The organism is Curtobacterium sp. MCBA15_012 (assembly GCF_001864935.2).
GTDB lineage: Bacteria > Actinomycetota > Actinomycetes > Actinomycetales > Microbacteriaceae > Curtobacterium.
Map to the genome: position 1 here is coordinate 1,031,465 of NZ_CP126267.1, position 57,671 is coordinate 1,089,135.

Genomic DNA, 57,671 nt, shown 5'->3' on the forward strand with positions numbered 1-57,671 from the left:
GTGGGCGTCGCGCTGTGCGTCGCGAACACGCACCAGTTCACGCTCGGGGAGTGGGCCGACTGAGGCGCGGCCGTGCGGGTCGGACGCGCTCGGCGTCCGGTCCGGACGTGCGTGGCGCTCGCCCGGGGTGTCGGCGTCGTCAGGCGCGGGAGCGCGCGCTGGGGCGGGGTGCTCGCGTCGTCAGGCGCGGGAGGGCGCTCTGGGGCTGCAGATCAGGCGCGGGAGCGCTCGAAGAACGCTTCGTCGGCCCGGGCGCGGCGCGTGCCGAGCACCCACTCCGTCACGACGGCGACCACGCCGGCGCCGATGAGGGCGACGACCCAGATCCAGGTGCCGTCGTAGCGCCACCCGGCCCAGGTCAGGGCCTCCCAGGCGACCGCGGCGACGACGCCGCCGACGACCGGCCCGAGCAGCGCACCGCGCGTCGAGCGCCACGGCACGACGACGTGCGCGACGGCACCGAGGACGATGCCGCCGAGCACGGCGAACAGGAGTTCCACGTCAGGCGACGAACCCGATGCGGCGCGACTCCTCGGCTCCGACCTCGACGTAGGCGAGGGCGGCGACGGGGACGATGAAGCGACGGCCCTTGTCGTCCTTGAGGGCGAGGTGGGTCGACTGCGACTCGAGGGCCTGGGCCACGGCCTGCTCGATCTCCTCGGCGCTCTGGGCGGTCTCGAACGCGATCTCGCGCGGGCTGTTGATGATGCCGATCTTGATGTCCACGAGCACAGCGTATCCGAGCGGGTCCGGGCGGCACCGGCCGTTCGCCCCAGGCGCACGGGGGAGTGCGCGGCCGGCCCGTCCGCCCCTGTCGGCCGTGGTCGGTACCGTGTCCGCGTGCCCCGGACCCTGCTGACGCCCACCACGGACGACGTGGGCGTCGCGCGCGCACTCACGGTGGACCCCACGCAGGACGCCGTGCTCGCACTGCCGGACGGACGGCACGCCGCGGTCATCGGGGCGCCGGGCACCGGCAAGACCACGACGCTCGCCCGGCTCGTCGCCGACCGGCTCGGCCGCCCCGACGCGATCTCGGTCGACGGACACGCGACGGTGCTGGCGCTGACCTCGGCCCGGACCGCCGCGACCGCGCTGCGCGACCGACTCGCGGCCACCGTGGGACGGGTGGTGCCCGGCGCGCTCGCCCGCACGGTCAACTCGCTCGCGTTCCAGGTCGTCGCGCACGCCGCGTCCGTGCAGGGACTCGAGCCGCCGACGCTCCTCACCGGCGGCGAGCAGGACCGCATCATCGCCGACCTGCTGGACGGGCACGAGGCCGACGGGGCGGGACCCGACTGGCCGGCGCCGATCACGGCCGTGGTCCGCGAACGCGCGGGGTTCCGCACGGCCCTCCGCGACGTGATGATGCGTGCGGTGGCCGCGGGGGTGGAGCCCGAGGACATGCGCGAGCTCGCCGACGAACGCGGACGCCCCGAGTGGCGCGCGGTCGGCGACTTCGTCGACGAGTACCGCGCCACCCTGTCGGCGTTCCGGTCGACGAGCCTCGACGCCGCCGAACTCGTCGCCTACGCCACCGCCGCGGTGCTCCGGGGCGAGGTGCCCCCGAGCGTGGCGGCGCTCCGGCTGCTCGTCGTCGACGACACCCAGGAGCTCGTCGAGGGCGAGGTCGCGCTCCTCGGGGCGCTGGCCCGTTCCGGGGTGCAGGTCGTGGCGTTCGGCGACCCCGACATCGCCTCCTCGGCCTTCCGCGGGGCGGAACCGGACGTGCTCGGCCGACTCGCGGTCCGGCTCGGTGTCGACCGGGTCGACGAGATCGTGCTGGGCACCGTGCACCGACACCCCGCGCCGGTCCGCGCGCTCGTCGAGTCGGTCACCGGCCGGATCGGCGCGGCGGCGGCCGGCCGACAGCGCACCGCGACGGCGTCGACGACCGACGCACGGTCCGACGCGGTCGTGCACCTCGAGGCACCGAGCCGCTCCGCCCTCGTCACCGCGATCGCCCGTCGCCTGCGTGAGCACCGCCTCCTGGACGGCGTCCCCTGGCACCGGATGACGGTGGTGACCCGCAGCGGCGCGGCGATCCCCGAGCTCGTGCGGGCGCTGTCCGTGGCCGAGGTCCCCGCGACCGCCGGGGCCGCGCCGGTCCGACCGCGCGACGACTCCGCGGCGCGCGCCCTGCTCGACGCCGCGGCCGTCGCGCTCGACGTCCTGCCGCTCGACCCGGCACTCGCGACCGCGTTCGCGACCGGCCCCCTCGGCGGGCTCGACACGCTCGCGATGCGGCGGCTGCGGCTCGCCCTGCGCCGCGAGGAGCTCGCCGGTGGTGGCACGCGGACCTCGGACGAGCTGCTCGTCGAGGCGCTCGGGGCACCCGAACGCCTGGCCACGGTCGACGCCGGCTTCGCACGACGCGCCACGCGGCTCGCACGCAGCCTGGTACAGGCCCGAGCCGACGCCGCGGCCGACGCGAGCATCGAGGAGATCCTCTGGGGGCTGTGGGAGCGCAGCGGCCTCGCCGGCGCCTGGGGTGCGCAGTCCGCGGCGGGCGGCGTCGGCGCGGGCGAGGCCGACCGCCACCTGGACGCCGTCGTCGGGCTGTTCACCGCGGCGAAGCGGTTCGTGGAACGGACCCCGGACGCTCCGGCGCGGGTGTTCGTCGACGACCTGCTCGGCGCCGACCTGCCCGAGGACTCGATCGGTCCGGACCGGACCGCGGGCCGTGTGCGAGTGCTGACCCCGTCGGCGACGATCGGGCTCGAGTGCGACGTCGTCGTGGTGCTCGGGCTGCAGGACGGCGTCTGGCCGAACACCCGCGTGCGCGGCAGCCTGCTCGACCCGGACGGCCTGGTCCGCGCCGCGTCCGGGGTCGAGCACGGCGCGACCGACGACCGGGCCGCTGTGGTGGCCGACGAACTGCGCCTGTTCGCCCGGTCGGTGTCACGGGCGACGACCCAGGTCGTCATCGGCACCGTGGCGAACGACGACGAGGCCCCCTCGCCGTTCGTCCGGCTCGTCCCAGTGCCCCCGGACCGCGCCGCCACGGTGCACCCGCTCTCGCTGCGCGGTCTCGCCGGGTCGCTCCGCCGGCGCGTGGTGACCTCGGGTGACCACGAGGCCGCCTCCGCGCTCGCGCGCCTGGCCGCCGAAGGCGTCCCCGGGGCATCGCCGGACGAGTGGTACGGCCTGCTCGATCCCTCGACCGACGACCCGCTCGTCGACCTCGACGCCGCACCCGCACCCCTGCACGACGAGGGCGAGCCCGTCGCACCGGCGGTGTCGGTGTCGCCGTCCCGCATCGGCACCTTCGAAGAGTGCCCGGTGCACTGGTTCGCGCAGACCTTCGGTGGCGGTGCCCCGAGTCCCGCGATGGGCATCGGGACGATCGTGCACGAGGCGATGGAGCACGCGACCGAGGTGGACGTCGAGTCGCTGTGGCAGCGGGTCGAGGCACGGTGGGACGAGCTGACGTTCGAGTCGGCGTGGGTGGCCGACCGCGAGCGTGCCCGCACGCGTCGGATGATCGAGGGCCTGAGCGACTACCTCCGCACGTTCGCGGGTGCCGGTCGCCGGCTCCTCGGCGCCGAGACGTCGTTCGCGCTCGTCACCGGTCCGGCGCGCATGCGGGGGAGCATCGACCGGATCGAGGTGGACCCGGACGGTCGGGTCAGCGTGGTCGACCTGAAGACGGGACGCTCGATGCCGAGCGAGAAGAACGACATGCCCGACCACCCGCAGCTCGGCGCGTACCAGCTCGCGGTCGAGGACGGCGCGGTGGAGGGCGTCCCGGCCGGCTCCCGGATGGCCGACGCCCGCCTGGTGTTCGTGCAGAACCCGCGCGGTGGGCACGCGTACTCGGAGCGGACCCAGCACGCCTTCGACGAGGAGACCCGCGAGGCCTACCGCGAGCGCCTGCACACCGTCGCCCGCGGCATGGCCGGCCGGACCTTCGTCGCACGGGTGGACGACCACTGCACGAAGGCGCGGACCGGCGTCGAGTGCCGCATCCACGTCGTCGGGGAGGTGACCTGGTGAGCGACGGCACGGACACGACCACGACCACGGGCGCGGACCCGACCGCGACGGTGCGCGCGACCCGGCCGATCGGGGCGGACGCGGTCGCGGACGCCCTCGGCCGGCCACGACCGACGGCCCAGCAGCGGGCCGTGATCGAGTCGCCGCTCGCACCGGCGCTCGTGGTCGCCGGGGCGGGGAGCGGGAAGACCGAGACCATGGCGTCCCGGGTCGTCTGGCTGCTCGCGAACGGCCACGTCCGGCCCGCCGAGGTCCTCGGTCTGACCTTCACCCGCAAGGCGGCGGGCGAGCTGTCGGTCCGCATCAACGAGCGGATCCGCGCGCTCGAGGACGTCGGCCTGCTCGAGGCCGGCGACGCGTTCGAGGCGCCGACGGTCTCGACCTACAACGCCTTCGCGAACGCGGTCTTCCGCGAGAACGCCCTGCTGGTCGGGCGCGACGGCGAGTCCCAGGTCCTCACCGAGCCGTCCGCCTGGCAGCTCGCGCGTCGGGTGGTCGTGGGCGCGCGGGACGACCGGCTCGCCGGGCTCGACCGTGACGTCGACACCGTGACCGCCGCCGTCGTCGCCCTGGCCGGCGCGGTCTCCGAGCACCTCGTCGACCCCGGGGACCTGCGCCGGTTCGCGGTCGACTTCCGCGGGGTGCTCGAACTGCCCGGGAACGCCCGGGGCAACCCGTACAAGGCCGTCACCGACGCGGTCGCCGCGGTGGGCTCGCTCGAACCCCTGGTGGACCTCGTCGAGGAGTTCCGACGGCAGAAGGTCGACCGCGGCTTCGTGGAGTTCTCCGACCAGATCGCACTCGCGCTCGCCGCGGCGGAGTCGGCGCCGCGCGTGGTGGACGAGCTCCGCGGTCGGTTCCGCGTCGTGCTGCTCGACGAGTACCAGGACACCTCGGTCGTGCAGACCCGGTTCCTCGCGCGGCTGTTCCGCGACCACCCGGTGATGGCGGTCGGCGACCCGCACCAGTCCATCTACGGGTTCCGCGGTGCGAGTGCCGCGAACCTCGCCCGGTTCCCCCGCGACTTCGGTGGCGACGGAGCCGCCCCGGTGACCTTCGCGCTGTCCACCAGCTGGCGCAACCCGGTGGACGTCCTCGCTGCCGCGAACGCCGTCGTCGACCCGCTGTCGGCGGCGTCCGAGGTCGCCGTCGAGCGGCTCGCACCCCGACCGGGTGCCGACGCGGGGACCGTCCGGGCGGTGTTCCCGGAGACCCTGCCCGAGGAGGCCGACGCGGTCGCCCGCTGGTTCGCCGACCGGCGCGCTGCCGACCCCGAGGGCTCGATGGCCCTGTTGCTGCGATCGCGGAAGGACCTGTCGTCCTTCACCGCGGCGCTGGCGGAGCACCGCGTCCCGTTCCACGTGCTCGGGACCGGCGGGCTGCTGCAGCGGCCGGAGATCGTCGACCTCGTCGCGACCCTGCGCGTCCTGCACGACCCCGCGGCCGGCAACGACCTCATCCGCCTGCTCGCGGGAGCGCGGTGGCGCGTGGGTGCGGCCGACATCGCGGCGCTCCACGGACTGGCCCGCTGGCTGTTCGGTCGCGACCACACGCACCAGCGACTGGACGACGACGTCACCGCCGCCTTCCGGGCGTCGGTCGCCGCGGGGGAGCACGGGTCGATCGTCGACGCGCTCGACTTCGTCGCCACCGCCCCCGACGAGCACGGTGCGCTCGCCGACATCAGCCCGGTCGGCCGGGCACGGATGCGGGCCCTCGGGCAGGAGCTCGCCTCGTTGCGGTCCCGCGCCGCGGGTGACCTGGTGGACTTCGTGACCCTCGTCGTGCAGGAGACCGGGCTCGACGTCGAGGTCGCCGCGCACGAGCAGGGGAGCGGGGCGTTCCTCGACGCCTTCGTCGACGAGCTCGCCGGGTTCGTCACGACGGACGACCGCGCCGACCTCGGGGCGTTCCTCGGCTGGATCGACGCGGCCGCGCGACGGGACGACATGGGCCCGCGGTCCGAGGAACCCGAGTCCGGCACGGTCCAGATCCTGACGATCCACGGGTCGAAGGGACTCGAGTGGGACGCGGTCGCCGTCCCGCGACTGGTCGAGGGCTCCCTGCCCGCACGGCCCCAGGAGGGTTCGTCGGGCTGGTTGGGCTTCGGCCGCCTGCCCTACGCGTTCCGGGGCGACGCCGAGGAGCTGCCGCGGCTCGAGTGGCGCGGGCAGGAGTCGCAGAAGGCGGTCGTCGACGCGATCGATGCCTACCGCGAGGAGGTCGGTGCCCGCAACGAGGACGAGGAACGCCGACTCGCCTACGTCGCCCTGACGCGCGCCCGGCACGACCTGCTCGTGTCCGGGTCGTCCTGGGCGGGCGGGGTCCGTCCGACCGCCCCCAGCCGGTACCTGCGCGACCTGGTCGAGGCCGGGGTCGTCGACGCCGGAGCGGTCCCGGACGGCACGGAGCACGAGGAGAACCCCCTCGGCGGCGACGGTGCCACCCAGGACTGGCCGCACGTGCCGTTCGGCCAGCGCGGGGCCCGGGTCGCCGCGGCGGCCGACCGGGTGCGGAACGCCAACCCGGGAGCGTCCGGGCGGTTCGCGGCCGACATCGACCTGCTCCTCGCCGAACGTCGCGCGCAACGGTCGGCCCGGCACACCGTGGCCGTGCCGCACCGCGTGCCGGCGTCGGGCTTCAAGGACTACCTGACGCAGCCCGACGCGGTCGCCGAGCGGCTGCGGCGGCCGATGCCGGAGCGGCCGTACCGGGCGACGCGACTCGGCACGCTGTTCCACCAGTGGGTCGAGCAGCGTGCCCGGAGCGGTGGCTCGCTCGAGACGCTGGACCTGTGGGACGGCGAGCGCGACCTCGACGCCGACGAGCTCGTGGACGCGTCGACCGAAGCGCCGGTCACGGACGACGACGCCCGCCGACTGGCGGCGTTCCAGGACACCTTCGCCCGGTCCCGCTGGGCAGGCCTCGTTCCGGTCGAGGTCGAGCGCGAGATCCACATCCCGTTCCTCGGGCACAGCGTCGTCTGCAAGCTCGACGCGGTGTACGAGGTGGACGGCCGCGCCGAGGTCGTCGACTGGAAGACGGGGAAGGCCCCGAAGGACGCCGACGACCTCGCGGCGCGGCAACTGCAGCTCGCGCTCTACCGGGTGGCGTACGCGGAGTTCACCGGGCGACCGATCGACGAGGTCGACGCGGTGTTCTACTTCGTCGCGGACGACCTCGAGGTCCGACCCACCGCGCTGCTCGACCGGCGGGGGCTCGAGCGCGCGTGGCGCGCGTCGCTCGGCTGATCACGGGTGCAGGACCCGGACCCGGTCCACGACCAGGACCAGGACTCGGACGGGAGGCGCGGGGCGGCGCCGCCACGTGCCTCCCGTCCGTCACGTGGTCGGGACCGGGCTGCGCTGTCGCGCTACCGGCCGTCGCGTCGGACGGGCGGCGCAGGGCCGCCGGCGCATGGCCGCCGGCGCATGGCCGCCGGCGCATGGCCGCCGGCGCATGGCCGCCGGCGCATGGCCGCCGGCACGGTGACGGCGGATCAGCCGTGGCGGCGGTCCGGCCGTGGCCGCGGTCCAGCCGTGACGGCGGTCCGGCCGTCGCCGCGGTCCAGCCGTGACGGCGGTCCAGCCGTGGTGGAGGATCAGCCTCGGCGGCGGATCAGCCGTGCCTACGCTCGGTCGACGACAGCAGCTGCTCGACCTCGCCGATCTCCATCGTCTCGGGCGACACCGACTGCAGCGGTGCGGCACTGGGCGTCTGCACGGCGTCGACGAGCCGGTGCATCATGGCGACCGCGTCGTCGACGACCTCGGTGCTCTTCGCCTGCACGCCGTGGAGGAGCCACTGCGCGGTCTCGAGCTCGTGGTGCACCCGGGCCCGCTGCGCGAGCTGTCGGTCGCGTCCGCCACCACCGGCCTCGTACGCGGCGAGGACCGTGTCGAAGGTGTCGCGGCGGCCGGCCAGGACCCACGCGAGGTCCTTCGCCGGGTCGCCGAGGCGCAGCTCTCCCCACTCGAGGACGCCGCTCACGGCGTCACCGTCGGCGAGGACGACCCCGGCACCGAAGGCGCCGTGCACGACCGTCGGCGTGAACTGCCAGAGCTGCTGGTCGCGGGCGGCGCCCTCCCAGCGCTCCTTGAGCGCGGCCGGGACCAGCTTGGTCGCGACGGCCCGGTCCATCACGGACACGGCGGAGCGCAGGACCTCGAACGGGGTGAGCGAGGGCAGCCCGGCGTCGGTGACGAAGCTCGTGGGCAGCTGGTGCACGGCGGCGACGGCACGGCCGACCGACGCCGCGAGCTCGGGCCGCTCGGCGAGGTCGCGGAGCGTCGGGTGGGCTCCCGGCAGGTATGTGGTGACGATGGCCCGCGTCGACCCGACCGGCGCCTGGCCGCGGTACTCGGCCACGGCGAACGGCAGTCGCGTGCGGATGCCGGCGCTCAGCGCCCGGATCGCGACGAGGTCGGCCGACTGTCGTGCCTCGGCGCGCTGGTTGCGCGGGCGACGGATCGCCGAGAGCGTGCCGTCCGCCTCGCGCAGGACGGCGGACTCGTAGTCGCCGGACGCAGCCGAGCCGAGGGCGCGTGTCCCCGTGACGACCATGCCGGGCACGGCCGTCGTCGCCAACGCGGCTAGAGTGAACTGGGATCCCGCCATGCCCCTCAGGGTAGGTCCGCCGTCGGTGCGAGCGCGTGCGCCACGCTGGCCTGTGCAAGCCCGAGGACCGTCCACAGGCTCCCGCCGAACACCCGACCAGACCTCGAGGAGCCCCCTGTCGTGACCGACGAGTTCGCCGCCCGGCTGCCGCTGTCCCGCAACGAACTCGACCGCGACGCGGAGTACCGCTCCACCCCGGACCTCGAGCAGGTCCTGCGCGCCGACCCGTCGACGCGCTGGCTGCCCGTCCACGGCGCCGAGCTGCTGCGCGCACCCGACGGTGCCCTGCGCTTCGTCGACGCGGACGCCGTCCCGGAGGGCACCGTGACGCTGTACCTCGGCCGCGCCGTGGCCGACGCACCCGACGCCCCGGCGGGGACCCGGTTCGTGGCGGCCCTCGTCGACGCGGCCACGGCGACCGCGATCGAGCCCGACGAGGACGCGTGGAGCAGCCTCCGGATGTTCGGGACCGAGCTCTCGGCGCGTGACCAGGGCCTCGCCGTCGAGGCCGTGGCGATGGCGAACTGGCACGCCGTGCACGGGTTCTCCCCGCGCACCGGTTCGCCGACCGCCGTCGTGACCGGCGGGTGGGTGCGCCGCGACCCCGAGGGCCACGAGCACTTCCCGCGGACCGACGCCGCGATCATCGTGGGCGTCACGGACGCCGACGACCGCATCCTGCTCGGCTCGAACGCCGCGTGGGACGCGAACCGCTACTCGCTGCTCGCCGGCTTCGTGGAGCCGGGGGAGTCGCTCGAGGACGCCGTCCGTCGCGAGGTCTGGGAGGAGTCCGGGGTCCACGTGGAGGAGCCCGAGTACCTCGGCTCGCAGCCGTGGCCGTTCCCGGCGTCGCTCATGGTCGGGTTCCGCGCCCGCGCGGTGGACGGCGACCCCTCGACCGCCCGACCGGACGGCGTCGAGATCCTCGACGTCCGCTGGTTCTCCCGCGACGAGATCCGGGAGCGCGCCGGCGACACCCTGCTGCTGCCCGGCCGCACGTCGATCGCCCGCGCCGTCATCGAGGAGTGGTACGGCGGGCCGCTGGACCTGCCGTGAACGACGGACGGGACGGCACCGCCGCGGTCGCCGGTGCTCCGCGGCCGCCCTCGCCGGACGAGCTGCTCGACGCGCTCGACGCCGAACAGCGGACCGTCGCGCGGACGCTCCTCGGACCGGTCGCCGTGCTCGCCGGGGCCGGGACCGGCAAGACCCGCGCGATCACCCACCGGATCGCCTACGGCGTCGCGACCGGGACGTACTCGCCGAACCACGTCCTCGCGCTGACCTTCACGACCCGGGCGGCGGGGGAACTCCGGTCCCGGCTGCGGGCGCTCGGCGCCGGGACGGTCCAGGCACGGACCTTCCACGCCGCGGCGATGTCGCAGCTCAGCTACTTCTGGCCGGACACCGTCGGTGGCCACGCACCCCGCATCGTCGAGTCCAAGGGCCGGGTGATCGCGCACGCGGCCGACGCCGTCGGTCTGCACGTGGACACCCCCGTGCTCCGCGACCTGGCGGGTGAGGTCGAGTGGCGCAAGGTGCAGATGCTCTCGTACGAGGAGTACGAGGCCGCCGCCGTCGACCGTGTGATGCCCCGGGACACCCCACCCCGTCGGGTCGTCGACCTGATGCGGGCCTACGAACAGCTGAAGGACGACCGGCGGCAGCTCGACTTCGAGGACGTCCTGCTCGCGACGCTCGGCATGGTCGAGTCCGAGCCGCGGGTCGCGTCGTACGTGCGGCAGCAGTACCGCTTCTTCGTGGTCGACGAGTACCAGGACGTCTCCCCGGTGCAGCACGACCTGCTCCGGGCGTGGCTCGGCGGCCGGGACGACCTGTGCGTGGTCGGCGACGCGAGCCAGACCATCTACTCGTTCGCCGGGGCGTCGAGCCGGTACCTGCTCGGCTTCGGCGCCGAGTTCCCCCGCGGCACGGTGCTGCGCCTCGAGCGAAACTACCGGTCGACCCGCGAGGTCGTGCACGCCGCGAACACCCTCATGCGCGGTCAGCCCGGGGCGCTCGACCTGGTGGCGCAGACGACCGAGCCCGGACCGGAGCCCGAGGTCCTGGCGTGCGTGCACGACGGCGACGAGGCACAGACCGTGGCCCGGCGGATCACCGAGGTCGTCGGCGCCGGGGCGGCGTACGGCGACTGCGCGGTGCTGTTCCGCGTCGGTGCCCAGTCCGCCGCGCTCGAGTCGGCCCTCGGACGAGCGGGCATCCCGTACCGGGTGCAGGGCGGCACCCGGTTCTTCGAGCGACCCGAGGTCAAGCTCGCCGTGCACCACATGCGGGGCGAGGCCGTCCGGCAGACCGACGACGAGCTCACCCGACGCGTCGGGCTCGTGCTGCAGCTCAGCGGCTGGACGCCGACCCCGCCCGAGGGCACCGGAGCCGTGCGCGCACAGTGGGAAGCGCTGCAGGCGATCATGGGGCTCGCCGAGTCCGCCCCGGCGGGCACGACGATGCAGCAGTTCACCCAGGACCTGGTCGACCGCGCGGCGACCCACCACGAACCCGAGCTCGACGCGGTGACGCTCGCGACGCTGCACTCGTCCAAGGGCCTCGAGTGGCCGCACGTCGTGGTGGTCGGTGCCGCCGAGGGCCTGCTGCCGATCTCGCACGCGACGACCGACGCCGAGGTCGACGAGGAGCGCCGCCTGTTCTACGTCGGGCTGACCCGTGCACGGCGGTCGGTCACGGTCACGTGGTCGCGACAGGGTTCCACGCGTGGGGGAGCCCGGGCCCCGAGTCGGTTCCTGGCAGCGCTCGACACGCACACCGCGGATGGGGCGTCACCGGCACCACGGTGACGGCGAGGTCGTCGCGGTCGAACACGACCTGGTCGGTGTCCGGCCGCTGCGTCCGGTGGGGCAGCCGCCGCACGACCACCCGGGTCGCCGCGGCCGCCACCGCCGCGGACCGCCAGGGCGAGAGCGCCGCCGCGGGCCGCCCCCACACCTGCGCCGCGACGGCCGGCCACGCCGGGTCGGCGTCGACGCGGGCGTACTCCACGCACTGGAGGCACGGTCCGTCACCCGGGACCACGACCGGTCCGAGCCGGATCCGGCCGTCCCCGACGACGAGCGCGAGGTGGGGCGTCCCGCGACGCGTCCACGCGGACCGCACGGCCGGGTCGACGACGTGGTCGGCCACCACGAGCGCGATCGCCGGGTCGGGGTCGGGGAGCGGGACCGGTCCACCGCGCGGTGCCGAGGTACGGGCGACCGTCACGCCCTCGCCGGACAGCAGGTCGGCGACGTGGTCGGCCAGGGCCCCGGCGCCGTGCACCTCGACGCGCGCGAGCGGTTCGGGCAGGACGTCGACGACGGCGGGCGATGCGGTCCCGAGCAGCCGGGCAGCCACTTCCGGACGGCACCCGGTCGTCCGCGCGAGGGCGGCCAGGGCGTCGCGGTTCGTCTCGCGCCGCAGAGCGCAGAGGAAGCGTTCCTCGGCCGTGGTCGGCACGGGCACGACGGCACGCGGCGGGTCGACCCCGAGCTGCACGGTGGACGGATCGCGCCAGACGAACTCGAGCGTGGGGTCGATGCGGATGCCCATGCCCCCACGCTGCCGGACCCGCCGCCCGGGTGGGGCGGCGGGTCCGGATCTGTGGAGAACTCAGCGGGAGGAGTCGGGGTCCCCGGGGGTCGAGGGGCCGTCCGGGTCCTCGACGCCGCCCTGCTCGTCCTCGTGCGGTCGGTCGCCCGTGGAGTCGGCGAGCAGGTCGGCGAGTGCCTTGTCGAACGCGTCGTCCTCGGCCGAGTGCCCGGGGTTGCGGAGCCGGAGCACGAACGCCTCCGGGTCGTCGACGTCCTCCGAGGTCGGGACGGCGTCGAAGTGTGCCCAGAGGGCGTCGCGGTCCTCGGCGCCGAGCTCGTCGGTCACGCGCTGCCACAGCGCCGCGGCCTCGCGGAGGCGACGGGGGCGCAGCTCGAGCCCGACCAGTGTCGCGAACGCGGACTCGGCGGGCCCGCCGGCGGCACGGCGACGGCGGACCATCTCGGCGATGGCGTCGGACTTCGGCAGGCGCACGGTGGCGGCGGCGGTCACGGTGTCGACCCAGCCCTCGACGAGCGCGAGCATCGTCTCGAGGCGTCCGAGGGCGGCCTCCTGTTCCGCGGTCCGCGGCGGGATGAGCGCGCCGGACGCGAGGGCGTCCCGCAGCTGCTCCTGGTTCGTCGGGTCGATCTCCGACGCGAGCTCCTCGACCCGGTCGAACGGGATGTGGATGCCCCGCGCGTAGTCCGTGATCGACGAGATGATGTGCAGCCGCAGCCAGCGTGCGGAGCGGAACAGCCGCGCGTGGGCGAGCTCACGGACCGCCAGGTAGATGCGGACCTCGTCCTCGGGGACGTCGAGGCCCTCCGCGAACTCGGCGACGTTCTGCGGCACCAGCGCGGCGACCTGCTCGTCGAGGAGCGGCACACCGACGTCGCCGCCGGAGACGACCTCCTTCGACAACTGCCCGACGACCTGTCCGAGCTGGATCGCGAACAGTGCACCGCCGACGCCGCGCATCGCCTTCGAGACGTCGCCGAGCATCGCCTTGAGCTCCTCGGGCGCCCGCTGCTCGATCGCCTCGGTCAGCGCGTTCGAGATGCTCAGTGCGACCGGTTCGGCGATCTGCGCCCACACCGGCGTCGTCGCCTTCGCCCACTGCTCACGCGTGAAGGTGCTCGGCGTGGCCGTGAGTTCGGGCACGGTGGTGGCCTCGTCGAGCCACAGCGCGGCGACCTGGAACGCCTGGTCGGTCGCGTGCGCGGTGGCCGGGTCGACGGCGTGCCCACCGTCGCGGGCGATCGCGGTCGCGCGTTCGGCCGCGACCGAGAAGTCGATGCCGTCACCGCCCGACTGCGCCGCGCGCTGCAGCTGGCTCATCAGGTTCGCGACGAATGCGGGGTCGTTCGGGAGCCCGGCCGCGCCGGCGAGCTGCGACGGGTCGATCTGGCCCTCTCCGGAGAGCAGCTTGCGCAGCATCTCCTGGAAGTCGTCGTCCGGCCCCGGCTGCGGTTGATCAGGCATGCCGACTACGCTAATCGCTGCTCACGGGACCGCGCCTGGGACGCCCCCGTGGGGACGCCCGGAGCGCTGCGCCGAGGGCGAACAGCCCCGCGCTCGAGCGCCGGTCCCGCCCCCGGTGGCGGCCCACCGCCCCGGACGCGCGCACCGCCCCTGGAAGGACGTCCGTGACCCTCTTCGCCCCGGCCCCCCGTCGCCGCTCCCGTTCCCGCACGGTCGGCTGGGCCTTCGTGATCGGTGCCGTGGTGCTCGGGCTCCTGGCGAGCTTCCTGCCGAGCCCGTACCTGATCGAGGTCCCCGGGCCGGTCTACAACACCATCGGGACGCAGCGGCAGGGCACGGGCAAGGACGCGAAGGACGTCGAACTCATCCAGATCAGGGGCACGAAGACCTACGACACTGCGGGTGCACTCGACATGCTCACCGTGGGCATCCAGGGCGACGCCACGAACCGGCCGTCCTGGACGAGCGTCATCCGGGCGCTGTTCTCGCGCTCCGAGGCCGTCATCCCCGCGAGCGCCATCTACCCCGAGGGCACCACGACCCAGCAGGTGAACGAACAGGACGCCGCGGACATGCAGTCGTCCCAGCAGTCCGCGGTGGCCGCCGCCCTCGTCCACCAGGGGTACGACCTCCCGACGAAGCTCGAGGTCGGTTCCGTGCAGGAGGGCTCGGCAGCGGACGGCGTCATCCGCAAGGGCGACGTGATCACCGCCTTCGACGGCACGCAGCTCACGACGAACGTCGACGCCGGCAGCCTGCGAAAGGCCGTCGCCGAGCACGGCACGTCCTCGCCGGCCACGGTCACCGTGGACCGCGACGGCACCTCGGAGCAGCTGCGGGTCACCCCGCGCGAAGAGCAGGGCACCGCGCTCCTGGGGGTCGGCGTGACCGAGCGGTACGACTTCCCGTTCGAGGTGGAGATCGCGCTGCAGGACGTCGGTGGGCCGTCCGCCGGCATGATGTTCGCGCTCGGGATCATCGACGAGATCACACCCGGCGAGCTCAACGGCGGCAAGCACGTCGCGGGCACCGGCACGATCACCGCCGACGGGCAGGTCGGTCCGATCGGCGGCATCCGACAGAAGCTGTACGGCGCGAAGGCGGCTGGAGCGACGGTCTTCCTCGCGCCGGCCGACAACTGCGGCGAGGTCGTCGGCCACGTCCCCGACGGGCTGGACGTGTACAAGGTCGCGACGCTCGACCAGGCCGTCACCGACCTGCAGACGATCGCCGCCGGGAAGAGCACCGCCGGACTCGCGCGCTGCGGATCCTGACGCGACCGCGGGGGTCGCAGCCGACCACGTCGGCGACGTGGCCGGCCCCGGCGGGCCGGGTCGCGCCTCCAGGCCGTCACCGGAACCGGACGGGAGGCGCGGTGCACGTTCCTGAGTCCCCGCACAGTTTCACTGTCGGCAGGGACCAATAGGATCGACGCACTGACGGCCCGCCGCGCCGGGCCCGCCGGTCCGACACGTCTGGAGCACATCAAGTGACGACAACCTCGTCCACCTCGGGCCCTTCTCCCTCGGGGCGGCGATCGCCGCGGGTCCCGATCGTGGTCACGATCATCGTGCTGGCCGCACTGGTGATCGGCTTCTTCATCTTCGCCAGCCTGTACACCGACTACGCGTGGTTCGCGCAGCTCGGCTTCCAGCAGGTCCTCACCACGCGCTGGATCGCGGGGACGTCCATGTTCGTCGCCGGGTTCCTCGGCATGGCGATCCCGGTGTACGTGAGCATCGCGCTGGCCTTCCGGTTCCGGCCGGTCTACGCGAAGCTCAACTCGCAGCTCGACCGCTACCAGCAGGTCATCGAACCGCTGCGCCGTGCCGTGATGATCGGCGTCCCGGCGGTCCTCGGCGTCTTCGCCGGGCTCTCGACCGCGGGCCGGTGGAGCATGGTCCTCGAGTACTTCAACCGGACGCCGTTCGGCAAGACCGACCCGCAGTTCGGGCTGGACATCGGCTTCTACGTGTTCGAGTTGCCGTTCTGGCGCTCCGTCGTCGCGTACTCGTCCGCGGTCGTGCTCATCGCGGGCATCGCGGCGCTCGCCGCCAGCTACCTCTACGGTGCGCTCCGCTTCGGTGGCCGCGAGGTCCGGATCTCCCGCGCTGCGCGCATCCAGCTCGCCGTCACCGCGGCGGTCTACGTCGCGCTGCAGGCCGTGAGCCTGTGGCTCGACCAGTACGCGGCGCTGACGAAGGACAACCCGCTCATCACGGGTGCGCAGTACACCGACGTCAACGCGGTGATCCCCGGTCGCGAGATCATGGCCGGCATCGCGGCGATCGTCGCGGTCCTGTTCATCGTCACCGCGGTCATCGGTCGCTGGCGGATCTCCGTCGTCGGCACCGGTCTGCTCCTCGTCGCCGCGATCGTCATCGGCGGCATCTACCCCTGGGTCGTCCAGCGACTGCAGGTGAAGCCCTCCGAGCGGACCTTCGAGTCGGCGTACATCGAGCGGAACATCAAGGCGACACGCGATGCCTACGACGTCTCCGACGTGCAGGAGCAGAACTACGACGCCACGACCGAGGCGAGCTCCGGCGCCCTCGCGCAGGACGCCCAGACCACGGCGAACATCCGCCTGATCGACCCGAAGATCGTGTCCGACACGTTCAGCCAGCTGCAGCAGTACCGGCAGTACTACCAGTTCCCGAAGGAGCTGGACGTCGACCGCTACGACGTCAAGGGCCAGACCGAGGACACCGTGATCGCGGTGCGCGACATCGACCTCGACGGCCTCAGCGCGCAGGCGAACACGCAGTACAACCGCACGTTCGTCTACACGCACGGCTTCGGCGTCACCGCGGCCTACGGCAACCAGCGCGCGAGCGACGGCAAGCCGGTCTTCCTCGAGTCGGGCATCCCCTCGAACGGCGCGCTCGGGGACTACCAGGAGCGCGTGTACTTCGGCGAGACCTCGCCGCCGTACTCGATCGTCGGTGGCCCGAAGGGCTCGAAGAACGTCGAGCTCGACTACCCGTCCGGGTCCGACGACGACAACGGCGGCAACGCCACGACGACGTACAGCGGCGAGGGTGGCCCGAGCCTCGGGAACTTCTTCAACCGCCTGGTCTACGCGGCGAAGTTCCAGTCGGAGCAGATCCTGCTGTCGAACGCGGTGAACAAGGACTCGCAGATCCTGTACGACCGTGACCCGATCCAGCGCGTGCAGAAGGTCGCCCCGTACCTGACGCTCGACAGCGACGCCTACCCGGCGATCGTGGACCACCGCATCCAGTGGGTCGTCGACGGGTACACCACGAGCGACGCCTACCCGTACTCGCAGAGCCAGAGCCTGTCCGACAGCATCAACGGCACCGAGTCGTCCGCGTTCCGGACCGACCAGGTGAACTACATCCGGAACTCGGTGAAGGCCACCGTCGACGCGTACACGGGCAAGGTGACGCTCTACGCGTGGGACACCTCCGACCCGGTGCTCAAGACGTGGCAGAAGATCTTCCCGACGTCGATGGAGCCGGTGTCGCAGATGAGCGCCGAGCTGCTCGACCACGTGCGGTACCCGACCGACCTGTTCAAGGTGCAGCGGTCGATCCTCGGCACGTACCACGTCACGAACGCGAACTCGTTCTACTCGGGCGACGACGCGTGGAACACCCCGCAGGAGACCACCTCGGGGACGACCGAGAACGACACGGCGGACACGCAGCAGACGACCACCAACGCGCTGGGCACGCAGACGACCGCCTCGCGGGGCAACCTGCAGGACCCGTACTACCTGACGATGAAGGTGCCCGGGCAGGACACGGCCTACTCGCTGTACACGACCTACATCCCGCAGCAGTCGGCGGGGTCGAACAACCGCAACGTGCTGACCGGGTACCTGGCGGTGGACTCCGACGCGGGTGGTGCGGGCAAGGGCGAGAAGGGTGCCAACTACGGCAAGCTCACGCTCCTGACGATGCCGAAGACCGACAACATCCCGGGTCCGGCGCAGGTGCAGAGCCTGTTCAACGGTGACACCACGGTGTCGCAGGAGCTGAACATCCTGAAGCGGGGCAACTCGACCGTGAAGCAGGGCAACCTGCTCACGCTCCCGGTCGGTGGCGGCTTCCTGTACGTGCAGCCCGTGTACGTGCAGTCGACGTCGAGCGGCTCGTACCCGCTGCTGCAGAAGGTGCTCGTGGCCTTCGGCGACAAGATCGCGTTCGAGGACACCCTCGACGAGGCCCTGAACAGCCTGTTCGGTGGCAACTCGGGTGCGGCCGCCGGCGACCAGGGCGCAGCCGGTTCGGGGTCGTCCGACACCGGCTCCACGGACACCGGCTCCGACCAGGGCGGCGACAGCGGCAGCACCGGCGGGGACACCGGTGCCGGGTCCGGCGCGACCGGGGGCTCGGGTGCGACCGGTGGGTCCGGCACCTCGGGCAACTCCACGCTGCAGCAGGCACTGGCGGACGCGAAGGCGGCGCTCCAGGACCGGCAGGAGGCGTACGCGCGCAACGATCTCGTCGCCGCGGCGGAGGCCGACCAGCGCCTGCAGACCGCGATCGAAGCGGCCACCGCAGCCGAGAACGCCGGGTGACACGCCGTGGCGGGGCACACGATTTGTGCCCCGCCACGGGCCTGTGTAGGCTGTTCAACGTGCCGCGGGGTGGAGCAGTTCGGTAGCTCGCTGGGCTCATAACCCAGAGGTCGTAGGTTCAAATCCTGCCCCCGCAACCAAGCGTCACACGAAGGCCCCGGTCCAGTCGGACCGGGGCCTTCGTCGTTCTCCGGTCCGGTCGGACTCGGTCGTGTCGGGACCCGGTTGGCTCTGGCTCTGGTTCGGGCTGCGGCTCGGGTTCGGGTTCGGGTTCGGGTTCGGACTGCGACTCGGGTTCGGGGTCGGGTTCGGGTTTGGCCTGCGGTTCGGGTTCGGGTTGGGGCTGCGGTTCGGGTTCGGGTTCGGCATCGGTGGGGGTCGCTACGCTCGGCGGATGGCAACCCTGACGATCGCCGCCGCGCAGTTCGCCCCGGTCGACGACCCGGTAGCGAACCTCGCGACCGTCCGTACCGCCGCCGAGGACGCCGCTGCCCGCGGCGCGGACCTGCTGGTCACGCCCGAGTACACGTCGTACTTCACGGCGGAGATCGACGACCGGTTCGCGGCGAGCGCGGAGCCGCTCGACGGGCCGTTCATGTCCGGCCTGCGGGAGATCGCCCGGACGACGGGCATCGCGCTCGTGGTCGGTGTGGCAGAGGCCGTCGGTTCTGCCGACGACCCGATCCGGGTCGGGGGCACCGAGGCCGACGCGGACACGGACGCGACCGGGCTCGCGGACGTGAACGGGCTCGCGGTGGCCCGGCGGTTCCGGAACACGCTCGTCGCCGTGCTGCCGGACGGGTCGGTCGCCGCGGTCTACCGGAAGGTGCACCTGTACGACGCGTTCGGCTCGCGGGAGTCGGACCGGATCGAGGCCGGGGACACCGACCAGCTGCCCGTCTTCACGATCGCAGGCGTGCGGGTCGGCCTCGAGACCTGCTACGACCTGCGCTTCCCCGAGGTCACGCGCCGCCTGGCCGCCGAGGAGTCCGGCGCTGCGGACGTCGTCCTCGTGCCCGCCGAGTGGGTGCGCGGCCCGGGCAAGGAGCACCACTGGCGCACACTGCTCACCGCCCGCGCAGTCGAGAACACCGTCTGGGTCGTCGGTGTCGGGCAGACGCCTCCCGTCGGTATCGGCGGCTCGGTGGTGCTCGACCCGTCCGGGGTCGCGGTGGCGGCCGCCGGCGCCGTGCCGGGGGTGCTCGTGGCGACCGTCGACACCGCCACGACGGCGTCCGTGCGGGCCGTCAACCCGTCACTCGGACTCCGCCGCTACGACGTGGTGCCGCGGGGTTGAGGGCCGCCTGCTGACGCCCGCTGGCCGCTGCCCGCTGCCCGCTGCTGACTGACCTCAGGCCGTAGGCCGCTGGCTGTTGAACGCGGGCGGCTGTCGGCTGCCCGTTGCCGACTGCCCGCAGGCCGCAGGGCGTAGGCCGCTGCCTGTTCAGCGGGCGGCGGCGAGGGCCCCGAGCCGGGCGACGGCCTCGTCGAGCACACTGCGGCGCTTGCAGAAGGCGAACCGGACGAGGGACCGGTACCCCGCTGCGTGGTCCGGCCGGACGAACGCGGACACCGGCACGCCGACGACCCCGGCGAGCTCGGGTAGGCGCAGACACAGCTCGCGGGCATCGGTGAACCCGAGCGGTGCGGCGTCGGCGAGGACGAAGTACCCGCCGTCGGGCTCGAGCACCTCGAATCCGGCCGCGCGCAGGCCGCCGGCGAGCAGCTGATGCTTCGCGGCGAGCTCGGCGGCGATGCCGGCGAAGACCGCGTCGGGCAGCCGGAGCCCCGTCGCGACCGCGGGTTGGAACGGGGCGCCGTTGACGAAGGTCAGGTACTGCTTGACCGAGACGATCGCCTCGACGAGGTCGGCCGGTGCCGTCAACCACCCGATCTTCCACCCGGTGGTGTTGAACGTCTTGCCCGCACTCGAGATCGACACCGTGCGCTCGGCTGCTCCGGGCAGCGTCGCGATCGGCAGGTGCGGGACCCGGAAGGTCAGGTGCTCGTACACCTCGTCCGTGATGACGACCGCGTCGTGCCGGGTCGCGAGGTCGACCACGGTCTGCAGGACCTCGCGGGGGAGCACGCGCCCGGTCGGGTTGTGCGGCGTGTTCACGAGCACCGCACGGGTGCGGTCGGAGAACGCGGCGCGGAGGGCGGTCTCGTCGGGCAGGAAGTCCGGTGCGGTCAGCGGAACGGTGACGTGCGTGCCGCCGGCGAGTCGGATGAGCGCGCCGTACGCGTCGTAGAAGGGCTCGAAGGTGACGACCTCGTCGCCGGGCTCGACGAACGCGAGGAGCGTCGCGGCGAGTGCCTCGGTCGCACCGGCGGTGACGAGCACCTGCCGGTCGGGGTCGACCTCGAGCCCGTACCACCGCTCCTGGTGCTCGGCGACGGCCTGGCGGAGGTCCGGGGTACCGCGCCCCGGCGGGTACTGGTTCATGCCTCGGCGGATGGCGTCGACGGCGGCGTCGAGGACCGCACGGGGACCGTCCTCGTCCGGGAAGCCCTGCCCGAGGTTGATCGCGCCGGTCGCCGCTGCGAGGGCGCTCATCTCGGCGAAGACGGTCGGCGCGGGGACGCCGTCGGGTCCGAGCAGCATCGCGCCCTCCGCCGCGCGCAGCCAGGGTCCGGTCCGGTCCATGCGGTCGCCTCCGTCGCGCTCGTGTCCCCGCTGCCCGACGGGCCGCCGCGGTCGACGCCCTCACGCTAACGGACCTCGGACAACCCCCGGCGTTCGTCCACAGCCCACGCATAAGATCGCCATAGGGGGCTCGCAGCGCCAGCAGGAGCACCGCTCAGGTGGGTCCGGAAGACTGCACGAGCTTGAAAGGAGCACGTCAGCATGAGCGACACCACGCCAAACGGCCGCGGCGACGACGACCGTCCCGAGGACACCACCCGCCCGGCCGCTGCCGAGGACGCCACGCAGGGAACCTCCGGCGAGGACACGACGACGCAGCGCGACTCCGCACAGCCCGACGACAGCCGGTACGAGGGCGCCCGCACGGGTGATGCCCTCGACGCCGACCGCACCGACGTCGTCAGCCACGGTCGTGCGGACGAGACCGACGTGATCCCGACGCCCGCGGACCACCCGACCGCGCAGTACACGGCGCCGTACCCCGGCGTCGGCGACTCCGGTGCGTCGGGCGGCTACGGCCAGCACACGACGCCGTACGACCGGACGGCCCAGCAGGGCCAGGGCGACCAGACCAGCCAGTACGGCCAGACGAGCCAGTACGGCCAGACCAGCCAGTACGGCCAGACCAGCCAGTACGGCCAGACGAGCGAGTACGGCCAGACGAGCCAGTACGGCGACGACCAGAACGGCCGGTACGGCCAGACCCAGCAGGGTCAGGCGGGGCAGGACCAGTACGGACAGAGCCAGTACGGCCAGGGCCAGTACGGGCAGCAGGAGCAGTACGGCCAGACCCAGTACGGCCAGCAGAGCCAGTACGGCCAGCAGGGTCAGTACGGGCAGAGCCAGTACGGCCAGGGCCAGACCGGCCAGTACGGCCAGGCCCAGCAGCAGCCCCGCTACGGCGAGTACGCAGCGGCTGGCTCCGCCCACGGCGCCCCGCAGTCGGCGGCGTCGTACCCCGGCTCCGCGCAGGCCCCCACCTCGGCCACGAGCGCCTTCGGCGACGTCGACGGCTCGAACGACCGCAACGGCCACTACTTCAGCGGCACGACCGCCGGTGCCGCCGCGGGCTCCGGTGCCGCGACCAAGCGCCGTGACGGCCGCAGCAAGCTCGTGCTGCCCGTGGTCGCCGGACTCGTGCTCGCCGGCCTCGTCGGCGGCGGCGCCGGGTGGGCAGCGGGCTCCGCCCAGAACGGCGGCGGGACCGTGATCGGTTCCAGCGCGTCGCAGAACGGCGGCAACCTCACCGTCAACGACTACAACAACGCCACGGTCGTCACCGCGGTCGCGGCGCAGGCCACGCCCTCGGTCGTCACGATCAACGTGTCCTCGGGCTCCGAGGGCGGCACCGGCTCGGGCGTCGTGTTCAGCAAGGACGGCTACATCGTCACGAACACCCACGTCGTGACGCTCGACGGCGACAGCAGCAACGGCACCATCACGGTGACGACGTCGGACGGCAAGATCTACCCGGCGAAGCTCGTCGGCACCGACCCGACCGTCGACCTCGCCGTCATCAAGATCGACGCGACCGACATGAAGCCGATCACCTTCGCGGACTCCTCCGAGCTCAACGTGGGGGACACCGCGGTCGCGATCGGGGCCCCGCTCGGTCTGTCGAACACCGTCACCGACGGCATCGTCTCGACGCTCAACCGCAGCATCCAGGTCACCTCGAGCGCCCCCAGCAAGGGCGGCGACTCGAACGAGGGCGGCAACGGCAACGGCGGCCCGTTCGACTTCTGGGGCAACGGCGACAACGGCAGCAGCTCCTCGTCGAACACGACGGTGTCGCTGCCGGTCATCCAGACCGACGCGTCGATCAACCCCGGCAACTCGGGCGGTGCGCTGCTCGACTCCAAGGGCAAGCTCATCGGCATCAACGTCGCGATCGCGAGCGCCGGCAGCTCGTCCTCGTCCGAGGGACAGTCCGGCAGCATCGGCGTCGGCTTCTCGATCCCGTCGAACCTGGTCCAGCGCGTGGCGCAGGAGATCCGTGAGAACGGCTCCGCGACGCACGGGCTGCTCGGCGCCACCGTCGGCGACGCCGCCGAGGACACCAGCGCCCGCCAGATGGGTGCGCTGATCAAGTCGGTGTCGTCCGGCGGAGCAGCGGCCGGAGCCGGCCTGCAGAAGGGCGACGTCGTCACGAAGATCGGGTCGGCGACCGTCTCCGACGCGACCGACCTGACGGCGCAGGTCCGGTTCTTCGCGGGTGGCGCGAAGACGACGATCACCTACATCCGCAACGGCGAGACGAAGCAGACGGACGTCACGCTCGGCACATACAAGGGCTGACGCAGGACGGGACGGACGGGAGGCGCGGTGCCAGCTGGCACCGCGCCTCCCGTCCGTCCGTGCCTCCCACGCGCGTGACGCAGGGGGCGTCGCTCGCCCTTGATAGGCTCGGGGTCGCTCTGCGGGGCGGCGCCGACCGCGGTGCGCTCCGCGCACCGCCCCGACCTCGAGGTACGCATGCACACTCACGGACAGCCCCTGCCGGGGGTCTCCTACGTGATGCCGGTGCTGAACGAGGTGACCGAGGTCCGCGCGGCCGTCGGGAGTCTGCTGGCGCAGGACTACGACGGGCCGTTCGAGGTGCTCCTCGCCCTCGGGCCGTCGATCGACGGGACGAACGAGCTCGTCGCCGAGATGAGTGCGGCCGACCCGCGCATCCGGGCGATCGACAACCCGGTCGGCTCGACGCCGGCCGGCCTCAACGTCGCCATCCGCGCCTCCGTGCACCCCGTGGTCATCCGCGTCGACGCCCACTCCGTGCTGCCCGTCGACTACACGCGGGTCGCGGTGCGGGTCCTGCTCGAGTCGGGTGCGGACAACGTCGGCGGCATCATGCGTGCCGAGGGGCGCACGCCCTTCGAGCGGGCCGTCGCGCACGCGTACGGCAGCCGGGTGGGCCTCGGGGGGACGCCGCACCACGTCGGCGGCAAGGCCGGACCGGCGGAGACCGCGTACCTCGGGGTGTTCCGCCGCGAGCGCCTGTTCGAGGTCGGGCTCTTCGACGAGGGCATCAAGCGCGGCCAGGACTGGGAGCTCAACCGGCGCCTGCGACAGACCGGCGGGACCGTGTGGTTCACGCCGGAGCTCGTCGTCACGTACCGCCCCCGCCCGAGCCTGCGTCGACTCGTGCGGCAGTTCGTCGCGACCGGTCTGTGGCGTGGCGAGCTCGCCCGGCGGTTCCCGGCGAACAACGGGCTCCGGTACTTCGCGCCGCCCGCGATGGTCGTCGCGATGGCGCTCGGGCTCGTCGCGGGGATCGTCGGCGTCGTCGGCGCCGCGCTCGGTTCGCCGGTCGCCTGGGCGATGGTCGGGTTCGTCGTGCCGGCGGCGTACCTCGTGTTCGTCCTCCTCGGCTCGGTCGTGGTCGCACGGCGGTCGGGCCTGCGCACGCTCCTCTGGCTCCTCGTGGTGCTGCCCTGCATCCACGTCGGCTGGGGTGTCGGCTTCATCATCGGGTTCCTGACCCGGACTTCAGAACTGACCACCCATACGGGACGGTGACCAGCACGTGACCCACGACACCACTGGCCGCGGCGACGCACGCCCCGGCTCCATCGCGGAACTCCGCGCCGTCGCACAGCCGGACGAGGTCCGGTCGCGCGCGAACGCCGAGCACTGGACCGCGTCGCTCTACCTGCGGGACGTCTCGCCGTACCTGACGTGGGTGCTGCTGAAGACCCGCGTCAGCGCGAACCAGGTCACCGGGCTCATGATCCTCGTCGGTTGGAGCGTCGCCGCGGCACTGCTCATCCCGGGGATCTGGGGTGCGGCGCTCGCGCTCGTCCTCGGCCAGCTGCAGATGCTCGTCGACTGCTCCGACGGCGAGGTCGCCCGGTGGCGCGGCACCCGCTCGCCCGCCGGCGTGTTCCTCGACAAGGTCGGGCACTACACGACCGAGGGGCTCATCCCGATCGCGCTCGGCGTCCGCGCAGCCACCCTCCCGGTGCACGGGGGCGAGTGGATGTGGACGACGATCGGCTGCGCACTCGGGCTCGTCATCGTGCTGAACAAGGCGCTCAACGACATGGTGCACGTCGCGCGGGCGAACGCCGGGCTCGAGAAGCTCGTCGACCGTCGGGACGCCGGGACGGTGCCGTCCGGCCGACGGCTTGCGACCCTGCGTCGCGCGGCGCGGTTCCTGCCGTTCCACCGCCTGTACCACTCGGTCGAGCTCTCCATGCTGGCGTTCGTCTTCGCCGTCGTCGGCATCGTGGTGGGCCACCCGCTGGTCGACCGCGTGCTCGTCGGCGCGCTGCTCCCGCTCGCCGTGCTCGCCACCGCAGGGCACTTCCTGGCGATCATGGCGTCGAAGCGGGTCCGCGCGTGAGCGGCAGTACCCTCCGCCGGCACGCCGTATCCCATCGGGAGCGGCCACGGATCGCGGTCGTCGTCCTGACGCAGGGCACTCGGCCCGACGACCTCCGCCGCGGCATCGAGAGCGTGCTCGCCCAGCGCGACGTCGACCTCGACGTGGTGTGCGTCGGCAACGGGTGGGAGCCGACAGGTCTGCCCGAGGGAGTCCGGGCACTCGCGCTGCCCGAGAACCTCGGGATCCCAGCCGGTCGCAACGCCGGCGCGGAGGTCGTCGACGGCGACCACGTGTTCTTCCTGGACGACGACGCGTCCGTGCCGTCCGAGACCTTCCTGCGGGACGCCGTCGCGCTGTTCGAGCGGGACCCGTCGCTCGGCCTCGTGCAGCCCCGGGTCGTGGACCCGGCCGGCGCAGCGAACCCCCGTCGCTGGGTGCCGCGGATCCGGAAGGGCGACCCGGCTGCGTCGTCGCCGGTGTTCTCGGTGTGGGAGGGGGCCGTCGTCCTGCCGATGGACGTCTACCGCGCCGTCGGCGGCTGGGGAGCCGAGTACTTCTACGCCCACGAGGGCATCGAGCTCGCCTGGCGTGTGTGGGACGCCGGACGGCGGGCCTGGTACGCGGGGGAGCTCGTGGCGCACCACCCGGCGATCGACCCGGCGCGGCACGCCGAGTACTACCGGCTGAACGCCCGGAACCGGGTCTGGCTGGCACGGCGGAACCTGCCCCGGCTGCTGCAGCCCGTGTACGTGGCGTCCTGGGCAGCGATCCAGGTCGCTCGGTGGTGGCGTCACCCGGCTCGTCTGCGCACGTGGTTCGCCGGTGTGCGCGAGGGCTGGGCCCACGACTGCGGTCCTGCGCGCAGGATGGGGTGGCTGACGGTCGGACGCATGACACTGGCGGGGAGGCCGCCGGTCGTCTGAGCCGGCACGGCCGGGTCGGTGTCCGCCCCGGTGGTCACGTTGCTCGGTCCGTCCCACTCGTTCCGTCTGTTCCGTTCGTACTGTCCGTTCTGCTCGTTCCGTCCGTTCCGTCTGGCCCGCTGGTCCCACTCGTTCCGTCAGTCCTGCTCGTTCCGCTCGTTCCGTCCGTCCCGCTCGCACCCGGAGGTGCCCCCGATGCCGATCATCCGCGACGCCCAGACCGCCGTGCGGCTGGCCCGACGTCTGCTGCGCTCGAGGCAGAGTCGCCGTGACCTGGCCCGACGTCTCCCCGGGCACCCGCCGCTCGCCCCCGGTTCGGTCGAGGTGGCGGTGTACTTCGCGGACGCGCCGGTGAACATGTACCAGATACGGCAGTGGTACGCCCCGCTCGCCGAACTCGCGGCCGAGCACCCCGTCGCGATCGTCTCCCGGAACCCGGGCACCATGCTCGCGCTGCTCGACGAGGCACCGGTGCCCGTGGTCTACGCCCGCCAGGTCGTCGACCTCGAGCGGTTCGTCGACGAGCAGGCGCCGAAGATCGTGCTGTACGTCAACCAGAACGCCCGCAACTTCCAGATGATGCGGTACGGGCGCATGTGGCACGTCTTCGTCAACCACGGCGAGAGCGACAAGATGTACATGACCACGAACCAGTTCAAGGCCTACGACTACGCGCTCATCGCCGGCGACGCAGCCCGCGACCGGCTCTCCGACGCGCTGTGGGACTACGACCTCGACGCGCGCACGATCGCGATCGGACGGCCCCAGGCCGACCACTTCGCCGGAGCGGTTCCCTACCCGGAGGACGACCGCATCGTCGTCCTGTACGCGCCGACCTGGGAGGGGGACCGCCCGGCTGCGGCCTACGGGTCGATCGCATCCCACGGCGTCACCCTCGCCGAACGCCTGCTCGCCTCGCCGCGTCACCGACTCGTCTACCGTCCCCACCCGCGCCGCGGGGTGCTCGACCCGGCCTACCGGGCAGCACACGAGCGCATCGTCGCCGCGATCGCCGCGGCCAACGCCGCGGACCCGTCCGCGCAGCACGTGCACGACGACGGTCCGGAGCTCGGCTGGCAGCTCGCCGACGCCGACGTCGCCATCACCGACATCAGCGCGATGATCTACGACCGGCTCGCCGTGGGCAAGCCGCTGATCGTCACGCGGCCGGTGGCCGGCGAGGCCGACGTCGACGAGCGTGGGTACCTGGCCGACGCGAACTGGTTGACCGCCGCCGACGCCGTGGACGTCGTCGCACGGGTGGATGCCGCGGCCCACGACGACGCCGAGCTCGCGAAGCTCCGACACTGGGTCGACCGCTACTTCGGGGACACCACCCCGGGCGCTGCCACCGCGCGGCTGCACGCTGCGATCGACCGACTGGTGGCGCGGTGGCACGAGGTGGCGGCGGAGCGCGGCGAGCGCTGACGCCACACGGCCCACCCGGTCACGCAGCACGGCGGCCACCGACCAGGGACATCCGCCACAGGTACTCGGAGCGGTCGGGCCGACGCCACCGGACCACGACGACCCCGGTGTCCTCGGGATCGGCGCCGAACACGGCGAGCGTGAGGCTGCGGCCGGGGTCGAGCCGGTTGACCGCGAGCGGGGGCGCGTAGCCGTTGCCGAGGTGCGTCAGCGACAGGGCGTGGACCGGCTCGGAGCCGGTGTTGACCAGCTCGTAGCGCCGTGGCGCGTGCGAGCGGTCGACCGTGAACGGGACTGCGTAGGCGGTACTCGGGTGCTGCATGTCCCCGACGCTAGGAACCCCCACCGACGTCCGCCCGACGCCGAGACCCGTCGAGGACCCACCCTGTGCACAGCCCTCCACCACCAGCCCCTGTGGAGGAACGACGGGTCAGTTCCCGTAGTCGGATGCGTAGCGGGCGAGGGCGGCCTCGATGGTGTCGTCGAGCTGCAGACGACCCTTGTCGAGGTACAGGCCGCGGTCGCAGAACCGCCGGAGGTCCTTGTCGCTGTGCGAGACGAAGAAGAGCGTCCGTCCGCCGGCGAGCAGCTCCTCGATGCGCTTGTAGCACTTCTCGCGGAACGCCTTGTCGCCGACCGCGAGCACCTCGTCCACCAGGATGACGGGCTCGTCGAGCCGGGAGATCACCGCGAAGGCGATCCGCACCTTCATGCCGCTCGACAGGTGCTTGTACGGGGTGTCCACGAAGTCGCCGATCTCGGCGAACTCGATGATCTCGTCGAAGGCGTCGCGGATCTCGGCCCGCGTCATCCCGTGCAGGCCCGCCGTGAGGTAGACGTTGTCGCGCACCGAGAGGTCCCCGACGAAGCCGCCCGTGATCTCGATGAGCGGGGCCACACCGGCGCGGACCTGCACGCGTCCCTCGTCGGGGAGCATCACCTGCGCGACGAGCTTGAGGAGGGTCGACTTGCCCTGGCCGTTGCGGCCGACGACCCCGATCGCCTCGCCGGGGCGCACGTCGAACGAGACGTTCCGCAGCGCCCAGAACTCGTCGGCCCGCTTGCGACGCGATCGCCCGGCGAACAGGTCCTTGAAGTTCCGGCTCGCCCGGCGGTTGCGCTTGAACCGGATGCCGGCGTCGCGCACCGAGATGACGGGCGCGGTCGTGCTCGTTCGGGTGCTGCTGTCCGTTGCGGTCATCAGAGCTCCTTGAGGACGCGGTGTTCGCTGCGCCGGAAGACGACGAGCCCGATGCCGAGGACCACCACGGTGACGACGACGGAGACGAGCACCTCGAACCAGTCCAGCTGGCCGGGGAAGAAGGCCGACCGGTAGATCCCGAAGATCCCGCTGAGCGGGTTCAGTGCGGCGACGTCGTGCAGGGTGCGGGGGAGTGCCTGCGTGCCGTAGATGATCGGCGATGCGTAGAACAGGAACCGCAGCACGAGCTTGACCGCACGCTCCAGGTCGCGGAAGAACACGACCAGCGGCGCGACGATGAGCCCGAGCCCGTAGACGAGCCCGCACTGCAGCACGATGGCCAGTGGGTAGAGCAGGACCTCCCAGTGCACGCGGGCCCCGGTGGCCAGGACGAACACGGCCAGCACCGGCAGGCTCAGCAGGAACTCGATGCCCTTCGATGCGACGACGCGGGCCACCCAGATGCTGCGGGGGATCGTCGTCGAGCGGATGAGCTTCGACTCCTTGATGAACGCCCGCGTCGAGTCCGACACCGATCCCGTGAACCACATCCACGGCAGGAGCGCCGAGAGGAGGAAGACGATGTACGGTTCCTCACCCACCGACCCGCGGTGGAACACCTGCGTGAAGACGAACCAGTAGATGGCCGACATCACGAGCGGGTCGAGGATCGACCAGACGTAGCCGAGTGCGGACGTCGAGTACCGGACACGCAGGTCGCGGACGGTCAGGAGCCACAGGGCGTGGCGGTAACGACGAACCGCGCCCCTCGACGCTGCCGGAGCTGCGGTCGTGGGCGCGGTCGGCGCACTCGCTGTGGTCACGGTTTCCCTCCGGGCGGAACTGCCGAGGGGATCCGGTCTGGTCAGGCGAACAGGTTGTTCGCGCGCTCGAGGTCCTCGGCGAAGTCGATCTCGACCGCGTACAGGTCGGAGATGTCGACGGGCGACCAGCGTAGCCCGTCCTCGGCGATGGCTGCCTCGATGCCACCCTCGAAGTACTCCTGGTCGTCGACGCGACCGAGCTGGCGGATGAGCGCCTGCTTGTCGTGGGACGAGACGTAGTTGATGCCCACGGCCTCGCCGAGACCACCGACGACGCGCTTCGACAGCTTGTCGATGAAGCCCTCGGCGCCCACCGTGTACTTGACCTCCTCGTCGGAGACCTTCTCGGTGTTGACGCTGACGAAGGAGCGGTCCTGGTCCATCATGTCCGCCGCACGGACGAGTGCCCGCGGGTCGAACACGACGTCACCGTTCATCCAGAGGACGCCGCCCTTGCCGGTCGCCTTCAGCGCACGGAGCAGGCTCTTCGAGGTGTTCGTGGAGTCGTAGGACTCGTTGTAGACGAAGTTCGCCTCGGGGAAGGCCTCGACGATGTACTCCGACTTGTAGCCGACGACGATCGTCACGCGTGCGCTCGAGCCGAACGCGGCGCGGATGTTGTCGAACTGCTGCTGCATGATGGTGCGGCCGTCGCTCAGTTCGGTCAGCGGCTTCGGCAGGCTGCGGCCGAGCCGGCTGCCCATCCCCGCTGCGAGGATCACGATCTGCGTGGTCATGCTGGTCCCTTCTGGTGTCCGCCCGGGCGCCGTTGGGCACAGGCGGGCCTCGTCGAGTCTGCTCGCAGAAGGTCTGAGTTGCCCGTGAACGCGCCGGATCCGCGTCGATGCGCAGGCGACGGACGGCCACGGACGGCCCGCCCGAGCAGGTTTCCAAGTGGTGAACACTCCGTCGTGCCCCGGTGAATCCTACGGAACCGGCGGTCGTCGGGGTACGTCCGGGGCGCCTTCGTGTCCGATTCGTGACCCGCCCTCGGGGGCCGTCCTCCGATGTCCGGAACGCGTTGGTACGGTTGGGCGGTGGCCGCAGCTGATGACGACGACGTGTACGTGACGTCCGATGCCGCCTGGCTGACCGAGGCGGACGATCCGGAGACGGACGGCGCCGACGACGACTTGGGGGACGGGGATGCACGAGACGCTCCCGATGGTGACGCGATGACCGACGGTGCGACGGTGACCGTCGCAGGACCGTCGGCGGGCCGCGACGGGTCCGACGTCCCCGCACCGGCAGCCGGCGCGGGTGCGACGGTTGCAGCGACCGCGACGAAGCCGGGCAAGGCGAAGCAGCCCCGGGGCCGCGCCTCCCGGCCCACGCAGACCGCCGCCGCTGACGCCACGTCCGACGGCGCCGCTGCGACCGCCACGGGTGCGAGCGAGGCGTCGGGTGCGAGCCAGGCGTCGGGTGCGAGCCAGGTTTCCGGTGCGAGCCAGGCAGCGGGCGCGGGCAAGAAGAAGCGCGCCCCGAAGCGCCAGCCGGCCGCCCGAGAGACCCCCGCGGCCCAGGCGCCCCAGCTGCAGCCCGTCGTGCTGCGCGCCAGCGGTCTCGTGAAGCGGTACGGCCAGACCGTCGCCGCTGACGAGGTCGACCTCGAGATCCGACAGGGCTCGATCTTCGGCGTCGTCGGCCCCAACGGTGCCGGCAAGACGACGACCCTCTCGATGGTGACGGGACTGCTGCGTCCCGACGCCGGGACCGTCTCGGTGCTCGACCACGACGTGTGGTCGGACCCGGTCGCCGCCAAGCGCGACCTCGGGGTCCTGCCGGACCGACTGCGGCTGTTCGACCGCCTGACCGGCGCGCAGCTGCTGCACTACTCGGCGACCCTCCGGGGCCTCGACGGCGCGACCGCCCGGAAGCGCAGCGACGACCTCGCCGTCGCCTTCGGTCTGGGTGAGGCACTCGGGCGCCAGGTCGCCGACTACTCGGTCGGCATGGCGAAGAAGATCGCCCTCGCCGCCACGCTCATCCACTCGCCGCGGGTGCTCGTCCTCGACGAGCCCTTCGAGTCGGTCGACCCCGTGAGCGCGGCGACCATCACCGACATCCTGCGCCGGTACACCCGGGGCGGCGGCACGGTGGTGCTCTCCAGCCACTCCATGGAACTGGTCCAGCGCACGTGCGACTCCGTGGCCATCATCGTCGGCGGCAAGGTCCTCGCCTCCGGCACGATGGCGCAGGTCCGAGGTCGCAAGAGCCTCGAGGACAAGTTCGTCGAACTCGCGGGCGGCCGCGTCGTGGCAGAGAGCATGGAATGGTTGCACAGCTTCTCCGACTGAGGGTCGACCTGCTCGCGGGCGGTGTCCGCGGCGGAGCCCGGCACGCCGTCCTCGTCGTCGTCGGCAGCCTGCTCGGACTGGTCGCGGCGGTCTTCGTCGCCGGCGAGCTGCTCGAGCTGCGCGGCGCCCCGGTCGAGGTCGCGCGGTCCGTCGCGGTCCCCGTCGGCACGTTCGTCCCGGTGGCCTTCACGGTCGTCCCGCTCGTGCTCGGCGGCACCGACCAGTTCGACCCGCGCCGGTTCACCGTCTTCGGCATCGACCGGCGACGTCTGGCCGTCGGGCTCGGCGTCGCCGGGCTGGTCGGCATCCCGGTGCTGTGCGTCGCGATCGTCGCCGTCGGGCAGGTCGGGACGTGGTCCCGGAACGGCGGCCTCGTCGTGCTCGCGCTCGTCGCCGCCGTGCTCGGCATCGCCACCTGTGCGCTCCTGGCCCGCGTGGGTTCGGCCGTCGGCGCCATGCTGATCGCGCCGCACCGCTCCCGCGACGCCGGATGGCTCGCCGCCCTGGTCGTCGTCGTCCTCGGTCTGCCGGTGGCGTCGCTCCTCCTGCGCACGTCGTGGCTCGACCCGTCGAGCGCCGAGCTCCGGACCGTCGCGGACGTCGCCGGCTGGACCCCGTGGGGTGCGGCCTGGGCCGTCCCGGCCGACATCGCGAGCGGACGCGTGGGCGAGGGCGTCCTCAAGCTCCTGGTCGCCCTCGTCGTCGTCGGTCTGCTCGGCCTCGCCTGGTGGGCGCTCGTCGGTCGTGCACTCGAGACCGTCGACGGCCGTGCGACTGCTCGCCGCTACCAGGGCCTCGGGTGGTTCGCCCGCTTCGGGTCGAGCCCGGTCGGTGCGGTCGCGGCCCGAGCGCTGACGTACTGGGCGCGGGACCCCCGCTACCGGATGTCGTACCTCGTGATCGTGTTCGTGCCGATCGTCGTCCTCCCGCTCGGCGTCGCGGGTGTGCCGTGGCACTGGACGGCCCTCGTGCCGCTGCCGCTGATGGCGCTCATCGCGGGCTTCCTGCCCCACAACGACGTCTCCTACGACAACACGGCGGTCTGGTTGCACGTCGCGTCCGGTGCGCCGGGGTGGAGCGACCGACTCGGCCGACTCGTCCCCGTGCTCGTGGTCGGTGTGCCCGCGGTCGTCGCCGGTGCCGCGGTCTCCGCGAAGCTCTTCGGCGACTGGACGGCGTTCCCGGTGCTCACCGGCGTCGCGGTGGGCGCCCTGCTCGCCGGACTCGGGTTGTCGAGCGTCGTCTCGGTGGCACTGCCGTACCCGACGGTGCGTCCGGGGGACCACCCGTTCCAGCAGCCGCAGGCCGCCGGGACGACGGCCGCCGTCGCGCAGACCACGATGGTCATCGGGATCCTCCTGTCCGTCGTGCCCGCGACGTGGCTCGGTGTGCTCGCGTTCACGGACGGCCCCGAGCCCTGGGCCGTCCTGACGCTCCTCGTCGGGCTCGGCGTCGGAGCGGTCGTCCTGATCGGCGGCGTCGCCCTGGGCGGACGACTCTTCGACCGGCACGGTCCGGACCTGCTCGCGGCGGCCCAGCGCAACTGAGCGCCGGACGGGAGGCGCGTGGCGACCCCGCACTGCGCCTCCCGTCCGTCGGTCGGGAGGCGGCCCGGCACCGTGCCTCCTGTCGGCCTGTCGGCCTGTTGGCCTTGTCGGCCTGTCGGCCTGTCGGCCTGTCGGCCTGTCGGGCGGGAGGCGCGTGGCGGCCCGGAACCGTGCCTCCCGTCCGTGGACGTGACGGCGTCAAGGCGCATCGTGCGTCCGGTCCTTCCTCCACAGCGCCGTGCCCCGCAGGGGCGCTCCACAGCCTCCGCGACGCCGTCGCGGAGGCACCGCCACCGTCGTACCCTGGAGCCATGAGCATGACCGAACCTGGCGGCGGCCTCGACGTGATGGACCGCGAGCTCGAGAAGCTCCTCGAGGAAGAAGCGATCGAGCCCGGCGACCACGAGCGCTTCTCGCACTACGTGAAGAAGGACAAGATCCTGCAGTCCGCGCTGTCGGGCAAGCCCGTCAAGGCGCTCTGCGGCAAGAAGTGGGTGCCGGGTCGCGACCCCGAGAAGTTCCCGGTGTGCCCGGACTGCAAGGCCATCTACGAGAAGATGAAGGCCGAGTAGCGCGGACGCACCACCGGGCGGGTCAGATCACCAGGGTCGGGATCGCCGGGTCACCGCGGCCGATGCGTGATGCGTCGGCCGGCAGCTCCGCTTTGGCTCGCTTGTGGTGCGCTCGTGCTGCCTCGACGCCCGCGACGCCGGTGAAGGCCGGGTCGACCTCGCCGTGGTCGACGACCGGGACGAGCAGGGGGCGCTCGTCGGGGCCGACCTGCCCGGTGGTGAGGACGACCTCCGCGGTCGCGACGCCGTTGCGGAGTCGGCGACCGGCTTCCTTGCGACCACCGGTGGACGCCTTGTCCGCGGACTTCTTGGCGACCGGGACCCAGCCCTCGCCGTCGGGCGTCTCGTGGGCGACGAGCTTGAAGACCATGCCGGCCGCGGGGTGGCCCGAGCCCGAGACGACGCTCGTCCCGACGCCGTAGGAGTCCACGGGGGCGGCTCGGAGGGCGGCGATCGTGTACTCGTCGAGGTCGTTCGTCACCGTGATCTTGGTCGCGGGGGCGCCGAGGCGGTCGAGCTGCGCGCGCACCGATGCGACGACCGAGGGCAGGTCGCCGCTGTCGATGCGGACGGCACCGAGCCGACCGTCGGTGAGCCGGACTGCGGTCGCCACGGCGGCCTCGATGTCGTAGGTGTCGACGAGCAGCGTCGTGCCGGTCCCGAGGGCGTCGAGCTGGGAGCGGAAGGCGGCCTCCTCCGAGTCGTGGAGGAGCGTGAAGGCGTGCGCGGCGGTGCCCATCGTGGGGATGCCCCAGGTGCGACCGGCCTCGAGGTTGCTCGTCGCGCCGAAGCCGGCGATGTACGCGGCCCGGGCGGCGGCGACCGCGTTCCACTCGCCGGTGCGGCGTGAGCCCATCTCCGCGAGCGGGCGCCCGTCGGCGGCTGAGACCATGCGTGCCGCCGCCGACGCGATCGCCGAGTCGGCGTTGAACACGCTGAGCGCGAGCGTCTCGAGGACGACCGACTCGGCGAAGGTGCCCTCGATCTGCAGGACCGGCGAGTTCGGGAAGAAGACCTCGCCCTCGCGGTACGCGCGGATGCTGCCGCTGAACCGGTAGTCGGCGAGCCACGCTGCTGTGCCCTCGTCGATCACGCCCCGGTCGCGGAGGAAGCCGATCTCCTCGTCGCCGAACCGGAACTCGGTGAGCGAGGTGAGGAACCGTCCGAGGCCCGCGGCGACGCCGTAGCGACGACCGTCGGGGAGGCGGCGGGTGAAGACCTCGAAGACGCACCGACGGTCGGCCGTGCCGTCCTTCAGGGCGGCGTCCACCATGGTGAGTTCGTACTGGTCCGTGAGGAGCGCGCTGGTCACCCCTCGACCCTACTGACGCGGGGCTGCCCGGGGGCAGATCGTCCCCCAGCTCGGGCTGGTCCCGGCCGCGTGGCGACGGCGCATCACGGCAGCGCGCTCCTACCTGCCCGCGGCCCGTGGCTCCGGGCCCCTGCCGTGCTGCGACCTCGCGAGCGGGCGATGTGTGCAGAGGGGCGGGCGGCCGGCGTGCCGGTTCCGCCCGCTCGCGGCGCGTCCGCACGCGCTACCCCGAGTGGGCGATCTGTGCGCGGTGACGAGTGTGTGGGGTGCGGGAACCGCCCGTTCGCGGTCTGGGGTCGTCAACGCGGTGCCGAACGGGCGATGTGTGCAGACCGGGGACAGGGACCGGGGGCAGGAACGAGAACGGGGACGGGGACGGCAGCGGACGGGAGGCACGTGGTTCGTCCTCAGGACCGGTGCGGCCTGGTGCGGGCGCGAGCGGGCGATGTGTGCGGTGTGACGAACGCGTGGGGTGCGGGAAACGCCCGCTCGCGGGTTGGGGTGCCCGCGATGTGCCGGGCGGGCGATGTGTGCGGGGCGGCGGGTGGGTGGGGTGCGGGGAACGCCCGCTCGCGGTCTGGGGCTGCCGACGAGGTGCCGAGCGGGCGATGTGTGCGGGGTGACGAGCGCGCGGGGTGCGGGGAACGCCCGCTCGGGGCAGCGGGGGCGGGGGAGATGCGGGGCACGGTGGGGACGAGCGGGGTGGGGGAGCACGGCTGGGTACGCTTGGCGTGTGACGGATGCACCGATCGGAGTCTTCGACAGCGGCGTCGGCGGGCTCACGGTGGCCCGGGCGATCATCGACCAGCTGCCGCGCGAGAGCATCCGGTACGTGGGCGACACCGTGCACTCGCCCTACGGCCCGAAGCCGATCGCCGACGTGCGGCGGTACGCCCTCGAGGTCATGGACGACCTCGTCGAGCAGGGCGTGAAGGCGCTCGTCATCGCGTGCAACACGGCCTCCTCCGCGGTCCTCCGCGACGCCCGGGAGCGGTACGAGCAGGCGTACGGCATCCCCGTGGTCGAGGTCATCCAGCCCGCCGCCCGCGCCGCCGTCAAGCAGACCAGGACCGGGCGCATCGGTGTGATCGGCACGGTCGGGACGATCGCCTCGCGGGCGTACGAGGACGCGTTCGCCGTCGCCGCCGACGTCACGCTGTCGCTCGCCGCCTGCCCGCGGTTCGTCGAGTTCGTCGAGGCGGGGGACACCTCGTCGCCGGCCCTCCGCTCGGTCGCGGCGCAGTACCTCGAACCGATCCGGGCGGCCGACGTCGACACCCTCGTGCTCGGCTGCACGCACTACCCGCTCATGTCGGCGGCGATCCAGTACGTGATGGGGCCGGACGTCACGCTGGTCTCGAGCGCCGAGGAGACCGCCAACGACGTGTACCGCCGGCTCGTCGAGCACGGGCTCGAGCGGACCGTGACCGAACCGCCCACGTACGCGTTCGAGGCCACCGGCGAGGACCGCAACGGGTTCATCCGCCTGGCCCGACGGTTCCTCGGCCCGGAGGTGTCCAGCGTCGGCCACCTGCAGACCGAAGCCATCACGCTGCCCCGCACCGCGCCCTGAACGGGGCCGCACGACCACCGCGACCACCGCGACCGACCCGCACCGCGCCTCCAGGCCGGACCGAGAGGACACCATGACCGACACGACCACGACCCGCATCGACGGCCGCAGCACCACCGACCACCGCCCCGTCACGATCGAGCGGGGGTGGAGCGCACAGGCCGAGGGCAGTGCGCTCATCTCGTTCGGGAACACCAAGGTGCTCTGCACCGCGAGCTTCACGAACGGCGTGCCGCGCTGGCTCGCCGGCAAGGGGACCGGCTGGGTGACCGCCGAGTACTCGATGCTGCCGCGCTCGACCAACGAGCGGATGCAGCGTGAGTCGATCAAGGGCAAGGTCGGCGGCCGGACGCACGAGATCTCCCGCCTGATCGGCCGCTCGCTGCGCGCGGTCGTGGACACGAAGGCCCTCGGCGAGAACACCCTCGTCATCGACTGCGACGTGCTGCAGGCCGACGGCGGCACCCGGACCGCGTCGATCACCGGCGCGTACGTGGCCCTGGTCGACGCGATCGAGTGGGGCCGGGGCAAGGGCTTCATCGCGAAGAAGGCCACGCCGCTCACCGACAGCGTGCAGGCGATCTCGGTCGGCATCGTCAAGGGCGTGCCGATGCTCGACCTCGCGTACACCGAGGACTCGGCCGCCGACACCGACATGAACATCGTCACGACGGGCTCGGGCAAGTTCATCGAGGTGCAGGGGACGGCCGAGCACGCGCCGTTCGACCGCGCCGAGCTCGACACGCTGCTCGACCTCGGGCTGGCGGGCAACGCCTCGCTCGCGGCGATCCAGCGCGGGGTGCTCGGGGTGGCCTCGTGACCGGGACGGTCGTGCTCGCGACGCACAACCAGGGCAAGGTCGTCGAGCTCCGCGGGATCCTCGGCGAGGCCCTCGGCGGCGTCGAACTCGTCGGTTACGACGGGCCGGAGCCGGTCGAGGACGGTGACACCTACGCGGCCAACGCGCTCATCAAGGCCAGGGCAGCGGTCGCGCACACCGGACTGCCGGCGCTCGCCGACGACTCCGGCATCGCGGTCGACGCGCTCGACGGTGCACCGGGGATCCACTCCGCCCGGTACGCCGGCACCCGCGTGGACGCCGACAACATCGCGTTGCTGCTGGCGAACCTCGAGGGCGTGGTGGAGCGGACCGCGGCGTTCGTCTGCGCCGCCGCGTTCGTCACCCCGGACGGCACCGAGCACGTGTTCGAGGCGGTGTGGAACGGCGAGGTCCTGACGGAGCCGGTCGGTGACGGCGGGCACGGGTACGACCCGGTGTTCCACCCGGACGACGCTCAGGGGTCGGCGGCGCAGCTGACCCGCGACGAGAAGAACGCCCTGAGCCACCGGTCGAAGGCGTTCCGCGGGATCGCGCCGATCGTGCGGGAGTGGTTCGCGACGACCGAGGGCTGACGCCCGCGCCCGCGCCCGACGGCCGAGGGCTGACGCCCGCGCCCGACGCGGTGGTCAGGACGACCGGCCGCGAGACCCCACCACGACGACGAGACGCCCCCGGGAACGGGGGCGTCTCGTCGTCCGGGGCGTCCGCCGGCGGGGTCGGCCAGCGGACCGGGAGGTCGCTACTGCCCGACGGGCCGCTGGCCGTCGGCCGCGCGCTGCTCCGCCTCGGCCGTGTGCTTCGCCTTGCGCGCCGTCCGCCAGTAGTGCAGGCCGGCGGGCACGACGGTGACGACGACCGCGAGGATGAGGATCACGTCGATGTAGTTGCGCACGATGTACGCCACCGGCGGGATGTAGCCGAGGACGTACCCGAGGAACGTGACACCGACGCCCCAGACGACGGCACCGATGGCGTTGTACAGCGAGTACTTCTTGTAGTCCATCCGCCCGACGCCGGCGGCGATCGGGGCGAAGGTGCGGACGACCGGCACGAAGCGCGCCATGATGACCGCGAGCGGGCCGAAGCGGTGGAAGAACGCGTTGGTGCGGTCGACGTTCGCCTTCGAGAACAGGCCGCTCTCCTTGCGTTCGAAGATCGGCGGCCCGGCCTTCTTGCCGATGTAGTAGCCGAGTTCACCGCCGAGGAACGCCGCGGCGCCGATCATCAGGGCGGCCACCCAGATCGGGATACCGCCGATCTGGCCGCCGCGGTCGAAGGCGAACAGGCCGGTGATGACGAGCAGGCTGTCACCGGGGAAGATGAACCCGATGAGGAGGCCGGTCTCGGCGAAGACGATGGCGCAGACGACGAGCACGGCGATGGCGCCGAAGTGGTCGAGGATGTACTGCGGGTCGAGCCACGGGATCAGGGCGAGGGGAAGCGCGTGCATGGTTCTTCCGGTCGGGAGTCGGGGTCACGGGGGACTCCCGCACCCTGAGGGTACCGCCCGTCGTCCTGAGGACCATCCCTCAGGGGGATGAGGTGCGCCGGTGCATCCGTCGTGCGGAAGGAGGGACTCGAACCCTCACGCCTGGGGCACAGGAACCTAAATCCTGCGTGTCTACCGATTCCACCACTCCCGCGAGCACCGGCAGTCTACGGGGCACTCGCCCGGCCGGACCGGCGGGGCGGACGGGCACCGCGCCTCCCGGCCGACGATCGCGACGACGGGACGGACGCGACGCACGCGCAGACCGCGACGACGGGACGGACGCGCCGACGCGACGCACGCGCCGACCGCGACGACGGGACGGACGCGCCCACGCGACGCACGCGCCGACCGTGACCGGCGCGACGAGCGCGCCCCGCCTCAGCGCAACCGACGCGGCAGGTACCGCGGCACGTACCGGAGCAGCACGCCCGCACCGACCAGCCCCAGCACGCCCATCACCCCGCTCGCGAGCGCGAGCGACGCGACCGCCGTGACGCCGGAGAGCACGAGCGGTGCCGCGGCCGAGCCGAAGTCCCCGGTGAAGCGCCACGCGCCCAGGAACGGAGCCGGGTTCCCCCGCGGCGCGAGGTCGGCCCCGAGCGTCATGAGGATCCCCGACCCGACGCCGTTCGCGAGGGACATGCCGATCGCGATGCCGACGAACCAGCCGACCCGGGCGTCGAGGTGGCCGCTCCAGGCGAGCAGGAAGTAGCTGACGCTGAGGCCGAGCATGCACGGCAGGGCGCTCGCGAGCCGCCCCCAGCGGTCCATGATCTGCCCGCTCGTGTAGAACAGCGCGAAGTCGACGGCCCCGGCGATGCCGATGACGAGTGCTGCGGTCGCGTCGTCGAGGCCGACGCTCACGGCCCACAGGGGCAGGATCACCTGGCGTCCGGCACGGAGGGCACCGATGAGCGCGGCACCGCTGCCGAGGCGCGCGAGCACGGCCCGGTTCTCGCGGATGGTGCGGAACAGGCCGTGCGCCTCGGCCTGCACGAGCTGCGCGCCGGTGTCGGTCGTCGGTTCCTGCGGGAGGGCGCCCGGGTCCTCGTGCCCGGCGGCGTCGCGCCGGTCGGTGGTCGCGTCGGCCCCCGCGGTGGCCGCGGGCAGCGGGATCGGGTCCGGCCCGGCGGCGGCCAGCGTGGTCGCGTCCTGCCCGCCGGTGGCGGCGGGCGGCGCGGTCGTGTCGGGCGACTGACGGGAGGCGCGGTGCGGCCTGGTCGCGTCGGGCCCCGGCCGGGAGGCGCGGTGCGGCAGCCGGAGACCGCGTGCGCCCGTCGCGGGGTCGCGCAGGACGAGGAGGACTGCGGCCGCCGCGAGGCAGCAGACGACGTGGATCCAGAAGGCGCTCTGGGTCGTGCCGGTGAGGTGGACGACCGCAGCCGACACGAAGGGCCCGACGAAGTAGCCGAAGCGGAACACCCCGCCGAGGCTCGACAGGGCCCTGGCGCGGATGCGGAGCGGGATCGCCGTGGTCATGTAGGCGTGCCGGGCGAGCGCGAAGACGGCGGTGGAGACACCGACGAGGAACACCCCGAGCGCGAGCACCCAGGGGTTCGGTGCGACCGTGCAGGTGACGAGGCCGACGACCGACACCAGGGCCGCGCCGATCATCGCGTTCCGTTCGCCGATGCGCCCGACGACGACCCCCGAGGGCACGTCGCCGATGAGCTCGCCGACGAGGATGAGCGCCGCGACGAAGCCGGCGAGGGCGAGCCCGGCGCCGAGCGAGTCCGCCGCGATCGGGATGATCGGGATGATCGCGCCCTCGCCGATCGCGAACAGCGCTGCGGGGAGGAAGCCCGACAGGACGACCGTCCTGCGGTCGAAGGCGTCGTGCGCGGTGGTGGTCATCGTCGACCCACGGTACGCCCGCCGCGGAGTTACCCTGGACGCATGCGTGTCCTGGCGGCGATGAGTGGTGGAGTCGACTCGGCGGTGGCCGCTGCCCGGGCCGTCGACGCCGGGCACGACGTGGTCGGCGTGCACCTCGCCCTGAGCCGGATGCCCGGCACGCTCCGCACCGGCAGCCGGGGGTGCTGCACGATCGAGGACTCGATGGACGCCCAGCGTGCCGCCTCCGCGCTCGGCATCCCGTACTACGTGTGGGACTTCTCGGCCCGGTTCAAGGAGGACGTCGTCGACGACTTCGTGGCCGAGTACCAGGCCGGTCGGACCCCGAACCCCTGCATGCGCTGCAACGAGCGGATCAAGTTCGCGGCGCTGCTCGAGAAGGCGCTCGCGCTCGGCTTCGATGCCGTCTGCACCGGGCACTACGCGTCGATCGTCACGGGCGACGACGGCGCGCGGGAGCTGCACCGCTCGGCAGCGTGGGCGAAGGACCAGTCCTACGTCCTCGGCGTGCTGACGGCCGAGCAGCTCGAGCACGCGATGTTCCCGCTCGGTGCCACGCCCTCGAAGGACGAGGTCCGGGCCGAGGCCGCGGCGCGGGGCCTGACCGTCGCGCAGAAGCCCGACTCCTACGACATCTGCTTCATCCCGGACGGCGACACCCGCGGCTGGCTCGCGGACCGGGTCGGCACCGCCCCCGGCGACGTGGTCGAGCGTGACGGCACCGTGGTCGGCGAGCACGAGGGCGCGACCGGCTACACGGTCGGACAGCGCCGCGGGCTGCACCTCGGTCGGCCGGCACCGGACGGCAAGCCGCGGTTCGTGCTCGAGATCCGACCGAAGGACAACACCGTCGTCGTCGGCCCGAAGGAGGCGCTCGAGGTGTCCTCGCTCGCCGGGTCCCGGTACACCTGGGCCGGGTCCGCGCCGGCCGACCCCACCGTGCCGTTCGCGTGCGAGGTGCAGATCCGCGCGCACGGCGACCCCGTGCCCGCGACCGCACGGGTCGAGGACGGCTCGCTCGTGGTGGACCCCGACGAGCCCCTGTCGGGCGTCGCGCCCGGGCAGACCGCGGTCGTCTACGTCGGCATGCGCGTGCTCGGGCAGTGCACGATCGACCGGACGGTCAGCGCGGTCCCGGCTCACGTTTGACGCGAAGGAAGTCACCGGCAGGGGGTAGAAAGTCTCTATGCCAGACGCGCGCCTTGACTCGCTAGAGACTCTCAGCCCTCTCGATATTGCGGATGTGATCAAGCGAGCTGATTTGGGCCCCCGTGACCTCGTCAAGCTCACAAATTGGCTCATCCACTTCGCCTCCACGTCAGCGGAGGTACTCCCTGCCTTTCAGGTGCGCGCCGCCGCCGAAATTGCGCGCGCTGATCTACTCGAGCTGAGGCATAACTACTACGAGGCTGCAGGCACGGTGGTGCCCGATGCACAGTACGACCGGGTGCTTGCTTTTCTACAGCGGCTTGAGGCTGTTCGTCCTGAGTTGGCATCTCAGGACAGCCCCACGCAGACCGTCGGTGGCCGCGCGGAGACTACGCAGTTCGCCCCGGTCGAGCACGCCGAGCGCATGCTGAGCCTGGACAACGTGTTCAGCCCGGACGAGCTCACCGACTGGGCCGTCAAGGTGCAGCGTGACGCCGGCGCCGAGCGCGTCCGGTTCCTGACCGAGCTGAAGATCGACGGCCTCGCGATCAACCTGCGCTACGAGCACGGACGGCTCGTCTCCGCGGCCACCCGCGGCGACGGCGTCGTGGGCGAGGACGTCACGGGCAACGTCCGCACGATGGGCACGATCCCCGACCAGCTCGCCGGCACCGGACACCCGCCCCTGGTCGAGGTCCGCGGCGAGATCTTCTTCCCGGTGGCGCAGTTCGACGAGCTGAACGCCCGGCAGCGCGAGGCCGGGGAACGGGTCTTCGCGAACCCGCGCAACGCCGCCGCGGGTTCCCTCCGGCAGAAGGAGGAGGGCAAGTCCGAGGCGAAGCGCGCCCTGATGGTCGACCGGCTCCGACGGCTGCGGATGCTCGTGCACGGCATCGGCGCGTGGCCGGTCCGCGAGCTCGAGCAGCAGACCGAGGTGCACGCGCAGTCCGAGGTCTACGAACTGCTGCAGACCTGGGGTCTGCCGACGAGCACGCACTACCGGGTCTTCGACACGATCGACGAGGTGCTCGGCTTCGTGCGCACGACCGGGGAACGCCGGTCCGCGGTGGAGCACCAGATCGACGGCGTCGTCATCAAGGTGGACGACCTCGCGCTGCACGAGGAGCTCGGCTCGACCTCGCGGGCGCCGCGCTGGGCGATCGCCTACAAGTACCCGCCGGAAGAGGTCCACACGAAGCTGCTCGACGTCGTCGTCAGCGTCGGGCGCACCGGCCGGGCGACGCCGTTCGCCGTGATGGCCCCGGCCGAGGTCGCCGGCTCCGTCGTGCGCCAGGCGACCCTGCACAACCAGGACGTCGTCAAGGCGAAGGGCGTCCTCATCGGCGACACGGTCGTGCTGCGCAAGGCCGGCGACGTCATCCCCGAGGTGCTCGGCCCGGTGGTCGAGCTCCGCGACGGCAGCGAGCGCGAGTTCGTCATGCCCGCGGACTGCCCCGAGTGCGGCACCCCGCTGCGTCCGGCGAAGGAGGGCGACAAGGACCTCCGCTGCCCGAACGCGCGGAGCTGCCCGGCACAGGTCCGTGGTCGGGTCGAGCACATCGCCTCGCGCGGTTCGCTCGACATCGAGGGCCTCGGGGAGGTCGCAGCCGCAGCGCTCACGCAGCCGCTCCGTCCCGAGACGCCGCCGCTCGTCACCGAGGCCGGGCTGTTCGACCTCACGATGGAGGACATCGTCCCGATCGAGGTGATCGTCCGCGACGCCGAGACCGGCATGGAGAAGACCGACGAGGACGGCACGCCCAAGCGTGTCACCCCGTTCAGCCGTGCCCGCAAGAAGACCGACCCGCCCTTCGACCCCGAGGCCCGCGGCGCCGACCACACGGGCGAGCCGAGTCGGTACCCGTCGAAGAACGCCTTCGAGATGCTCGCGAACATCGAGGCGGCGAAGACGAAGCCGCTCTGGCGCATCCTCGTCGGCCTGAGCATCCGCCACGTCGGGCCGGTCGCCGCCCGCGCCCTGGCGAACCACTTCGGCTCGCTCGACCGGATCCGCGAGGCCTCGCGCGAGGACCTCGCGGCGGTCGACGGCGTCGGCGGGATCATCGCGGACGCCCTGCTCGACTGGTTCGAGGTCGACTGGCACCGGGCGATCATCGACCGGTGGACGGCGGCGGGCGTGCAGTTCACCACGCCGGACCACCCGGGGCCCGGTGCCGCGGTCGAGGGCGGGGTGCTCAGCGGTGTGACGGTGGTCGCGACCGGCTCCCTCGAGGGGTACACCCGTGAAGGAGCGCAGGAGGCGATCATCGCCGCGGGCGGCAAGGCCGCGTCGAGCGTGAGCAAGAAGACGGACTTCGTCGCGGCGGGCCCCGGTGCCGGCTCGAAGCTCACGAAGGCCGAGCAGCTGGGCGTCCGCATCATCGACGCCGAGCAGTTCCGGCTGCTCGTGACGGAGGGCCCGGCCGCCCTCGCACCGGACACGGACACCGACGCCGACGCCGACGCCGACGCCGACGCCGGCACCGACGCCGACGCCGGCGCGGAGGACGCCGCGGGATAGGCCCGTCGGGACGGCCCGCACCGCCGCGTCGTGCGACCTGGAGCAGCGGCTTCGGGGGACAAGTTGCACGACGCATGTCCACGGTGCGGGAATCTGCTTACACTCGATAGAGCATCACTCGTCGCCTGTGGGGGCCGGCGAGACGGCCTTCCCAGGGGAGACCCGAATGCTGCTCATCGCCGCGGCCTTGCTCACCGCCTCGATGCACTCCCCCGGAGTGGTCGAGGCCCCAGTCGTGCCCGCCGGGACCTCCTCGGTCGTGGGCGCCCCGACGTCCGGACCAGCTGTGGAGGACCACGCAGCGCTCGACCACCTCGTCGGGTCGCGCGGCTCGGCCTTCCTCGCCGACCTCGGCACCGTCGACGGCGCGGACCTCGCCCGGGCCGACCGGGACGCGCGGGTCCTCGCGACCGCGCAGGACCGCCCGCCGACCCCGGCAGCGGTCCGGACGTGGTGGTCCGGTCTCGACCAGGCAGCACGTTCCCGGCTCGTCGACCACGCGCCCGCGGTCGTCGGCAACCTCGACGGGGTCCCGTACGACGTCCGGGACCGGGCGAACCGCAGCACCCTGGCGCGAGGCCTGGCCGCCTCCGGGGACGGGAGCGCGCTGCACGGCATGCTCCAGCAGGTCGAGGCCGCGCTGTCGCCGGACCCCGGGTCGCCCGACCGCGTGCTCGTCGCGCTGGACACCCGCGGCTCCGGCCGAGCCGCGATCGCCGTCGGGGACCTCGCCACCGCGGCCGACGTCACGGTCGTCGTGCCCGGGATGTTCTTCACGGTCTCCGGGCAGATGCACGACTTCGCCGACACCGCCGACGGCCTGTACCAGGAGCAGACCGCCGTCGCGGGCCTCGCCGCACCGGACCCGGCGCGGGGGAGCGGCGTCGCGGTGGTCGCGTGGATGGGCTACCGGACGCCGGACATGTCGAACATCCTGTCGCTCGGGCTCGCCGACACCGGGGCCGAACGGCTGGAACGCGTGGTCGCCGGCCTGGACGCCGTCCGCGGGGACGTCCGGCCGCGGCTGAACGTCGTCGCGCACTCGTACGGGTCGACCACGGCGATGACCGCACTGTCCTCCGGCCGGATGCGCGCGGACACCCTCACGGTGCTCGGGTCGCCCGGCAGCGACGTCCGGTCGGCGGCGCAGCTCGCGGTCGGCAGGGGCGAGGTGTTCGTCGGGGACGCGCACGACGACCCGGTCGCGGGGACCGGGTACTTCGGTACCGACCCGGGGTCGCCCGGGTTCGGGTCGACGCTGCTCGACCTGTCCGGGGGTGTGCCCGAGGGGACGGCCGGGCTGTTCCGCCGGCCGGTCGGGCACAACGACTACCTCAAGCCCGGGACGTCGTCGCTGCACGAGGTGGCGCTCATCGCCGTCGGGCGGGGCGACCTCGTGCGCCACCAGGCGCGCCGGGGCTCCGGTGGGACGGGTGGGCCGCAGCCGGGGCCGGACATGTACCTGCTGCGGCCGCAGGACCTGCAGCCGCGGGACTGAGCGGCGGCCCCGGGACCGCAGCGGACGCGTGGGAGGCGGGTCGCGCCTCCCGTCCGGCCCGGCGGCGGACCGCCGCGGACGCGCCGGGCGCGAGCCGCGCCTCCCGGCCGTGTCTGAGGGGCTTCCTGTGGACCGCCGCAGCCGGTCGCGGCTCCCCGGCAGAACCGGCCCAGTCGTCGACCGTACGGTTCCGACATGCGTGCGATGCGGTGGACCGGTGCCTTCCTCTCCTTCTGCGCGATGTCCGGCCTGGCCGGCATGCTCGTCGCGGTCGCGGTGACACCGGCCGTCGCGGTCGCCGGCGAGGGGACCTCGGGAGCGGTGTCGTTCTTCGAGGACCTGCCGAGCTACCTCGCGATCCAGACGCCGCAGCAGGTGTCCTCGGTCTACGCGACCAAGGGCGGCCAGCAGGTCAAGATCGCGTCGTTCTACGCCGAGAACCGCACCGACGTCGCGTCGAACGCGATGGCGGAGTCCCTCAAGCGCGCCGCGATCGACACCGAGGACCCGCGCTTCGAACAGGAGGGCGGCGTCGACGTCCTCGGCACCGTGCGCGGCGTCGCGGCGACCGTCGTCGGCGGCGACGTGCAGGGCGGTTCGAGCATCACGCAGCAGTACGTCAAGAACGTCCTCGTGCAGCAGTGCGAGCAGCTCACCGGCAAGGACGCCGCGGACACGCAGAAGAAGATCGCCGCGTGCTACGAGGACGCCGCCGGTGTCACGCCGCAGCGCAAGCTCCAGGAGATCCGGTACGCGATCGCCGTCGACAAGAAGTACACCAAGGACCAGGTCCTGACCGGGTACCTCAACCTCGTCGGCCTCGGCGGACGCGTCTACGGTGCCGAGGCCGGGGCGGAGTACTACTTCGGCGTCCACGCGAAGGACCTGACGCTCGAGCAGTCCGCGACCCTCGTCGCGATCCTGAACAACCCCTCGAACCTGCGCATCGACCGGCCGGACGACAAGTCGAACGGGCAGGCGAACGGGTACGCGGCGACCAAGGAACGGCGCGACTACGTCCTCGAGCGCATGTACGTGCACCACGACGTGACGAAGGCGCAGCTCGACCAGGCGAAGGCAACACCGATCACCCCGCACGTGACCGAGACCTCGAACGGGTGCTCGGCCGCGGCGAGCGGGTACGACGCCGGGTACTTCTGCGACTACGTCCGTGCCCAGGTGCTGCAGGACCCGGCGTTCGGCGCGACCGTCGCCGACCGCATCGAGACGCTCGACACCAAGGGGCTCGAGATCCACACCTCGCTCGACCTCGACCTGCAGACGCAGGGCCAGGCCGCGCTCTCCGCGTACGTCCCGACGACCATGGCGGGCGTCGACGCGGGCGGGTCGAACGTCACCGTCGAACCCGGGACCGGGCGCATCCTGTCGATGGTGCAGAACACCGAGTACACGCAGTCCGACTCGGCGACCGCCGGCCAGACCGCGGTGAACTACAGCGCCGACCAGGCCTACGGCAACTCCGGGGGCTTCCAGACCGGCTCGACGTACAAGGTCTTCACGCTCGCCGACTGGCTCGCGCACGGACACACCCTGTCCGAGTCGGTGTCGACGACCGAGCACACCTTCCCGCAGTCGGAGTTCACGAACTCGTGCACGGGCGTCGGTGGGAAGCCCTGGCAGGTCGCGAACGCCGAGAAGGTGCCGGCGACGATGACCGTGCAGGACGCGACCTCGGAGTCGATCAACACCGCGTTCGGCTCGATGGCGAAGCAGCTCGACCTGTGCGGCATCGCGAAGACCGCCGAGGCCATGGGCATCCATCAGTCGAACGGGACGCCGCCGGACTCCAACCCGGCGTCCGTGCTCGGGACGAACACGCTGTCGCCCATCGACCTGGCCGAGGCCTACGCGGGCTTCGCCAACGGCGGCATCGTGTGCACCGCGACCGCGATCGACTCCGTGACCACGGCCGACGGCGGGAAGATCACGCCGACCCCGGCCTCGTGCACCCGAGGTGTCTCGGCGGCCGTCGCCGGCACCGTCGACCACGCGCTGCAGGGCGTGCTCACCGGCAACGGGACCGCGGCGACGGCGAACCCCGGGGACGCCGTGCCGAAGTTCGCCAAGACCGGCACCACCGACGGTGACGTGCAGAACTGGCTCGTGACGTCCTCGACGAAGTACACGAACGCGACCTGGATCGGCAACGTGCAGGGCAGCGTGAGCCTGGCGAACTGGCCCTTCCTGCGGGGCACGACCGGGTACAGCGCCAAGTTCGGCGTGGCGAAGTCGATGATGGCGTACCTCGACCAGACGCGGGCGGGCGGGGACCTGCCCGCGGCGGACCCGGCGATGGTCGGGACGGTGGCGAACGCTGCGCCGAGCGGCGGGGACGCCGGGGGCGGTGCTGCGGCGGGTGCCTCCGGTACTGCGGGTGCCGGGGCTCCGGCGGGTGCGGGGGCTGCGGCCGGCGGGACGGGTGCTGGGGCGGGTGCCGCGGGCGGTCAGGCTGCGTCGGGTGGGTCCGGCGCGGGCGGCGCTGGCGGGTCCGGGGCCGGACAGCCCGGAGGAGCCGGGGCCGCTGGCCCGGGGACCGCAGGGTCCGGGAAGTAGCGACGGGGGCCGGCACGGTGGTGCCGGCCGGGTGGCGCCGGTTTCCGGTCGCGTGCCGGTGTCTCCCGGCACCGGGCCGTGTCTCGCGGCGCGGTGCGCCGGTCTCCGGCGGCGTGCCGGTGTCCACAGGCGCCACGCGGCGCCCGGCGGCTTGGTGGGCCGGTTGGCGGTGGTCGTGTGACCGGTGGGGCCTGACTGCCGGCACCTGACGTGCGCGTCCGGCTCCGGGAGGTGACGGCCTGGAGGTCCGGCGCCGGTCCGGCGGGCGGGTGACGGGCCTCCAGGCGGTTCCGACCCGAGGCGGGGTGGCGCCCGATACGCGCTGGCGCTGGTCGAGGGGCGGTACCCGCTCGGTCGGGGCCGGGGGCTGGGCTGCTGTTGCTGTTGCCGCGGCTGCTGCCGCGGCTGCTGCTGCGTTGGCTGTGGCTGCTGCCCGGACCGCGAGCGGGCGTTCCGTGCGGCGTGCCCGAGGGGCGCGCTGCCGGGATCGCCCGCTCGCGGAGGCGACGGGTCTCGGAGGCCGCGCCGATCCGCGAGCGGGCGGGAAGCGCGTCGGGATGGCCGTGGACGCTGCCGGTTTCGCCCGCTCGCGCGGACGGTGCCGTCCTGGGGCACATCGATCCGTGAGCGGGCGGATCCTGCGCGATGGCCGGTCTCCGTGCTGCCGGTTTCGCCCGCTCGCGGGAACGGTGCGGTCCTGGAGCACATCGATCCGTGAGCGGGCGGATCCTGCGCGATGGCGGCGGTGGGCGCTGCGGATTCCGCCCGCCCGGGCTCGGGAGGGGGCGCCGACGGTGGGAACGGGCAAGGCATCCGACACGGAACGCGGGCGGGCGGCCCCGCGAGCGGGCGGTTCCTGCACCCCGGGGCCCATACCTGTGCAAGTACCGCCCGCTCGGCGGGAGAGGGCCGCCCACCCACCGTGCAAGTACCGCCCGCTCGGCGGGAGAGGGCCGCCCACCCACCGTGCAAGTACCGCCCGCTCGGCGGGAGCGGGCCGCCCGCTGCCCCCGAGCGTCCGGACCGGCCAATAGACTGGTCGGCGTCCCACGTCCCGATCGACGGAGCCCCATGCCTGACATCACGAGCGAGCAGGTCGCGCACCTGGCGAACCTCGCACGTATCGCACTCACGCCCGACGAGATCGAGAAGCTGACCGGTGAGCTGGCGCACATCGTCGAGAGCGTCGCCAAGGTCGCCGAGGTCGCGACCGACGACGTCCCCGCGACGAGCCACCCCGTGCCGCTCGGCAACGTCACCCGACCCGACGTGGTGGGGCCGACCCTGACCCAGGAGCAGGCGTTGTCCGGCGCCCCCGACTCCGACGGCGAACGGTTCCGTGTGACGGCGATCCTCGGCGAAGAACAGTAGGCGACAGAAGATGACCGACGACATCACCAAGCTCAGCGCCGCGGCGCTCGCCGACGCCCTCGTGGCGCGCGACGTCTCGAGCGTCGAGGCCACCCAGGCCCACCTCGACCGCATCGCGGCCGTCGACGGGGACGTGCACGCGTTCCTGCACGTCAACGAGAACGCCCTCGCCGTCGCGAAGTCGATCGACTCCCGCCGTGCCGCGGGGGACGACCTCGGCGCGCTCGCCGGCGTCCCGATCGCGATCAAGGACGTCCTGTGCACGCAGGACATGCCCACGACCTCGGGCTCGAAGATCCTCGAGGGCTGGCGTCCGCCGTACGACGCCACCCCGGTCGCGAAGCTCCGCGCCGCCGGTCTCGTGCCGCTCGGCAAGACGAACATGGACGAGTTCGCGATGGGCTCGACCACGGAGTTCTCCGCGTACGGTCCGACGCGCAACCCGTGGGACCTCGACCGGATCCCCGGCGGGTCCGGCGGTGGTTCGGCCGCAGCGGTCGCCGCCCACGAGGCGCCCTTCGCCCTCGGCTCCGACACCGGCGGCTCGATCCGGCAGCCCGGTGCCGTCACCGGCACCGTCGGTGTGAAGCCGACCTACGGCGGGGTCAGCCGCTACGGCTCGATCGCGCTCGCCTCGAGCCTCGACCAGGTCGGCCCGGTCTCGCGCACGGTCCTCGACGCCGCGCTCCTGCACGACGTCATCGGCGGACACGACCCGCGCGACTCCACCTCGATCCCGGACGCGTGGCCGTCGATGACCGCCGCCGCGCGCGAGGGCCTGCAGGCCGACACGCTCCGTGGTCTCAAGGTCGGCGTCGTCAAGGAACTCGCCGGTGGCGAGGGCTTCCAGGCCGGTGTGACGCAGCGCTTCCAGGAAACCGTGGCGCTCCTCGAGTCGGCGGGCGCGCAGGTCGTCGAGATCGACGCCCCGAGCTTCGCCTACGCGATCAGCGCGTACTACCTGATCCTCCCGGCCGAGGCGTCGTCGAACCTCGCGAAGTTCGACTCGGTGCGCTTCGGCCTCCGCGTCACGCCCGAGGGCGGCGCGACCGTCGAGGACGTCATGGCCGCGACGCGCGAGGCCGGGTTCGGCCCCGAGGTGAAGCGCCGCATCATCCTCGGCACCTACGCCCTGAGCGCCGGCTACTACGACGCCTACTACGGCTCGGCGCAGAAGGTCCGCACCCTCGTGCAGCGCGACTTCGCGGCCGCGTTCGAGCAGGTCGACCTGCTCGTCAGCCCGTCCGCCCCCACCACGGCGTTCCCGCTGGGCGAGCGGCTCGACGACCCGCTGGCGATGTACCTCAACGACCTCACGACGATCCCGGCGAACCTCGCTGGCGTCCCCGGCATGAGCATCCCGAACGGCCTCGCGCCCGAGGACTCGCTGCCGACCGGTGTGCAGCTGATGGCCCCGCAGCGCGAGGACGCCCGCCTGTACCGCTACGGCGCCGCGCTCGAGCGCCTGCTCGAGCAGCAGTGGGGTCGCCCGCTCATCGACAGCATCCCGGACCTCGACCAGTCTCAGCAGTCCGCTGCGCAGGAAGGTGTGATCTGATGGCGCAGAAGGACGCGCTGATGGACTTCGACGAGGCGCTCGAGCGTTTCGAGCCGGTGCTCGGCTTCGAGGTCCACGTCGAACTCGCGACGAAGACGAAGATGTTCTCGGACGCTCCGAACTTCTTCGGTGGCGAGCCGAACACGAACGTGACCCCGGTCGACCTCGGGCTCCCCGGCGCACTGCCCGTCGTGAACGAGCAGGCCGTGCGCTACTCGATCCAGCTGGGCCTCGCGCTCGGCTGCTCGATCGCCGAGTCCTCGCGGTTCGCGCGGAAGAACTACTACTACCCGGACAACCCGAAGAACTACCAGATCTCGCAGTTCGACGAGCCGATCGCGTTCGAGGGCGAGGTCGAGGTCGAGCTCGCCGACGGCACCATCTTCACCGTCCCGATCGAGCGCGCCCACATGGAGGAGGACGCCGGCAAGCTGACGCACGTCGGCGGTGCCACCGGCCGCATCCAGGGTGCCGAGTACTCGCTCGTCGACTACAACCGTGCGGGCGTCCCGCTCGTCGAGATCGTCACGAAGCCGATCTTCGGCGCGAAGCACCGCGCCCCGGAGCTCGGCGCCGCGTACGTGCAGGTCATCCGTGACCTCGTCCGCGCGCTCGGCGTCTCCGAGGCCCGCATGGAGCGCGGCAACCTGCGCTGCGACGCGAACATCTCGCTGCGTCCCTGGGGCCAGGAGAAGCTCGGCACCCGCACCGAGACGAAGAACGTCAACTCGTTCCGTGCCGTCGAGCGCGCCATCCGCTACGAGATCCAGCGTCAGGCCGCGATCCTCGCCGCCGGTGGCACGATCACGCAGGAGACCCGCCACTGGCACGAGGACACCGGTCGCACGTCGGCCGGTCGCCCGAAGTCGGACGCCGACGACTACCGCTACTTCCCGGAGCCCGACCTGCTCCCCGTGGTGCCGGACCCGGCCGTGATCGAGGAACTGCGGGCCTCGCTGCCCGAGGCCCCGGTCGCGCGTCGCCGCCGACTCAAGGGCGACTGGGGCTTCAGCGACCTGGAGTTCCAGGACGTCGTCAACGGCGGGCTGCTCGACGAGGTCGAGGCCACCGTCGCCGCGGGCGCCTCGCCGCAGGCCGCGCGCAAGTGGTGGACGGGTGAGATCAGCCGCGTCGCCAACGCTCGTGACGCCGCCGCGGGTGACCTCGTGTCGCCGCAGCACGTCGCCGAGACGATCGCGCTCGTCGAGTCCGGCGACCTCACCGACCGTCTGGCCCGCCAGGTCCTCGAGGGCGTCATCGCCGGCGAGGGCTCCCCGGCGCAGGTCGTCGAGGCCCGCGGCCTGAAGGTCGTGTCCGACGACTCGGCGCTCACGGCAGCGGTCGACCAGGCGCTCGCCGCGCAGCCCGACGTGCTCGCCAAGATCCGCGACGGCAAGGTGCAGGCCGCCGGTGCGATCATCGGCGCGGTCATGAAGGCCATGCAGGGACAGGCGGACGCGGCGCGCGTCCGCGAGCTGGTCCTGGAGCGCGCGCAGGCCTAGCCCGCCACCACGGGACGGACGGGAGGCGCGGTGCCAGCTGGCACCGCGCCTCCCGTCCGTCGTCTGGTCGGCAAGCGGACCACCGGCTGCCGCGCCGGACCTGGACCAGGGCAACCTGGGGACACGTCAGCGACCCGGTGACAGGATGGGTCGTGACCGCAACGATCCGCGCCATCGGAACCGCCGTCCCGCAGACCACCCTCGACCAGGCGGCGGTGCGGGACCTCTTCGCCGGGCAGCCCGACCTCGGTCGCCTCGGCCGCCGCCTCGTGCCCGCCGCGTTCGACGTGTCCGCCGTCGAGCACCGCCACACGGTCATCGAGGAACTCGACGCCACCCGTCCGGGCGGGTTGTTCCGGCAGGACGGCGGCGACCTCGTGTCCCCGTCCACCGGCACGCGCAACGACCGGTACCGCGAGCTCGCACCGGCGCTGTTCGTCGCGGCGGCACGCGACGCGGTGGACCGTGCCGGCGTCGACCCGGCTGCCGTCACGCACCTCGTGACCGTCTCGTGCACCGGCTTCACGCAGCCGGGGCCGGACATCGACGTCGTCGACCAGCTCGGACTGCCGGCGGGGGTGTTCCGGCACCACATCGGGTTCATGGGCTGCTGCGCGGCGTTCCCCGCCCTCCGCATCGCCGCCGCGTTCGCCGAGGCCGACCCGTCCGCGGTCGTGCTCGTCGTCTGCGCCGAGCTCTGCACGCTGCACGTGCGGGCGTCCGACGACCCCGACCAGATCGTCGCGAACAGCGTGTTCGGCGACGGTGCCGCCGCGGTCGTCGTGACCGGGGGCGGCGTCGGACTCCGGATCGACGGGTTCGCGACCGCGACCGTGCCCGAGGGCGCCTCCGAGATGGCGTGGAACATCGGGGACGAGGGCTTCGAGATGGTCTTGTCGACGGCGGTGCCGAAGCTCGTCGGTGTCCACGTCCCGGCCGCCGTGTCGACCCTGCTCGCCGAGGACGAGGTCGCCGCCGACGTGCCGGTCTGGGCCGTGCACCCCGGCGGACGGGCCATCGTCGACCGGGCCCAGGAAGCGCTCGGCCTGCCGGACAGCGCCGTCGCGTCGAGCCGGAACGTGCTCCGGGACCACGGGAACATGTCGAGCGCCACGGTCTTGTTCGTCCTCCGCGACGCACTGGAGCAGGGGGTCGCGGACGACTCCGCGCTCGTCGCGGTGGCGTTCGGCCCGGGTCTGACGGTCGAGAGCGCGCGCATGACGGTGGTGGGGGCGTGAGCGGCGACCACCCGCGCGACCTGGGCCGACCCGGCGGACGGGCACCGCGCCTCCCGGCCGTCGACCTGAGGACCCGGGCGACCGACCTGCGCGAACTCATGGACGACCCGGACTGCGACCCGCGGGCGCTCGAACGCACGTTCCGGCGGTTCGCCGTGGTGAACGCCCTGGTCAGCGGGTGGCGCGCGGCGTGGCGGACGCACGTCGTGCCGGCGCTGCCCCCGAGTGGGCGCGGGCGCGTGCTCGACCTCGGGTGCGGCGGCGGCGACCTGGCCCGCGCGCTCGTGCGGTGGGCGGCGAGCGACGGGCTGTCGATCGAGGTCGTCGGCGTCGACCCCGACGAGCGGGCGATCGCGTCGGCCTCGCGCTCGACGCCGCGCGGGGTGACGTTCCGGCAGCAGTCGAGCGCCGACCTCGTCGCGGCGGGGGAGCGGTTCGACCTCGTGGTGTCGAACCACGTGCTGCACCACCTCGACGACGAGGCGCGCGCGGCGTTCCTGGCGGACTCGGCGCAGCTCGCGACCGGGCGGAGCCTGCACTCGGACATCCGGCGGTCGCGGCAGGCCTACCGGGCGTACGCGCTGGCGTCGCCGTTGGTGGCCGTCGGGACGTTCGTGCGCGTCGACGGGCTGCGGTCGATCCAGCGGTCGTTCACGGTGCCGGAGCTGCAGGAGGTGCTGCCGCGGGGGTGGCGGGCGGAACGGGCGGCGCCGCACCGGGTGCTCGCGGTACGGGACGCCTGACCCGGGCTCTGAGGTAGGGCGCGGGACGCCTCGCCCGGGACCGGGACCGGGACCGGGGCCGCGGGGCGCGGGGCCGAGACCCGACCCGCCCCGCGCCCGCCTCTCGCTACGGGCGCAGCAGCACCTTGATCGCGCGCCGCTCGTCCATCGCGGCGTACGCCTCGGCGGCCTGCTCCAGCGGCAGCTCGAGGTCGAACACCCGACCCGGCTCGATCGCCCGCGACAGCACGTCGGGCAGGAGCTCGGGGATGTACGCGCGCGCCGGGGCCATTCCGCCGCCGACCGTGATGTTCCGGCCGAACAGGAACGGCATCGGCAGCTCGGGGTCACCCGCGGGCACCCCCACGTAGCCGACGTTGCCGCCCGCGCGGACGACCCGCAGCGCCTGGTCCATGCTCTCCGCGGTGCCGACCGCCTCGAGGGCGCAGTCCGCCAGGTCGCCGCCGAGCAGCTGCCGGACGGCAGCGACACCCTCGTCGCCACGGGCCTCGACGACGTCCGTCGCCCCGAACTCGCGCGCGAGGGCCTGCCGGTCGGCGTGCCGGCTCATCGCGATGATCCGCTCGGCGCCGAGGCGCTTCGCCGCGAGGACGGCGGACAGCCCGACGGCCCCGTCGCCGACCACGACGACGGTCCTGCCCGGTCCGACCTCGGCCGACACCGCGGCGTGGTGTCCGGTGGAGAACACGTCGGACAGGGTGAGCAGCGAGGGCACGAGGTCCTCGTCGACGGGCCCGGGCACGACGACGAGCGTCGCGGCGGCGTCCGGCACCCGGACGAACTCGGCCTGTGCTCCACCGAGCGGGTGGCCGTAGGCGTCCGGCGTGACGCCGAAGGTCGAGCCGTGGTCGCAGCCGCTCGTCATGCCGTGGGCGCAGGCCTGGCACGTGCCGTCGTTCGTGGTGAACGGCGCGATGACGAAGTCGCCGACCGCGAGGCCGTCGACCTCGTCACCGAGGGACTCGACGACGCCGACGAACTCGTGTCCGATGGCGCGCGGCTCCTTCGTGTCGCGGACGCCGCGGTACGGCCAGAGGTCGGAGCCGCACACGCAGGCGGCGGTGACGCGGACGACGGCGTCGGTCGGGGCGATGACGGTGGGGGCGTCGCGCTCCTCGACGCGGACGTCGCGGGGAGCGTGGATGACTGCTGCGCGCACGGTGTGGCCTTCCGTTCGGGGTGGCCGCGGGGCGTGCGGTGACGCGTGCGGCCGGGGGAGAGCACGACGTGTCCGGGGATGCACCGTGCTCGGGATGGGTGCGGCGTGTGCGTGACGCGCCGCGGGTGCCGGCGCCGTTGCGGGACTGGTCGACACTACGCTTCCCGGGTGGACGAGGACCGGTACGGCAGCGACGTGCTCTCGGGCGACTGGCGCTCGAGGGGCGTCGAGAAGGTGCAGCAGGTGCCGCTCGAGCGCGGCATGGTGCTCGAGGACCCGGATTCGGGGTGGGCGGGCGCCGTGGTCGGGCTCGAGGCGGGCAACGTCTCCTTGGAGGACTGGAAGGGTCGCGTCCGCGCCTTCCCCTTCACCGGGCAGTTCCTGCTCGAGGGCAAGCTGGTCACGCTCGGTCGGCCGCAGGCGCCGGTCGGCCGGTCGGCGGGCGGCTCCGCGGGCGCAGGCGCTGGCGCGGCCGGGCGCACGGGTCCCGGTGCCGCTGGTGTCGGCGGGCGGTCTGCCGCGGCTGCACCCCCGGCTCGCGCCGGATCGGACGGGAGGCCCGGTGCGGCCCCGCCGGTGCGGCACGCGTCCGACGGTGGTCGCCTCCGCACCGCCTCCGGCTCGTTCGCCGTCGAGCAACAGCGCGCACGCGTCGCGCTGCCCTCCCGGATCATGGTCGAGGGCCGGCACGACGCCGAGCTCGTCGAGAAGGTCTGGGGCGCGGACCTCCGCGTCGAGGGCGTCGTCGTCGAGTACCTGGAGGGCGTCGACAACCTCGCCGACGTGCTCGAGGAGTTCCGCCCCACGCGGGAGCGTCGGGTCGGCGTGCTCGTGGACCACCTCGTGCCGGGGTCGAAGGAGTCTCGCTTCGCCGAGGCCGTGATGCGCGGGAAGTGGGGTGCGCACGTGCTCGTGGTCGGACACCCGTTCGTCGACGTCTGGCAGTCGGTGAAGCCGTCGCGACTCGGGCTGACCGCGTGGCCGACGATCCCGCGCTCGATCGAGTGGAAGAAGGGCATCCTGCAGCACCTCGGGTGGCCGGCCGACGACCAGGCGGACGTCGCGCGCGCGTGGCAGCGGATCCTCGGGCAGGTGCGGACCTTCGCCGACCTGGAGCCGCAGTTGCTCGGGCGCGTCGAGGAGCTCATCGACTTCGTCACCGAACCGCAGGGCTGACCAGCCCGGCCACTCGCGCTCGCGACGGGCGGGGCGGGGGCGGGTCGCGCCTCCCGTCCGTGCCCATCCGCCCCCCCGTGCCCGTGCCGACGCCCGTGCCCGCGTGCCCGTGTGCCCATCCCCGAGCGGGCGATGTGTGCGGGTGCGCGGTCGTGTC

43 protein-coding genes and 2 tRNA genes (1 of these 45 cut by a window edge) are annotated in these 57,671 nt (G+C 73.0%); 30 read left to right on the forward strand and 15 right to left on the reverse strand.

Annotated elements, in window-relative coordinates:
- A protein-coding gene (locus QOL15_RS04775) for a mannosyltransferase family protein (RefSeq protein WP_065959640.1) crosses the window boundary here: on the forward strand, positions 1–63 show its final stretch. Its footprint begins 1,107 nt before the window's first position; 63 of the gene's 1,170 nt are visible here — the last part of the coding sequence; its start codon lies beyond the left edge, outside the window; it ends in the stop codon at positions 61–63.
- Positions 64–212: 149 nt separating this feature from the next.
- On the opposite strand, the gene QOL15_RS04780 is transcribed toward QOL15_RS04775, so the two are convergent.
- Both QOL15_RS04780 and QOL15_RS04785 read right to left on the reverse strand, forming a co-directional pair.
- Positions 213–500 (reverse strand): hypothetical protein, encoded by a 288-nt coding sequence (locus QOL15_RS04780; RefSeq protein WP_065959638.1) that lies wholly within the window; start codon positions 498–500, stop codon positions 213–215.
- A gap of 1 nt (position 501) precedes the next feature.
- Positions 502–726 carry a DUF3107 domain-containing protein gene (locus QOL15_RS04785; RefSeq protein ID WP_065959759.1) on the reverse strand — a complete coding sequence of 75 codons (225 nt, stop codon included), beginning with the start codon at positions 724–726 and terminating at the stop codon, positions 502–504.
- Positions 727–840: 114 nt separating this feature from the next.
- Here QOL15_RS04785 and QOL15_RS04790 point away from each other — a divergent pair, with 114 nt between their 5' ends.
- Both QOL15_RS04790 and QOL15_RS04795 read left to right on the forward strand, forming a co-directional pair.
- Positions 841–3,996 carry a UrvD/REP family ATP-dependent DNA helicase gene (locus tag QOL15_RS04790; RefSeq protein WP_175473891.1) on the forward strand — a complete coding sequence of 1,052 codons (3,156 nt, stop codon included), beginning with the start codon at positions 841–843 and terminating at the stop codon, positions 3,994–3,996.
- On the forward strand, positions 3,993–7,247 hold the full coding sequence (locus tag QOL15_RS04795; protein WP_083394167.1) for an ATP-dependent DNA helicase: 3,255 nt from the start codon (positions 3,993–3,995) through the stop codon (positions 7,245–7,247). The genes QOL15_RS04790 and QOL15_RS04795 overlap by 4 nt, the downstream gene beginning before the upstream one ends.
- Before the next feature lie 367 nt (positions 7,248–7,614).
- On the opposite strand, the gene QOL15_RS04800 is transcribed toward QOL15_RS04795, so the two are convergent.
- Positions 7,615–8,613, reverse strand: a complete 999-nt coding sequence (locus QOL15_RS04800; protein WP_071249619.1) for a phosphotransferase — start codon at positions 8,611–8,613, stop codon at positions 7,615–7,617.
- Between the two features lie 120 nt (positions 8,614–8,733).
- Here QOL15_RS04800 and nudC point away from each other — a divergent pair, with 120 nt between their 5' ends.
- On the forward strand, positions 8,734–9,669 hold the full coding sequence (gene nudC / locus QOL15_RS04805; protein WP_065959634.1) for an NAD(+) diphosphatase: 936 nt from the start codon (positions 8,734–8,736) through the stop codon (positions 9,667–9,669).
- Positions 9,666–11,426, forward strand: coding sequence for an ATP-dependent helicase (locus tag QOL15_RS04810; RefSeq protein WP_071249621.1), 1,761 nt, complete (start codon positions 9,666–9,668; stop codon positions 11,424–11,426). The genes nudC and QOL15_RS04810 overlap by 4 nt, the downstream gene beginning before the upstream one ends.
- Here the strand turns inward: QOL15_RS04810 and QOL15_RS04815 are convergent.
- Together QOL15_RS04815 and QOL15_RS04820 are read right to left on the reverse strand one after the other, a co-directional pair.
- Positions 11,317–12,174 (reverse strand): TOMM precursor leader peptide-binding protein, encoded by an 858-nt coding sequence (locus QOL15_RS04815; protein WP_065959630.1) that lies wholly within the window; start codon positions 12,172–12,174, stop codon positions 11,317–11,319. The two genes, QOL15_RS04810 and QOL15_RS04815, sit on opposite strands and share 110 nt — an antisense overlap.
- 60 nt (positions 12,175–12,234) lie before the next feature.
- On the reverse strand, positions 12,235–13,638 hold the full coding sequence (locus QOL15_RS04820; protein WP_065959625.1) for a zinc-dependent metalloprotease: 1,404 nt from the start codon (positions 13,636–13,638) through the stop codon (positions 12,235–12,237).
- A gap of 164 nt (positions 13,639–13,802) precedes the next feature.
- Here QOL15_RS04820 and QOL15_RS04825 point away from each other — a divergent pair, with 164 nt between their 5' ends.
- From QOL15_RS04825 to QOL15_RS04840, 4 genes are all read left to right on the forward strand, one after another.
- Positions 13,803–14,912 (forward strand): PDZ domain-containing protein, encoded by a 1,110-nt coding sequence (locus tag QOL15_RS04825; protein ID WP_065959624.1) that lies wholly within the window; start codon positions 13,803–13,805, stop codon positions 14,910–14,912.
- A gap of 281 nt (positions 14,913–15,193) precedes the next feature.
- Positions 15,194–18,187, forward strand: a complete 2,994-nt coding sequence (locus QOL15_RS04830; RefSeq protein WP_175473892.1) for a UPF0182 family protein — start codon at positions 15,194–15,196, stop codon at positions 18,185–18,187.
- Positions 18,188–18,250: 63 nt separating this feature from the next.
- Positions 18,251–18,327 (forward strand) — tRNA-Met (locus tag QOL15_RS04835).
- Between the two features lie 71 nt (positions 18,328–18,398).
- Positions 18,399–19,484 (forward strand): nitrilase-related carbon-nitrogen hydrolase, encoded by a 1,086-nt coding sequence (locus QOL15_RS04840; protein WP_083394168.1) that lies wholly within the window; start codon positions 18,399–18,401, stop codon positions 19,482–19,484.
- Between the two features lie 147 nt (positions 19,485–19,631).
- Here QOL15_RS04840 and QOL15_RS04845 read toward each other — a convergent pair whose 3' ends face one another.
- Entirely contained in the window at positions 19,632–20,834 is a 1,203-nt protein-coding gene (locus QOL15_RS04845; RefSeq protein ID WP_071249623.1) for an aminotransferase class I/II-fold pyridoxal phosphate-dependent enzyme, read from the reverse strand.
- 201 nt (positions 20,835–21,035) lie between these two features.
- Between QOL15_RS04845 and QOL15_RS04850 the strand changes: the two genes are divergently transcribed.
- From QOL15_RS04850 to QOL15_RS04870, 5 genes are all read left to right on the forward strand, one after another.
- Positions 21,036–23,132, forward strand: a complete 2,097-nt coding sequence (locus QOL15_RS04850; protein WP_139197626.1) for a S1C family serine protease — start codon at positions 21,036–21,038, stop codon at positions 23,130–23,132.
- A 177-nt stretch (positions 23,133–23,309) separates the two neighbouring features.
- Positions 23,310–24,353, forward strand: coding sequence for a glycosyltransferase family 2 protein (locus QOL15_RS04855; RefSeq protein WP_071249685.1), 1,044 nt, complete (start codon positions 23,310–23,312; stop codon positions 24,351–24,353).
- A 7-nt stretch (positions 24,354–24,360) separates the two neighbouring features.
- Positions 24,361–25,179 (forward strand): CDP-alcohol phosphatidyltransferase family protein, encoded by an 819-nt coding sequence (locus tag QOL15_RS04860; RefSeq protein WP_065959616.1) that lies wholly within the window; start codon positions 24,361–24,363, stop codon positions 25,177–25,179.
- The gene (locus QOL15_RS04865) at positions 25,176–26,084 is read left to right on the forward strand and encodes a glycosyltransferase family 2 protein (RefSeq protein ID WP_071249625.1); all 909 of its coding nucleotides are present in this window, start codon (positions 25,176–25,178) and stop codon (positions 26,082–26,084) included. Before QOL15_RS04860 ends, QOL15_RS04865 begins: the two co-directional genes overlap by 4 nt.
- 195 nt (positions 26,085–26,279) lie before the next feature.
- On the forward strand, positions 26,280–27,512 hold the full coding sequence (locus QOL15_RS04870; protein ID WP_065959749.1) for a CDP-glycerol glycerophosphotransferase family protein: 1,233 nt from the start codon (positions 26,280–26,282) through the stop codon (positions 27,510–27,512).
- Positions 27,513–27,531: 19 nt separating this feature from the next.
- Here QOL15_RS04870 and QOL15_RS04875 read toward each other — a convergent pair whose 3' ends face one another.
- The 4 genes from QOL15_RS04875 to QOL15_RS04890 all read right to left on the reverse strand — a co-directional run bounded on the left by QOL15_RS04875 (position 27,532) and on the right by QOL15_RS04890 (position 30,274).
- Complete coding sequence (locus QOL15_RS04875) at positions 27,532–27,834, reverse strand: hypothetical protein (RefSeq protein ID WP_071249627.1); 303 nt, start codon at positions 27,832–27,834, stop codon at positions 27,532–27,534.
- Between the two features lie 108 nt (positions 27,835–27,942).
- Positions 27,943–28,713, reverse strand: coding sequence for an ABC transporter ATP-binding protein (locus QOL15_RS04880; RefSeq protein ID WP_065959611.1), 771 nt, complete (start codon positions 28,711–28,713; stop codon positions 27,943–27,945).
- Complete coding sequence (locus QOL15_RS04885; protein WP_083229982.1) at positions 28,713–29,537, reverse strand: ABC transporter permease; 825 nt, start codon at positions 29,535–29,537, stop codon at positions 28,713–28,715. Before QOL15_RS04885 ends, QOL15_RS04880 begins: the two co-directional genes overlap by 1 nt.
- Before the next feature lie 41 nt (positions 29,538–29,578).
- Positions 29,579–30,274 (reverse strand): NTP transferase domain-containing protein, encoded by a 696-nt coding sequence (locus QOL15_RS04890; protein ID WP_071249630.1) that lies wholly within the window; start codon positions 30,272–30,274, stop codon positions 29,579–29,581.
- Between the two features lie 300 nt (positions 30,275–30,574).
- Between QOL15_RS04890 and QOL15_RS04895 the strand changes: the two genes are divergently transcribed.
- The 3 genes from QOL15_RS04895 (at position 30,575) to QOL15_RS04905 (ending at position 33,953) form a co-directional block, all read left to right on the forward strand.
- Positions 30,575–31,834, forward strand: a complete 1,260-nt coding sequence (locus QOL15_RS04895) for an ABC transporter ATP-binding protein (protein ID WP_253181529.1) — start codon at positions 30,575–30,577, stop codon at positions 31,832–31,834.
- Complete coding sequence (locus QOL15_RS04900; RefSeq protein WP_071249632.1) at positions 31,810–33,381, forward strand: hypothetical protein; 1,572 nt, start codon at positions 31,810–31,812, stop codon at positions 33,379–33,381. The genes QOL15_RS04895 and QOL15_RS04900 overlap by 25 nt, the downstream gene beginning before the upstream one ends.
- Positions 33,382–33,692: 311 nt before the next feature.
- Entirely contained in the window at positions 33,693–33,953 is a 261-nt protein-coding gene (locus QOL15_RS04905) for a DUF3039 domain-containing protein (protein ID WP_111228526.1), read from the forward strand.
- 22 nt (positions 33,954–33,975) lie between these two features.
- Here the strand turns inward: QOL15_RS04905 and QOL15_RS04910 are convergent, their stop codons facing one another.
- Positions 33,976–35,265 (reverse strand): nicotinate phosphoribosyltransferase, encoded by a 1,290-nt coding sequence (locus QOL15_RS04910; protein WP_083229981.1) that lies wholly within the window; start codon positions 35,263–35,265, stop codon positions 33,976–33,978.
- 733 nt (positions 35,266–35,998) lie between these two features.
- Between QOL15_RS04910 and murI the strand changes: the two genes are divergently transcribed.
- The 3 genes from murI (at position 35,999) to rdgB (ending at position 38,251) form a co-directional block, all read left to right on the forward strand.
- The gene (gene murI / locus QOL15_RS04915; RefSeq protein ID WP_071249634.1) at positions 35,999–36,838 is read left to right on the forward strand and encodes a glutamate racemase; all 840 of its coding nucleotides are present in this window, start codon (positions 35,999–36,001) and stop codon (positions 36,836–36,838) included.
- A gap of 73 nt (positions 36,839–36,911) precedes the next feature.
- On the forward strand, positions 36,912–37,658 hold the full coding sequence (gene rph / locus QOL15_RS04920; RefSeq protein ID WP_071249636.1) for a ribonuclease PH: 747 nt from the start codon (positions 36,912–36,914) through the stop codon (positions 37,656–37,658).
- A complete protein-coding gene (gene rdgB / locus QOL15_RS04925; protein WP_065964560.1) occupies positions 37,655–38,251 on the forward strand; it encodes an RdgB/HAM1 family non-canonical purine NTP pyrophosphatase in 597 nt (198 codons plus the stop codon). Before rph ends, rdgB begins: the two co-directional genes overlap by 4 nt.
- Before the next feature lie 167 nt (positions 38,252–38,418).
- Here the strand turns inward: rdgB and QOL15_RS04930 are convergent, their stop codons facing one another.
- From QOL15_RS04930 to QOL15_RS04940, 3 genes are all read right to left on the reverse strand, one after another.
- On the reverse strand, positions 38,419–39,129 hold the full coding sequence (locus QOL15_RS04930; protein WP_065964561.1) for a DedA family protein: 711 nt from the start codon (positions 39,127–39,129) through the stop codon (positions 38,419–38,421).
- A gap of 112 nt (positions 39,130–39,241) precedes the next feature.
- Positions 39,242–39,322: transfer RNA gene (locus QOL15_RS04935), tRNA-Leu, on the reverse strand.
- Between the two features lie 227 nt (positions 39,323–39,549).
- A complete protein-coding gene (locus QOL15_RS04940) occupies positions 39,550–41,025 on the reverse strand; it encodes an MFS transporter (protein WP_083394169.1) in 1,476 nt (491 codons plus the stop codon).
- Between the two features lie 42 nt (positions 41,026–41,067).
- On the opposite strand from QOL15_RS04940, the gene mnmA reads away from it, so the two are divergent.
- The 9 genes from mnmA to QOL15_RS04985 all read left to right on the forward strand — a co-directional run bounded on the left by mnmA (position 41,068) and on the right by QOL15_RS04985 (position 55,179).
- Positions 41,068–42,174, forward strand: coding sequence for a tRNA 2-thiouridine(34) synthase MnmA (gene mnmA, locus QOL15_RS04945; protein ID WP_083394170.1), 1,107 nt, complete (start codon positions 41,068–41,070; stop codon positions 42,172–42,174).
- A 151-nt stretch (positions 42,175–42,325) separates the two neighbouring features.
- The gene (gene ligA, locus QOL15_RS04950) at positions 42,326–44,695 is read left to right on the forward strand and encodes an NAD-dependent DNA ligase LigA (protein ID WP_083394176.1); all 2,370 of its coding nucleotides are present in this window, start codon (positions 42,326–42,328) and stop codon (positions 44,693–44,695) included.
- A gap of 166 nt (positions 44,696–44,861) precedes the next feature.
- Positions 44,862–46,193 (forward strand): alpha/beta hydrolase, encoded by a 1,332-nt coding sequence (locus QOL15_RS04955; protein ID WP_083394171.1) that lies wholly within the window; start codon positions 44,862–44,864, stop codon positions 46,191–46,193.
- 195 nt (positions 46,194–46,388) lie between these two features.
- A complete protein-coding gene (locus QOL15_RS04960; RefSeq protein WP_071249642.1) occupies positions 46,389–48,767 on the forward strand; it encodes a transglycosylase domain-containing protein in 2,379 nt (792 codons plus the stop codon).
- 1,071 nt (positions 48,768–49,838) lie between these two features.
- Entirely contained in the window at positions 49,839–50,138 is a 300-nt protein-coding gene (gatC, locus tag QOL15_RS04965) for an Asp-tRNA(Asn)/Glu-tRNA(Gln) amidotransferase subunit GatC (protein WP_065964795.1), read from the forward strand.
- A 10-nt stretch (positions 50,139–50,148) separates the two neighbouring features.
- On the forward strand, positions 50,149–51,696 hold the full coding sequence (gatA, locus tag QOL15_RS04970; RefSeq protein WP_071249644.1) for an Asp-tRNA(Asn)/Glu-tRNA(Gln) amidotransferase subunit GatA: 1,548 nt from the start codon (positions 50,149–50,151) through the stop codon (positions 51,694–51,696).
- Complete coding sequence (gene gatB, locus QOL15_RS04975; protein ID WP_071249647.1) at positions 51,696–53,198, forward strand: Asp-tRNA(Asn)/Glu-tRNA(Gln) amidotransferase subunit GatB; 1,503 nt, start codon at positions 51,696–51,698, stop codon at positions 53,196–53,198. The genes gatA and gatB overlap by 1 nt, the downstream gene beginning before the upstream one ends.
- 152 nt (positions 53,199–53,350) lie before the next feature.
- Positions 53,351–54,436: a type III polyketide synthase gene (locus tag QOL15_RS04980; protein ID WP_071249649.1), complete on the forward strand. Its 1,086-nt coding sequence runs from the start codon at positions 53,351–53,353 to the stop codon at positions 54,434–54,436.
- A complete protein-coding gene (locus QOL15_RS04985) occupies positions 54,433–55,179 on the forward strand; it encodes a methyltransferase domain-containing protein (RefSeq protein ID WP_254784168.1) in 747 nt (248 codons plus the stop codon). Before QOL15_RS04980 ends, QOL15_RS04985 begins: the two co-directional genes overlap by 4 nt.
- 106 nt (positions 55,180–55,285) lie before the next feature.
- Here the strand turns inward: QOL15_RS04985 and QOL15_RS04990 are convergent, their stop codons facing one another.
- A complete protein-coding gene (locus QOL15_RS04990) occupies positions 55,286–56,338 on the reverse strand; it encodes a zinc-dependent alcohol dehydrogenase family protein (protein ID WP_065964804.1) in 1,053 nt (350 codons plus the stop codon).
- A gap of 168 nt (positions 56,339–56,506) precedes the next feature.
- Here QOL15_RS04990 and QOL15_RS04995 point away from each other — a divergent pair, with 168 nt between their 5' ends.
- Positions 56,507–57,514, forward strand: coding sequence for a DUF3097 domain-containing protein (locus QOL15_RS04995; protein WP_071249651.1), 1,008 nt, complete (start codon positions 56,507–56,509; stop codon positions 57,512–57,514).
- Positions 57,515–57,671: the final 157 nt, after the last annotated feature.

Excerpts from the sequence above, each read along its gene's own strand:
- QOL15_RS04800 (WP_071249619.1), bottom strand. The coding sequence starts at position 8,613 with ATGGCGGGATCCCAGTTCACTCTAGCCGCGTTGGCGACGACGGCCGTG.
- QOL15_RS04815 (WP_065959630.1), bottom strand. The coding sequence starts at position 12,174 with ATGGGCATCCGCATCGACCCCACGCTCGAGTTCGTCTGGCGCGATCCG.
- QOL15_RS04820 (WP_065959625.1), bottom strand. The coding sequence starts at position 13,638 with ATGCCTGATCAACCGCAGCCGGGGCCGGACGACGACTTCCAGGAGATG.
- QOL15_RS04845 (WP_071249623.1), bottom strand. The coding sequence starts at position 20,834 with ATGGACCGGACCGGACCCTGGCTGCGCGCGGCGGAGGGCGCGATGCTG.
- QOL15_RS04850 (WP_139197626.1), top strand. The coding sequence starts at position 21,036 with ATGAGCGACACCACGCCAAACGGCCGCGGCGACGACGACCGTCCCGAG.
- QOL15_RS04855 (WP_071249685.1), top strand. The coding sequence starts at position 23,310 with ATGCACACTCACGGACAGCCCCTGCCGGGGGTCTCCTACGTGATGCCG.
- QOL15_RS04870 (WP_065959749.1), top strand. The coding sequence starts at position 26,280 with ATGCCGATCATCCGCGACGCCCAGACCGCCGTGCGGCTGGCCCGACGT.
- QOL15_RS04875 (WP_071249627.1), bottom strand. The coding sequence starts at position 27,834 with ATGCAGCACCCGAGTACCGCCTACGCAGTCCCGTTCACGGTCGACCGC.
- QOL15_RS04880 (WP_065959611.1), bottom strand. The coding sequence starts at position 28,713 with ATGACCGCAACGGACAGCAGCACCCGAACGAGCACGACCGCGCCCGTC.
- QOL15_RS04890 (WP_071249630.1), bottom strand. The coding sequence starts at position 30,274 with ATGACCACGCAGATCGTGATCCTCGCAGCGGGGATGGGCAGCCGGCTC.
- QOL15_RS04900 (WP_071249632.1), top strand. The coding sequence starts at position 31,810 with ATGGTTGCACAGCTTCTCCGACTGAGGGTCGACCTGCTCGCGGGCGGT.
- QOL15_RS04905 (WP_111228526.1), top strand. The coding sequence starts at position 33,693 with ATGAGCATGACCGAACCTGGCGGCGGCCTCGACGTGATGGACCGCGAG.
- rph (WP_071249636.1), top strand. The coding sequence starts at position 36,912 with ATGACCGACACGACCACGACCCGCATCGACGGCCGCAGCACCACCGAC.
- QOL15_RS04930 (WP_065964561.1), bottom strand. The coding sequence starts at position 39,129 with ATGCACGCGCTTCCCCTCGCCCTGATCCCGTGGCTCGACCCGCAGTAC.
- QOL15_RS04940 (WP_083394169.1), bottom strand. The coding sequence starts at position 41,025 with ATGACCACCACCGCGCACGACGCCTTCGACCGCAGGACGGTCGTCCTG.
- mnmA (WP_083394170.1), top strand. The coding sequence starts at position 41,068 with ATGCGTGTCCTGGCGGCGATGAGTGGTGGAGTCGACTCGGCGGTGGCC.
- QOL15_RS04955 (WP_083394171.1), top strand. The coding sequence starts at position 44,862 with ATGCTGCTCATCGCCGCGGCCTTGCTCACCGCCTCGATGCACTCCCCC.
- QOL15_RS04960 (WP_071249642.1), top strand. The coding sequence starts at position 46,389 with ATGCGTGCGATGCGGTGGACCGGTGCCTTCCTCTCCTTCTGCGCGATG.
- gatC (WP_065964795.1), top strand. The coding sequence starts at position 49,839 with ATGCCTGACATCACGAGCGAGCAGGTCGCGCACCTGGCGAACCTCGCA.
- gatA (WP_071249644.1), top strand. The coding sequence starts at position 50,149 with ATGACCGACGACATCACCAAGCTCAGCGCCGCGGCGCTCGCCGACGCC.
- gatB (WP_071249647.1), top strand. The coding sequence starts at position 51,696 with ATGGCGCAGAAGGACGCGCTGATGGACTTCGACGAGGCGCTCGAGCGT.